This window comes from Blastococcus sp. SYSU DS0510 (assembly GCF_054050835.1).
On record NZ_JBJHAC010000015.1, the window covers coordinates 1 to 53620 of the forward strand.

Genomic DNA, 53620 nt, shown 5'->3' on the forward strand with positions numbered 1-53620 from the left:
GGTGCCGGGAAGGCCCCTGGCGTCAGTCTCTGAGACGGGCTCGAGCGCACCACGCAGTAACGAGCTCAGCCGGCCCCACGAGGATTTTCATCGTTCGAGGCGGCCTGGAACAGGCCATGGGTTCTCTCTCTGAGGGGGGCCGGTCGTGGTGAGCCGGCGGGACGACGGCACGGAGGTGCCGTGCGTCCCGGCCGGAGACGCGCTGCAGCCGGTGGCGGCCGCGCTCGCCCCGCTGGGCCCCGGGGAGCCCCTGCGGGCCTGGGACCTGCGCTGACGCCCGGCGGGGTGCCCACCGGCTCACTACGGTGGTGCGGACCCCGCTGCCGCGCGAGAGAAGGCCCCGGTGAGCACGCCCGCACCCGCACCCGACGCCCCCGCCACCGACGAGGCCACTGACCCGGCGCCCACGCCCTTCCACCGCCTGGCCGACTTCGTCGCCCTGCCGCGGATCGGTGGTCTCGCGCTCTCGCCGGACGGGACGCGGCTCGCGGTGCCGCTGCAGACGCTGGACCGCGAGGGCAAGAAGTGGCAGACGGCGCTGTGGGAGCTCGACCCGCAGGGGGTGCGCCCCGCCCGGCGGCTCACCCGTAGCGCGCCCGGTGAGTCGGCCCCGGCGTGGGCGCCGGACGGCTCGCTGCTGTTCACCTCCGCCCGGCCCGATCCCGGCGCCGACCCCGCAGCCGAGCCGAAGCCGGCGCTGTGGCGGCTCCCCGCGGACGGCGGCGAGGCGCGGCCGGTGCTCGCACGACCGGGCGGCATCGGCTCGTTCGCCGTCGCCGTCGACAGCGGCGACGTCGTCGTCGTCTCCGCGACCATGCCCGGTGGCTCGGCCCCGGACGCCGACGAGGAGCGGCGCAAGGCCCGGGCGGACGCCGGGGTCTCGGCGATCCTGCACGAGGCCTACCCGGTGCGGTACTGGGACCACGACCTCGGGCCCGCGGCGCCGCACCTCTTCTGGGCCGGGCAGCTGCCGGCCGAGGAGGAGCCGGCCGGTGGCGAACCGGTGGAGCTGCGCGACCTCACCCCGGACGCTCCGCCGCCGAACGGCTCCGGCGAGGACATCGCCCTCTCCCCCGACGGCACCCTCCTGGCCCGCGCCGAGGAGGTGCCCGACGGACCCGCCGGGCGGCGCACCCGGCTGGTGCTGGCCGAGACCGGCTCCGGGGCGACGCGCGTGCTGGTCGACGACCCGCTGGCCGACGTCTACGGGGCCGCCTTCTCCCCCGACGGCAACCGGCTCGTCTGCGTGCGGGAGGCGATGTCCTCCTACGCCGAGCCCCCGGACTACACCCTGCTGCTGGTCGACGTCGCCGACGGCACCGCGCGCGACCTCACCCCCGGCTTCGACCGCTGGCCCAGCGCACCGCAGTTCTCCGCCGACGGCGGCGCCGTCTACTTCCTCGCCGACGAGGACGGTCGCCACGCGGTCTTCCGCGTGCCCCTCGACAGCGGTGAGCCGCTGCGGCTGACCGGCGACGGCGCCTACAGCGACCTGCAGGTCGCCCGCGACGGGAGCGCGCTCTACGCCCTGCGCTCGGCGTACGACTCCCCGCCCGTGCCGGTGCGGCTGGACCCCGCGGCCCCGGTGCAGGAGCCCGAGCCGCTGCCCACCCCGGGGTCGGTCGACCGGCTGCCCGGGACGCTGCACGAGGTGCACGCCACCGCCGCCGACGGGGCACGGGTGCAGTCGTGGCTGGTGCTTCCCGAGGGCGCCTCGGCCGACTCCCCCGCGCCCCTGGTGCTCTGGATCCACGGCGGGCCGCTGATGAGCTGGAACTCCTGGTCGTGGCGCTGGTGCCCGTGGGTGCTGGCGGCCCAGGGCTACGCGGTGCTGCTGCCCAACCCCGCGCTCTCCCAGGGCTTCGGCCAGGAGTTCGTGCGCCGAGGTTGGGGTGAGTGGGGCGACGCTCCCTACACCGACCTGATGGCCGCCGTGGACGCGGCCGAGCAGCGGCCCGACGTCGACGCCACGCGCACAGCGGCGATGGGTGGCTCGTTCGGCGGCTACATGGCCAACTGGGTGGCCACGCAGACCGACCGGTTCCGGGCGATCGTCACCCACGCCAGCCTGTGGAACCTGGAGCAGTTCACCGGCACGACCGACGCGGCGTACTACTGGGAGAAGGAGTGGGGCGACCCGTTCACCGAGCCCCGGCGGTACGAGCAGAACTCGCCGCACCGCTACGTCGACCAGATCCGCACGCCGATGCTGGTCATCCACGGCGACAAGGACTACCGGGTGCCGATCGGCGAGGCGCTGGCGCTCTGGTACGGCCTGCAGAAACGCGGGGTGCCGTCCAAGTTCCTCTACTTCCCCGACGAGAACCACTGGGTGCTGACGCCGGGGAACAGCCGGATCTGGTACGAGACCGTGCTGGCCTTCCTCGCCGAGCACGTGCTCGGCGATCCGTGGCGGCGGCCTGAGCTGCTCTGACCCCGGGTCGGCGGTCACGCCGGCCCTCCGCCGGAGGGTGGCTCGGCGGCCTGCTCGAGCAGGTCGCGGAGCCCCGCGGGCGGCAGGCACGCGTCCAGCGCCTGCCGCAGCAGCCGCGCCAGCGTGTGGTCCGGGTCGCTGTCCAGTGCCCGGTCGAGGGCGATCCCGGCCATCGCGCCGTCGCCGCGCAACCAGGCGCTGACCGCCAGCAGGGTGGCCGGCGCCGCGTCCAGCGGCGCCGGCACCCGCCGGGCGCACACCGTCCAGAGCACCTCCGCGGCCGCCGCGTCGGCCCCGAGCGCCAGCTGCAGGGCGCGGTCGCGCACCCGCACATCCCGCAGCGCCCAGCCCAGCGCCGCGAGCTCGTCGTCGTCCAGCGGGCCCTCGCCGGACGGGCCGGGCCGGCAGCGGGCGACCGCCCGCCGCACCGCCGCCCACGACTCCTCGGTCAGCGCCGGCCACCCCACCTCCCGGAGCCGGGCGGCGCGACCGGACGCGGCGCGGACGCAGGCCTCCCGCATGCCCGCGGCCGAGCCGGGCGGAGCGTCGAGCCGCTCGGCCAGGGCGGCGCGGTCGGGGGCGACCACCTGCCCGGTGCACACCGCCGCGGCTGCCAGCGCGCTGACGCCACCGGGCAGCGGGGTCCCCGCCGACGGGGCGCAACAGGTGTGCGGGCAGTCGTAGGACCACCAGCGCCCGCGCCGGACCAGCAGCACGTCGCGCGCGGCGACGCCCGCCGCGGCCAGGGCCTGCACGAGCTCGTGCACCAGCGGCCGGTGCGGCAGGACGACCGGCTCCTCCCCCGCCGGCGCCGGGTCGTCGGGCGCCTCGGACACCACGAGGAGCAGCGCGGCCGCGGGCCGGTCGCGCCGCAGGCTGCCGACCAGCAGGCGCGCCGCCCGCGCGCCCTCCGCGGGCGGGGGCAGGTCGCCCCGGACGGTGAGCCCGACCCGGCCACCCGAGGGCCCGCCCAGCCCGACGAGCACCACCGACTCGGCCGGGTGGAAGCCCAGCAGGTGCGGCAGCGCGGCGGCCACCTCACCGGGGTCGGAGAGCCGGATCTCCAGCTGGTCGGCGGGCTGCTGCGCGGTGGGGACGTCCATGGGCATCGACCCTGGGGCGCCCGGGTGCCGGCGGACAGCACCCGGCGGGATCTGTGGACGGCGGCCGGCGCTGTGGACGCGACGGACGGGGCGGTTCAGCCCAGGGCGTCGGCCTGGACCTCGTAGGCCTGCTCGAGCAGCTCCGCGAAGGCCGCCGGGTCGCCCGCCGGGGCACCGCCGAGACCGGTGTCCACCGAGAGCAGGACCAGCGCCCGGTCGTCGTCCTCCACCGCCGCGACCAGCGTCGGCACCGTCACGCGCGTCCCGTCCGGAGCGGCGATCGTGGTCGTGTAGCGCAGCAGCGCCGAGCCGTCGCCCAGCTCGGCCACCGGCAGCTCCTCGAAGGTGATCGTCGCCTCCCCCAGCCGCGGGGAGGTGAGCCGCGCCTCGGGGCACCGCTCGGCGGCGCCGGCCAACTGCTCGACGGCTTCGCCGACCGGGCCACCGCGCACCAGCATCTGCACCGTCGTCGTCGACCCGGTCGTGGCGCTCTGCGCGGCGACGTCGTCGAAGGCGTCCAGGGCCGGCTGGGTGCCGTCGACGGCGGCCCGGCAGCTCTCCGGGGTGATGATCACGTCGGCCCCGCTGCCGACGATGCCCGATCCCACGCGCAACTGCTCCGGCGAGAGGGCGAGCACGGTCGCGCCGGGCCCGAAGGCGTCCGCGGGCAGCAGCCCCGACGCGAGGTCGGGTGCCCTCGTCGCCTGCGCGGAGGACGCTGCCGCCGCGGACGACGCCGAGGAGGCGGCCGCGGCGGTGCGGTCCGAGGCATCCCCGCCGCAGCCGGCCAGCAGCAGGGCCGCGGCCGGGCCGGCCACGAGGACGCCGGTCACGCGGTGCGCGGAGGTCATGCCCGCCGACGCTAGTCGCCGGGGCGCCGCCCCGGTGGTCACATCCGGTGCTGGATCGCCGTCCGCGCCGCCAGGATCGGGCGCACGTGCTCGGCGATGACCGCCAGGTGCACGGGGTCCTGCGCGTAGCGGTGGAAGGCCTCGACGTCGGGGAACTCGGCGATCAGCACGCTGTCGGCGTTGCCGTCGACCAGGTGGGCGTCGTCGGCGACGACCAGCGAGGTCATCCCGCCGACCGTGCGCCGCAGGTCGCGCAGCGCTTCGACCGTGCGCGCCCGCCGCTCGGCGTCGGCGTCCGGGGACCAGGTGAAGAGGACGACGTGACGGATCATGCGGGAACTCTGCCAGCCGCGCCCTCCTCCGGCCGGGTGGCACCCCTACCGGCTGGTAGCCGGACGCCGGTGCGCGGTCGTTAGAGTCCGTCCCCATGGGACGGTCGTTGCGCATCGCACTGCTGTCCTACCGCAGCAAGCCGCACAGCGGCGGCCAGGGCATCTACGTCCGGGCGCTCTCCCGCGAGCTGCGCGAACTCGGTCACCGCGTCGAGGTGCTCAGCGGCCAGCCCTACCCGGAGCTCGACGAGGGCGTGCCGCTCACCCGCGTGCCGAGCCTGGACCTCTACCGGGAGCCCGACCCCTTCCGCACCCCGCGCCCCTCGGAGATCCGCGACTGGGTGGACGTCGCCGAGTGGGCCACGATGTGCACCGCCGGTTTCCCCGAGCCGATGACCTTCACCCTGCGCGCAGCACGGCACCTGCTGCCCCGGGCCGGCGAGTTCGACGTCGTGCACGACAACCAGTCGCTGGGCTACGGCCTGCTCCGGCTGGTGCGGGCCGGCGTCCCCACCGTCGCCACCGTGCACCACCCGATCGCCATCGACCGCGACCTGGAGCTGGCCGCGGCGCCCACCCTGCGCCGCGCGCTGACCCTGCGCCGCTGGTACGCCTTCACCCGGATGCAGGCGAGGGTGGTCCGGCAGCTGGACGCCGTCACCACCGTGTCGGAGAACTCCCGCCGCGACATCGCAGCCCACATGGGCCTGGCGCCGGACCGGATGACCGTCATCCCGGTCGGCATCGACCCCGACCGGTTCACCCCGCCGCCGGCCGGCCGGCCCCGCGAGACCGACTCGATCCTCGCGATCACCAGCGCCGACGTCCCGCTGAAGGGGCTCGTGCACCTGCTGGAGGCGCTGGCCAAGCTGCGCACCGAGCGGCCCGTGGTGCTCACCGTCGTCGGCAGCACCCGCCCCGGCGGCCCCGCCGAGGCGGCCCTGGACCGGCTGGGCCTGCGCGACGCGGTCCGCTTCACCGGCCCGGTGCCCGAGGAGGAGCTCGTCGGGCTCTTCCAGCGGGCCACCCTGGTGGCGATCCCGTCGCTCTACGAGGGGTTCTCCCTGCCGGCCGTGGAGGCCATGGCGTGCGCGACCCCGCTCGTGACCACCGACGCCGGCGCGCTGCCCGAGGTCGTCGGCACCAAGGCGGGGCTGCGGGTCCGGGCCGGTGACGTCGGCGAGCTCACCGCCGCCCTGCAGCTGGTCCTCGACTCCCCCTCGCTCGCCGAGCAGCTGGGGCGCGCCGGCCGCCGGCGGGTCCTGGACACCTACACCTGGCGGGCCACGGCGGAGCGCACCGCCGACTGGTACGCCGAGACGCTGGACCGGAAGGGCGACCCGTGCTGACCGTCGACTACGAGCGGCTCGACCTGCGCCCGGGGATGACCGTCCTCGACCTGGGCTGCGGCGAGGGCAGGCACGCCTTCGAGGCCTACCGGCGTGGCGCCCGCGTGGTCGCCGTCGACTGGGGGCAGCAGGAGGTCGAGACGACGAAGCGGTGGCTGGGCGCGATCGCCGAGGCGGGCGAGGCCCCGGGAGGTGCGCGCTTCGAGGTGGTGCGGGGTGACCTGCTGCACCTGCCCTTCCCCGACGCCAGCGTCGACCGGGTCATGGCCTCGGAGGTGCTCGAGCACGTCCCCGACGACGCCACGGCGATGGCCGAGATCGTCCGCGTGCTCAAGCCGGGCGGCCGGGTCGCGGTGACCGTGCCGCGCTACGGCCCCGAGCGGGTCTGCTGGGCACTGTCGGACGCCTACCACGCCAACGAGGGCGGGCACATCCGCATCTACCGCGGCGACGTGCTGCGGGCACGGCTGACCGCCGCCGGCCTGGTGCCCGGGGCGAGCCACCACGCGCACGCCCTCCACGCCCCGTACTGGTGGCTCAAGTGCGCCGTCGGCGTCGAGAAGGACTCCGCGGCCGTGCGGGCCTACCACCGGCTGCTGGTCTGGGACCTCACGAGGCGCCCGTGGATCACGCGGACGGCCGAGCGCCTGCTGGACCCCCTCGTCGGCAAGAGCTTCGTCGTCTACGCCGACAAGCCCGCCGGGGTCACGCCCGCCGCCGCCGGGCTGGAGCGGGAGCGGTCCGCTGCCGCCCGCTGACCGGCGCCGCGTGGTCCTCCCGGAGCTGCCGGGGGTCCTCGGGGCCGACCAGGTGCGCCGGACCGTGGCCTGGATCGCCGGTGAGCAGCACCGCGACGGCGCGCTCCCCTGGTTCACCGGCGGGCAGCTCGACCCGTGGGACTCCGTCGAGGCGGCGATGGCCCTGGACCTCGGCGGCGAGCACCTCCGCGCCGCGGCGGCGTATCGCTGGCTGGCCGGCCGGCAGCGGCGCGACGGGAGCTGGGCGGCCGAGTACCGCGGGGGCGTGGAGACCGCGCCGGCCGCGGAGAGCAACCACGCCGGGTACCTGGCGGTCGGCCTCTGGCACTCCTGGCTGACCAGCGGCGACGAGGAGCTGGTCACCGACCTGTGGCCGGCGGTGCGCGCCGGGCTGGACCTCGTCACCCGGATGCAGCTGCCCGGTGGCGCCATCTCCTGGGCGTTGCGGCCCGACGGCACCCCCGACGACCTGGCGCTGCTCACCGGCAGCGCCAGCCTGTTCCAGGCGCTGCGCTGCGGGCTGGCGCTGGCCGAGCTGACCGGTGAGGCGCAGCCGGACTGGGAGCTGGCCGTCGCCGACCTGGGGACGGCGCTGCGCGGCCGGCCGGAGGCCTTCGCCGACCGCTCCCGCTACTCGATGGACTGGTACTACCCGGTGCTCGCCGGCGCGGTCACCGGCGAGGCCGCCCGCGAGCGGCTAGCCGCCGACTGGGACCGCTTCGTCGTCCCCGGGCTCGGCATCCGCTGCGTCGCCGACCGGCCGTGGGTGACCGGGGCGGAGACGTGCGAGCTCGCGCTGGCCCTCGTCGTCGCCGGGCAGCGCGACGCCGCTCTGGAGCAGGTCGCGGCCATGCAGCACCTGCGCGGCCCCGACGGCGCCTACTGGACCGGCTTCGTCTACCCGGACGACGCGCGGTGGCCCGTCGAGCGCACCACCTGGACGGCGGCCGCCGTCCTGCTGGCCGCCGACGCGCTGTCCGGCGCCTCCCCCGCCAGCGTCCTGTTCGCCGTGCCGGAGGCCCTGCCGGCCGCGGGCATGGTCGATGCCACCACCCCGGTTGATTGGCTGGCGGGAGGTGCGGGCACGGTGTCCCCGTGAGCGCGCCCCCCGGCACCGGCCGATCCCCGCACCCCTCCGCCGACGTCACCGTGGTGGTCGCCAGCCGCAACCGCCGCGAGGACCTGCTGGCGACCCTGCCGCGCCACGAGGCCCCGGTGGTGCTGGTCGACAACGCCTCCACCGACGGCACGGTCGAGGCGGTGCGGCAGGCGCACCCCGAGGTGGCCCTGCTGCCGCTGGAGCGCAACGAGGGCGCCCACGGCCGCACACTGGGCGCCGCACGCGCCCGCACCCCCTTCCTCGCCTTCGCCGACGACGACTCGTGGTGGGCGCCGGGCGACCTCGCCCGCGCCGTGGCGATCATGCGGGCCCACCCCCGGCTGGCCCTGCTCAACGCCCGCATCCTGGTCGGGGCCGAGGAGCGGCTCGACCCCGTCTGCGAGGAGATGGCCGCGAGCCCGCTCGGCACCGCCCACGACCTGCCGGGCCCCTCGCTGCTGGGCTTCGTGGCCTGCGCCGCCCTCGTGCGCACCGAGGCCTTCGAGGCCGTCGGCGGCTTCGACCCGGTGGTCCGGTTCCCCGGCGAGGAGGAGCGGCTCGCCCTGGACCTGGCCGCCGCCGGGTGGGGCCTGGCCTACGTCGACGAGGTGACCGTGCACCACCACCCGTCCCCCCGGCGCGACGCGCCCGGCATCCGGCAGGCGGGGCTCTGGCGCAGCCGGCTGCTCACCGCGGCGATGCGCCTCCCGGCGCTGGACGTCGCACGCACGGCGGGGCGGGCCGCGCGCGCCGGCCGCCCGGGCGTCGAGGGGCTGCTGCGGGCGCTGCCCGACGCCCCGGCCGCGCTGCGCCGGCGGGAGACGGTGCCCCCCTCGGTGCGGGCGGGCCTGCGGGTGCTGGACGGTGAGCGCCCGTGAGCACGGCCGGCACGACCTCTCCGGCGCCGGCCGGCGACCGCGCCACCGGCCCGGACCCGCGCGTCGCCGTCGTCGTCATCACCCACCAGCGGCGCGACGAGCTGCTGCTGGCGCTCCGGCGGCTGGTGGCCCTCCCCGAGCAGCCGCACGTCGTGGTCGTGGACAACGGCTCCACCGACGGGACCGCCGACGCCGTGCGCGCGCGGTTCCCGCAGGTGGAGCTGATCGCCAGCCCCGAGAACCTGGGTGCGGTAGGCCGCAACCTCGGCGTCGCCCGGCTCGACACCCCCTACGTCGCCTTCTGCGACGACGACACCTGGTGGGAGCCGGGCTCGCTGCGCGCCGCGGCCGACGTCCTGGACGCCCATCCGCGGCTGGCGATCGTCACTGCCCGCATCGTGGTGGAGCCCGGGGGCACCGAGGACCCGATCGTCGCCGAGCTGCGCGACTCGCCCGTGCGCGGCGCCGACTGGCTGCCCGGGCCCGCCCTCGGCTCGTTCCTGGCCGGCGCCTCCGTGCTGCGCCGGGAGGCCTTCACCGAGGTCGGCGGATTCTCCGAGCGGCTCTGGCTGGGCGGCGAGGAGGAGCTGATGGCCGGCGACCTGGCCGCGCGCGGCTGGGAGCTGTGCTATCTCGAGCAGCTCACCCTCCACCACCAGGCGAGCACCGCCCGGGACCCGCACAAGAGGCGGGCCGACGGCATCCGCAACACGCTGTGGACCACCTGGCTGCGGCGGCCGGTCCGCCCCGCGCTGCGTCGCACCCTGCACCTGCTGCGGACCGTGCCGCGGGACCGGGTGACCGCCCGCGGCCTGCTCCAGGCGGCCCGCGGCCTGCCCTGGGTGCTGCGCGAGCGGCGGGTGCTGCCGCCGCACGCGGAGGCCCGCTTCGCCGCTCTGGAGGAGGCGCAGCGGAACTCGACCGCCCGCCGCTACGTCAGCTGAACCGCAGCGTGTGCGCTGACGCGGGGGTTCCGTTGCCGGGAACACCCCCTCAGCGCACACGCCCGGGTCAGCGGGCGCAGCGGATGCAGGTGCGGGCGGTGGGTCGGGCGGCGAGCCGCTCCGGCGCGATCGGCCGGCCGCAGGTCTCGCAGCGGCCGTAGGTGCCGTTCTCCACGGCGACCACCGCGGCGTCGGCGTCGGCCAGCCGGCGGCGCGCCTGCTCCAGCAGCGCGGCCACCTGCTGCCGCTCGAAGGCGATGGTGGCGCCCTCGGGATCGTGCTCGTCGTCGGCGTTGGACGCCTGCGACGCCGCGACGATCGCATCGAACTCGCGGGTCAGCGCCTCGATCTGCGCCAGCGCCTCCACCCGGGCGCGGGAGAGGTGGTCGGGTGGGAGCACCGGCCCATCCTGCACCCCCGTGCCGGCAGGACGACGTCTCGGCGCGGGCTCAGCTGGTGCGGCGCAGCAGCCGCAGCGACCCCGTGCCCGGCAGCTCCTCGAACTCCCCGCTCTCCAGCACCCGGCGGTACACCCCGTAGGGCGCCTGGCCGCCGTCGGCCGGGTCGGGGAAGACGTCGTGGATGGCGAGGGTGCCGCCGACGGCCAGCTTGGCCACCCAGGCGTCCTGGTCGCGGCGCGCGGACTCCTCGGTGTGGCTGCCGTCGAGGAACAGCAGCGCCAGGGGCGTGCTCCACAGCGGGGCGAGGGTCTCCGACCGGGTGACGACGGCGACGACGACGTCCTCGGCGCCGGCGTCGGCGATGGTCCGGCGGAACCGCGGCAGGGTGTCGATCCGCCCGACCGCGGGGTCGACCAGCGACGGGTCGTGGTACTCCCAGCCCGGCTGGTGCTCCTCGGAGCCGCGGTGGTGGTCGACGGTGACCACCTGGCGGCCGGTCTCCCGCGCGGCGGCGGCCAGGTAGAGCGCCGACTTCCCCATCCAGCTGCCGACCTCCAGCAGCGGGCCCGGGACGGCGACGGTGCGCGCGGCCTCGTGCAGGGCGCGGCCCTCGTCGTCGGGCATGAAGCCGGGAGCGGCCTGGGCGGCGGCGAGCAGTTGAAGGACCGCGTCCCGCTCGGCCCCCTGCAGGGGCCCGCCGCGAGCGTGCGAGCGGTGGGGGGCAGGGGGTCCTTCCTGGGGCCGGTCGGTCGTCACCGGGCGAATCTAGTCCGCAACGCGGTGACGCTGCGCTCGGTGGCCGCCCCCGCCTGGGTGTCCGCGGCCTTGGCGAAGAAGGCGCCGGCCGCCGTCGTCACCGGGACGGCGAGCACCAGCGCGATCGCCCCGACCAGCGTGCGGATGACCTCCTCAGCCAGCGCCGAGGAGGTGAGCACGACGTTCCAGGGCTGCGCGTAGAGCTCGAACAGGAGCAGCAGCGGCAGCGCGGCACCGGAGTAGGCGAAGACGATCGTGTAGACGGTGGAGGCGATGTGGTCGCGCCCCACGGTCATCCCGCGGGTGTAGAGCTCGCGCCAGGTCATCGACGGGTCCACCTCGTGCAGCTGCCAGATCGCCGAGGCCTGGGTGATCGTGACGTCGTTGAGCACGCCCAGCCCGGCGACCACCATGCCGGCCAGCACGAGGCCGGAGAAGGCGAGCGTCGGGTCGTAGGTCTGCAGCTGCACCGTCTCCTCGCTGGTCAGCCCGGTGAGCCGCGCGGTCTGCACCGCGAGCGCCCCCATGACGGCGACCAGGGCCAGCCCGAAGAGGGTGCCGACCAGCGCCGTCGTCGTCCGCGCGGAGAACCCGTGCGCGAGGTAGAGGACGACGAACATGATGGCCGCCGAGCCGACGAGGGTGACCAGCACCGGTGAGCCCTCCCCGAGCAGCCCGGGCAGCACGAACTGCAGGAGCACGAGGAAGGCGAACGCCAGCCCGAGCAGCGAGGCCAGGCCGCGCAGCCGGGCGACCAGGCCCACGACGACCGCGAAGACGATCGCCAGGGTCACCATGGGGAGGTCGCGGGCGAAGTCGAAGAACCCGTAGGTGACGCCGCCCTCGGCTGCCGCGTCCCGGGTCAGGACGAGCGTGTCGCCCTCCTCGACCCCGTTGGCCACCACCACCGCGTCGAGGTCGAGCTGGACGAACTCACCCTCGCCGTCGCCGTCGAGCACCTCCACGACGGCGGTCGCACAGGTCGCCGGCCGGCCCTCGACGCCGCAGTCGTACTCCTCCAGGGCGGCGACCCGGCCGTCCGGGTAGGTGGTCCCCGGCGGCAGCGCCTGCTCCGCCGCCAGCTGGGCGCGGGTCGGCTCGCCGCTGGGCCACAGGACGAACAGCCCGACGACGGTGGCCAGCCCCACGGGGACGAGGACCAGCAGCATCAGCCACACCGCCCGCCGGCGGCGGTTCAGCGCCTCGGGGCTGGGCGGTGGCGCGTCGGGGTCGGGGCCGTGGACGTGGGCGTGCGGATCGCTGGCGGGCACCCGGTCAGGCTAGGAGCCGGGCAGCCGGGAGCCGCGCGGGCGTGCGGATCAGGTGTGTCGGGGATCCCGCGGTGCGGGGCCGCCGCCGCCCGACGGCTCCGCGACCACCCGGCCGTCGGCGGCGACCACGGTGAAGCGGTGCCACAGCCCGGTGAGCTGCAGGGGGCGGGAGACCGAGGGGGGTGGGTCCACCAGGACCGTCTCGATGGCCCGCGGCACCCCGAGCTTCTGCAGCTGCACCAGCACCGCCAGGCCGGCGGAGTTCATGAAGCCGACGTCGCGCAGGTGCAGCTCCACCCGCCGCAGGGAGTGCTCGGTGAGCAGCAGGTCGGTGAGGACCCGGACGAGGGGGCGGCGCGCGGCCTCGGTCAGCTCCCCGCCGACGACCAGCCGCACCGTCTCCCCCTCGACCGTGTGCGAGACGGAGGGCTCGGCGGGCGGCGCGTCATCGGTGGGCGCTTCCTGGCGCGGCAGGTCGTTGGTCGTCTCCTCCACGCCAGCGTCCTGCCCCGCACAGCGGCGGTTCACGCACCCGCCGCCCGCGCGACGCGACGGGAACCTCGGGAACATTTCGCGGACGAAGACGTTTACCAAGGTGCGCGACCGAGGTAATCTCCAGTTGCCACTAGAGGTTCATCCTCGGGCAGCGAACAACAGCACGACCGTCACAGGAGGTTCCAGCCATGATGCTGACCGCTTACGACCCGTTCGCCGCCACGTCCGCCGCCTTCCGCGCGCTGGACCAGCTCACCGGTCGGGGCGGCACCGCCACCGCCCGGGCGCTTTCGGGCATGCCGATGGACGCCTACCGGGTCGGCGACAACTTCGTCGCCCACTTCGACCTGCCCGGCGTGGACCCCGGGTCGATCGATCTCTCCGTCGAGGGCAACACCCTCACCGTGAGCGCCGAGCGCTCGGTCCCCCAGCTGGAGAACGCCGAGTGGACCGTCGCCGAGCGACCCTTCGGCAGCTACACCCGCCAGCTGGTGCTCGGCCGCAGCCTCGACACCGACCGGCTCGAGGCGAGCTACCACGACGGGGTGCTGACCATCAGCATCCCGGTGGCGGAGAAGGCGAAGGCGCGCCGGATCACCGTGACCCGCGCCGACGCACCCGCCCAGGTCGAGGCCCGCACGATCGAGGGCGAGTCCCAGCAGGAGGCCAAGGCGGTCGAGAGCTGACCGCGGCCGAACCGGCAGCACCGCAGGGGCCGGGCCCGTCCGGGGCCCGGCCCCTGCGCCGTTCCCGACCCGCCCACCGGGCCACCACCCACGAGGACAGGAGCGCGCCGCGATGACACCCGAGGAGCAGGACCCGCTGCGCCGGCTGGACGACCCGGAGTACCCGGCGCTCACCATGAGCCAGGCCGCCGAGCTGCTCGGCGTGCAGGCCGCCTTCCTGCGCAGCCTCGACGGCTCCGGCGTCCTCTCCCCGCACCGCTCCCCCGGCGGCCACCGGCGCTACTCCCGCCGGCAGCTGGAGCTCGCCGCGCGCATGCGGGGTCTGCTGGACGACGGGCACCCGGTCGCGTCCGCCGAGGTCATCGTCGGCCTGCAGGACGAGCTCGCCGCGGCCCGCGCCGACCTCGCCCGGCTGCAGGAGGAGCCGCAGGACCCGAACCCGGTGGACGGATGAACCCTAGGGGGGTATGGTTCATCCCGGTGTCGCAGGGTGCGGCGCCGGCAGGAGGGACGACGTGGAGACCACCGACGGTGCCTGCACCGGCCACGACCACGCGCACGGGTACATCCACCGCAAGGACGACTACCTCAAGCGCCTGCGGCGGATCGAGGGGCAGGCCCGTGGTCTGCAGCGCATGGTGGAGGACGAGAAGTACTGCATCGACATCCTCACCCAGGTCTCGGCGATGACCAAGGCGCTGCAGGCGGTCTCGCTCGGGTTGCTCGAGGAGCACCTGAGCCACTGCGTCGTCGACGCCGCGCGCGCCGGCGGCCGCGAGGCCGAGGAGAAGGTCCGCGAGGCCACCGACGCGATCGCCCGCCTCGTCCGCTCCTGACCACCCGAACCCGAGAGGAACCCCCATGACCACCACCAGCTACACCGTCACCGGCATGACCTGCGGCCACTGCGTGGGCGCGGTGACCGAGGAGGTCTCGCAGGTGCCCGGCGTGACCGGCGTCGAGGTCGACCTCGCCACCGGCGGGCTCACCGTCAGCAGCGAGCAGCCGGTCGACGACGCCGCCGTCCGCGCCGCGGTCGAGGAGGCCGGATACGAGGTGAGCGGCCGCTGACGCGGCCGGCGCCATGAACGCACCCGCGAAGATCGCCGCCTTCGCCGTCGGCCTGGTCGCCGTCTTCGGCGCGGCGGTCGGCGTGGGCTCCGCGGTCGGCCCCACCGGCACGGTCGAGGCCCCGGCCGGAGCCGGGCACGGGGACGGCGACGGGCACGGGGACGGCGGCCACGACGCCGCCGCCCCGGCCGCCGTGGAGGCCCCCGCCGGCCTCCAGGTGAGCGAGGACGGCTACACCCTCGCCCTCGCCGACGGCACCGCCCCGGCCGGCCCCTCCACCGAGGTCGCCTTCCGCGTCCTGGGGCCCGACGGCTCCCCGGTCACGGCCTACGAGACCGACCACGACGTCGACCTGCACCTGGTCGCGGTCCGCCGCGACCTCACCGGCTACCAGCACGTGCACCCCCGGCTCGGCGAGGACGGCGTCTGGCGCGCGCCCGTGGAGCTCGAGCCGGGCAGCTGGCGGCTCTTCGCCGACTTCACCGCCGCGGCCGATGGCGAGAACCGCGTCCTGGGCGCCGACCTCGCCATTCCCGGCCCCTACGACCCCGCTCCCGTGCCGGCCCCCTCGCGGGTGGCGGAGGTCGACGGCTACACCGTCGTCCTCACCGGCGGGCTCACCCCGGGCGGAGAGTCGGAGCTGACGCTGAGCGTGAGCCGGGACGGCGTCCCGGTCACCGACCTGCAGCCGTATCTCGGCGCCTACGGGCACCTGGTCGCCCTGCGGGACGGGGACCTCGCCTACCTGCACGTCCACCCCGCCGAGCACGAGGGCACCCGGGCCGTTCCCGGGCCGCACGTCCCCTTCACCACCACCGCCCCCTCGGCGGGCACCTACCGGCTGTTCCTGGACTTCCGGCACGACGACGCCGTGCACACGGCCGCCTTCACGGTGACCGCCGAGCACTCGGAGGAGCACCCCTGATGACCACCGCCCCCGGCAGCGCCACCAGCGACGTCGAGCTGCTCATCGGCGGCATGACCTGCGCGTCCTGCGCGGCCCGCGTCGAGAAGAAGCTCAACAAGATCGAGGGCGTCACCGCCACGGTCAACTACGCCACCGAGAAGGCGAAGGTCAGCTACGCCGACGGCGTGAGCACCGAGGACCTCATCGCCACGGTGGAGAAGACCGGCTACACCGCCCGGCTGCCCCAGCGGCCCCGTGCAGAGGCTCACCCCGAGCCCGCGGGGGCTGAGGAGGACGGGGCCCTGCTCCGGGCGTTGCGCACCCGGCTGGTCGTCTCGACGCTGCTCACCGTCCCGGTGGTCGCCATGGCGATGGCGCCGGCACTGCAGTTCCAGTACTGGCAGTGGCTCTCCCTCACCCTGGCCGCACCGGTCGTCGTGTGGGGCGGGCTGCCGTTCCACCGGGCCGCGTGGACCAACCTGCGCCACGGCGCGGCGACCATGGACACCCTGGTCTCCCTCGGCACGCTCGCGGCCTTCGGCTGGTCTCTGTACGCGCTGTTCTGGGGCACCGCCGGCGTCCCGGGGATGACGCACCCGTTCGAGCTCACCATCGCCCGCACCGACGGCAGCGCGAACATCTACCTCGAGGCCGCGGCCGGGGTGACGACGTTCATCCTCGCCGGGCGCTGGTTCGAGGCGCGGTCCAAGCGGCGGGCCGGCGCGGCGCTGCGGGCGCTGCTCGAGCTCGGCGCCAAGGAGGTCTCCGTGCTGCGCGGGGGCAGCGAGCAGCGCGTCCCCGTCGCCGAGCTCGCGGCGGGCGACCGCTTCGTCGTCCGCCCGGGCGAGAAGCTCGCCGCCGACGGCGAGGTCACCGAGGGCTCCTCCGCCGTCGACGCCTCGATGCTGACCGGCGAGTCCGTACCGGTCGAGGTCCGCCCCGGCGACACCGTCACCGGGGGCACCGTCAACGCCGGGGGCCGGCTGGTCGTGCGGGCCACCCGGGTGGGCAGCGAGACGCAGCTGGCGCAGATGGCCCGGCTGGTCGAGGAGGCGCAGAACGGCAAGGCCGAGGTGCAGCGCCTGGCCGACCGCATCTCCGGGGTCTTCGTGCCCGTCGTGCTGGCGCTGACCGCGGCCACCCTCGGCTTCTGGATCGGCACGGGCGCGGGGCTCCCGGCCGCCTTCACCGCCGCGGTGGCGGTGCTGATCATCGCCTGCCCCTGCGCCCTGGGTCTGGCCACCCCGACCGCGCTGATGGTCGGCACCGGCCGCGGCGCCCAGCTCGGCATCCTCATCAAGGGCCCCGAGGTGCTGGAGTCCACCCGCCGGGTCGACACCGTCGTCCTGGACAAGACCGGCACCGTCACCACGGGCCGCATGACGCTGCTGGACGTCGTCCCCGCCCCCGGCGAGGACCCCGACCGCGTGCTGCGGCTGGCCGGCGCGCTCGAGGCCGCCTCGGAGCACCCGATCGCCCGTGCCGTCGCCGCCGGCGCCGCCGAGCGCACCGGCGAGCTCCCCCCGGTGGCCGACTTCACCAACGTCGAGGGCCTGGGTGTCCAGGGCGTCGTCGAGGGCGCGGCGGTGGTCGTCGGCCGCCGGCGGCTGCTGGCCGACTGGTCGCTCCCGCTGTCCGAGGAGCTGGTCCGCGCCACCGACGAGGCGGAGGCGGCCGGGCGCACCGCCGTCGCCGTCGGGTGGGACGGCGCCGCCCGCGGCGTGCTCGTGGTCGCCGACGCGGTGAAGGACACCTCGGCGACGGCGATCGCCCAGCTCCGCGCGCTCGGGCTGACCCCGATCCTGCTCACCGGCGACAACGAGCGGGCCGCACGGGCGGTCGCCACCGAGGTGGGCATCGACGAGGTCGTCGCCGAGGTGCTGCCGCGGGACAAGGTCGACGTCGTCCGCCGGTTGCAGGAGGAGGGCCGGACCGTCGCGATGGTCGGGGACGGCGTGAACGACGCCCCGGCGCTGGCCCAGGCCGACCTGGGCCTGGCGATGGGCACCGGCACGGACGTCGCGATCCAGGCGAGCGACCTGACCCTGGTGCGGGGCGACCTGCGGGTGGCCGCGGACGCCATCCGGCTGGCCCGGCGGACGCTGGCCACCATCAAGGGCAACCTGTTCTGGGCGTTCGCGTACAACGTCGCCGCCCTGCCGCTGGCCGCCACCGGGCTGCTCAACCCGATGATCGCCGGCGCCGCCATGGCGTTCAGCTCGGTGTTCGTCGTCTCCAACAGCCTGCGGCTGCGCGGCTTCGCGCCGCTGCCCGAGAACCGGGACGCCGCCCTGGCCGTGCCCGGGGGTCACCGCGCCGACGCGCGCACCCCGGCCTGACCGGGCCCACCGCCGGTCCCGGCCACCGTCCGGCACAGTTGCCCTCTGCCCACGCCCGCGGGGCAGAGCGCTACCGCTCGAGGACCCACCCACCGCCCCGGAGGCCACCCCATGAGGAACGTGCAGCGAGCGACGGTCCGCACCCTCGCGACGGCCGGGCTGGCCGCCGGCCTGGCGCTGGTGCTCCGGCCGCAGGGGGTGGTCGCCGCGATCGACCCGCGGTTCCCCCGCGAGCGGCGCTGGGTGGCCCGGGTGCTCGGTGCCCGGCTGGTGGTCCAGCACGGAGCGGTCCTCGTCTCCCCGGGCCCGCGGACGCTGCGGTTCGCGGCGGCCGTGGACGGGCTGCACGCGGCGAGCATGCTGCCGGCGCTCGCCCTCCCCCGCTACCGCCGGGCCGCCCTGGTCAGCGGCGGGGTCGCGGCCGCCACCGCGGCCGTCCTCGGCGTCGCGGCGCGGTCAGAGCGCCGGTAGCAGCAGGAGCGCCGTCGGCACCAGCAGCAGCAGGACCGCCGCGGCCAGCGCCGCCGCACGCGCCGGCGGCGGGAGGGGGTCGGCCGGCTCCAGCAGCCGCACCACCCGGGCCCGGACCCCGGGCCCGGCCACCGCGAGGGCCCCGGTCGGCACCCCGCCGGCACCCCCCGCGGCCGCGACGATCGCCTCCGCCAGCGTGCGGCGCGGAGCGGAGCCGCGCAGCGAGCCCAGGGCCACGTCGTCCGCCCGCATCTCGACCAGCTCGCGGACCGCCCCGTAGGCGCGCTCGGCCGCCGGCAGCACCGGCAGCGCCGCCTTCCAGGCCACGAAGGGCAGCAGCAGCAGGTGGTGGCGCTCGCCGAGGTGGGCCCGCTCGTGCGCGACGACGGCGGCCAGCTGGTCCCCGTCGAGCTCGGCGACCATGCCGGAGGAGAGCACCAGCAGCGGCCGGGCGCCCGGGATGCAGAAGGCCACGGGCGCGGGGTGCTCGAGCAGCCGGGCGTCGGGCTCGGGGGCCGGCTGCACCACCAGCTCCAGCAGCGCCCGGTGGCGGCGCCGGGTGCGGGCGATGCGCACCCACGAGAGCACCAGCACGCCGACCAGCTCGAACGCGAGCACCCCGGCGAGGGTCAGCGCGACCCAGTGGTCACCCCGCACCGCCTCCGTCGCGGCCCGGCCGTGCAGCACCGTCCACAGCGCCTCGGGCAGCGAGTGCCCCCAGGGCGCCAGCCCGTGCACCAGCAGCGCGCCGATGATCGACAGCCCGCCGGCGAGGCCGATCGCCTGCCAGCAGAGCAGCGCGACCAGCGGGTCGCGCCGGGGCCAGGCGGCGCGGGCGAGCAGCGCGGGCACCGGCCAGGCCAGCAGCGCGGCGAGGACGGCGAGGAGCGCGGCGGTGGTGGGCAGCACCGGTCGGTCCCGGGTCAGCCCTGGGGGGCGTCGTCGGTGCCGGCCGCGGCCAGCAGGTCGCGCAGCATGCGGGCCTCGTCGGCGTCGACCGCACCGACGAAGCGGGCCAGCACCGCCTGCCGGTCGGCGGCCTGCCCCAGCACCTCGCGCATCACCTCGGCGGCGTGCTCCTCGCGGCTGGTCCGCGCCCAGAAGCGGCGCGGGCGGGCCTCGTCGTGGACGACGAACCCCTTCTGCTCCAGCCTGCTCAGCACCGTGTGCACGGTGGTCAGCGCGAGCCCGCGGTCGGCCAGCCCGTCGCGCAGCAGGGTCGCCGCCACCGGCCCGTCCGCGGCCCACAGCCGCTCCATGACGGCGCGCTCCAGCTCCCCCAGCGAGGCCATCGCTCCTCCTGTCCGGCAGATCACACCCGACTCTTCTACGTGTCGTAGAAAAGGTCTTCTACGAGGCGTAGAAATGACGGTGCCGATAGTAGACCGCAGAAGGGACCCGGGCCGTGGACGTCCTGGACATCGCTCGCTGGCAGTTCGGGATCACGACCGTCTACCACTTCATGATGGTCCCGCTGACCATCGGCCTGGGGATCCTGCTGGTGGTCATGCACACCATGTGGGTGCGCACCGACAACCCCGAGTGGCTCCGGATGACCCGTTTCTGGGGCAAGATCTTCCTGATCAACTTCGTGCTCGGCGTCGCCACCGGCCTGGTCCAGGAGTTCCAGTTCGGGCTGGCCTGGAGCGAGTACTCCCGCTTCGTGGGCGACGTCTTCGGCTCGCTGCTGGCCCTCGAGGCGCTGCTGGCCTTCTTCCTCGAGTCGACCTTCCTCGGCCTGTGGATCTTCGGCTGGGGCCGGATCCCGAAGAAGCTGCACCTCGCGACGCTCTGGGCGGCGGTGATCGGCTCGACGGTCAGCGCGTACTTCATCATCGCGGCCAACTCGTGGATGCAGCACCCGGTCGGGGTCGTCGCCGACGACGCGACCGGCCGGCCGGTGCAGGTCGACTTCCTCGCCGTGCTCACCAACAACACCGCGCTGGCCGCCTTCACCCACACGATCGTCGCCGCGCTCATGGTGGCCGGCGCCCTGCTGGTCGGCGTCGGGCTCTACCACCTGCGCCGGCGGAAGCTGGCCGGGAAGCCGGCCGACGAGATCGACCACGGGGTGTGGCGCCGCTCGGTCCGGATCGGCGGCTGGGTGTCCCTCGCGGCCTTCGTCCTGGTCGCGGCCACCGGCGACTGGCAGGCCAAGCTGATGTACCACCAGCAGCCGCTGAAGATGAGCTCGGCCGAGGCGCTGTGCGACACCGAGGCGCCGGCGTCCTTCTCGATCTTCGCCTGGAACAAGCTGGGCTCCAACGAGTGCGACGACGTCCACTCGATCACCGTGCCGGGCCTGCTCTCCCTCCTCGCGCACGGCGACTTCACCAGCGAGGTACCGGGCGTCAACGAGCTCCAGGAGCGGTACTCCGAGGTCTACGGCGCCACCTACCCCGACGACCCCTCCCGCTTCGGCACCCTGGCCGGGGAGCCGGTGGACTACCAGCCGGTGCTCGCGGTCACCTACTGGAGCTTCCGGCTGATGATCGGCATGGGCGCGGTCTCGGCAGGGGTGGCCGCCTACGCGCTCTGGTCGACGCGGCGCGGCCGGGTGCCGACCTCCCGGATCGGCGTGTACGGCTCGCTGGCGGCCGTGGGCGCGCCCTTCCTGGCCAACGCCTCGGGGTGGATCTTCACCGAGATGGGCCGCCAGCCCTTCGTCGTCGTCCCCAACCCCGACGTGCCGGTCGAGGACCAGATCTGGTTCTTCACGGCGCAGGCGGTCTCCCCCGGGGTCACCCCCGCGGAGGTCTGGACCTCGCTGGGCGCGCTGACCCTCGTCTACGGCGTGCTCGCGGTGATCGAGCTCGGGTTGCTCACGACGTTCATCCGTTCCGGCGTCACCGCGAGCGACACCGCAGTCACGCCGCCGATCGGCACCGGCCGGGACGACGAGCGTCGCGACGGGCCCGACGGCGACGCCGGAGGTGCCGGCGGCCGCCGCGCCGACGACGACGTCCTCCAGTTCGCCTACTGACCACCACCCGCAGACCCCGAGGAACCCGTCATGGACCTGCAGACCCTGTGGTTCGCCGCCGTCGCCGTGCTGTGGATCGGCTTCCTGCTCCTGGAGGGCTTCGACTTCGGTGTCGCCGCCCTGCTGCCGGTGCTGGGCCGCCGGACCGCCGACCGGCACCTGATGCTGCGCAGCATCGGCCCGCTGTGGGACGGCAACGAGGTGTGGCTGATCACCGCCGCCGGAGCGGTGTTCGCCGCCTTCCCCGGCTGGTACGCCACCTGGCTGCCGGCGCTGTACCTGCCGTTCGTCTTCGTGCTCTTCGGGCTGATCATCCGCGCGGTCGCCTTCGAGTGGCGGCACCAGTCGCACGACCCCCGCTGGGACGGCACCTGGACGCACGTGATCACGGTGGGGTCGCTGATCGCCGCCCTCGGCGTGGGCGCGGCGCTCGGCACCACCACGCTGGGTCTCCCGATCGACGGCGACGGCATCCGCGTGGGCGGCAGCTTCGCCGGCGTGGGCTGGGCGGCGCTGCTCGGCGCGGTCGCGGTGCTCGCCTTCTCGGTGGTGCACGGCGCGCTGTTCCTGGCGCTGAAGACCGACGGCGACGTCCGGCTGCGCGCCCGGGCCTTCGCCCTGCGCTGGTCGCCGGTGGCGGCGCTGCCGCTGCTGGCCTGGGCGGGCTGGGTGCACCTGCGCGCCGGGACGCCGGTCACCGCCGTGCTGTGGGTCGTCGGCGCGCTGGCCGTCCTGGTCACCTGGGCGCGCATCCGGGTCGACCGGGAGGGGCAGGCGTTCGCCGGCTGGGCGGTGATGCTCGTCAGCTCGGCCGCGACCATCTTCGGCGCCGCCTACCCCGTCGTCGTCCCCTCGACGATCGACCCGGCCTTCGACGTGACGATCGCCGAGGCGTCGGTCAGCGACTACACGCTCACCGTGATGACGTGGGCGGCCGCCGTCGGGCTGCCGGTCGTGCTGGCCTACCAGGCGTGGACGTACTGGGTCTTCCGCAAGCGGCTGACCGCCGAGCCGCAGCACGAGGACGCCCCCCGCAGCGGGGAGGCCCCCGCGCCGAGCGAGCTGCCGGCATGAGTGCCGGACCCGACGCCCCGCGGGGCCCGCTCGCCGCGCTGGCCGGGGTGCCGGGCCTTCCCGGCGCCCTGGTCCGGGCCGCGCTGGCGGCCCTCGTCCAGGCCACCGGCCTGGTGCTCCTGGCCGCCGGGCTCGCGCACGCCGTCGCCCGCGCGAGCGGGCTCGCCGAAGGCTCCCCCACGGTGCCGCTCGCGCTCGCGGCGGCGGGCGTCGCGGTGCGGGCCGCCGCCGGCAGCCTCGGCGAGGCGGTGGCCGCGCGGGACGCCCGCCGGGCCGAGGACGTGCTCCGCCGGCGGCTGCTCGACCGGCTGGCCACCGCGCCCGCCGCGGTCGCCGCGGCCGGCGGGCCCGCACCGGCCGCGGTGCTCGCCACCACCCGCCTGCACGACCTCGGGCCCGCGCTGGCGAGCTACCTCCCGGCGCTGGCGCAGACGATCGTCGTGCCGCCGGCGCTGCTGCTGGCGCTGGCCTGGACCGACCTGCTCTCCGCGGTGCTCGTCGCGGTCACCCTCCCGCTCGTGCCGGTCTTCATGGTGCTGGTCGGCAAGCACACCCAGGACGCGACGGCCGGCTCCGCGCGGGCGCTGGACCGCATCGCCGCCCACGTCGCCGAGCTCGTGCGCGGCCTGCCCGTGCTCGTCGGGCTGGGCCGGGCCGCCGAGCAGACGGCGGCGCTCGCGGCGCTCGGCGAGGCGCACCGCACCCGCACGCTGTCGACGCTGCGGATCGCCTTCCTCTCCGCCCTCGTGCTGGAGCTGATCGCCACCCTCTCGGTCGCCCTCGTGGCGGTCACCGTGGGCGTCCGCCTGGTCGAGGGGCACATCGCCCTGGGCGTCGGGCTCACGGCGCTGCTGCTCGCCCCGGAGGCGTTCGCCCCGCTGCGGGCGCTCGGCGCCGCCCACCACGCCGCGGAGGACGCCGCCCTCGCCGCCGCCGAGGCGCGCGCGGTGCTGGCCGCGCCGGCCGGCGCCGGCGCCGCACCGGCGCCGGGCGACGACGACCCGCGCGGCGCCGACGTCGCGGTCGCCCGGCTGACGGTCGCCCACCCCGGCCGCACCGCGCCGGCCCTGCCGCCGACCGACCTCGTCGTCCGCCCCGGGGAGCTGGTGGTGCTCCGCGGGCCCAGCGGGTCGGGCAAGTCCACCCTGCTGGCCGCCCTGGCCGGGCTCACCGACCCGGGCGCCCGCGTCGCCGGCTCGGTCGCCACCGGCGGCCCCGTCGCGGTGGTGCCCCAGTTCCCGCGCACCACCGGTGCGACCGTCGCCGACGAGCTGCGCCGGCACGCCGCCGCGGAGCCGGGCGTGGACGAGATCGTCGCCGAGGCCTACGTCGTCGAGGCGCTCGGCCGGCTCGAGGCCACCGACCTGGCCGGGCGGGCGCCGGAGTCGCTCTCCCCCGGCGAGCTGCAGAGGGTGGCGCTCGCCCGGGCCCTGGTGCGGGTCCGCCGCGGCGCCCGGCTGCTGCTGCTGGACGAGCCGACGGCGCACCTGGACGACGACGCCCGCGGGCTGGTCGCCGCCGTCCTGGCCTCGCTGCGCGGCACGGTCACCACCGTGCTGGTCACGCACGACCCGGTGCTCGCCGGCCTCGCCGACCGCACCGTCGACCTCCCCGCGCCGGCGATCCCCGGACGTCCCGCCACCCCCGTCCGCCGGGTGCAGCCGGCGCGTCCCGCCGCGGACCCGGTGCCGGAGGCGACGACGCCGGCCCCCGCGGCCAGCGCCCTGCGCCGCGCGGTGCTGGCCGGGGTGCTCGCCTCCGGGGCGGGGGTGGCGCTGACGGCGGCCTCGGGCTGGCTCATCGTGCGGGCGGCGGAGATGCCCCCGGTGCTCACCCTCCTCGTCGCCACCGCCGGGGTCCGCTTCTTCGGCCTGGCCCGGGCGGTGCTCCGCTGGCTCGAGCGGCTCTCCGCCCACGACGCCGCCCTGCGGGAGGCCGCCGGCCTCCGGGTGCGGGTCTGGCGCGCGCTGGCCGCCCAGGGGCTGGCCGCCGACCGCACGCCCGGATCGGCCCTGGCCCGGGTCGTTGGCGACGTCGGCGTGGTGCAGGACCTCGGCGTGCGGGTCCGGCCCCCGCTGCTGGTCGCCGCCACGGTGCCCGCCGTCACCGTCGCGGTGCTGGCGCTGGTCGACGCCGCCGCCGCGGGCCTGGTGGCCGCCGTCCTGGCGCTCACGGTCGCCGCCGTCCTGCTCGCGCACCGCGGGCTGGACGCCGGCGCCGCCCGCGCGGAGAGCACGCTGCGGGTCGCCGCGCTGCGGGAGACCAGCACCGTGCTCGAGGGGCTGGCCGACCTGCGGGCGCACGGGCTGGCCGCCCGGGCCGCCGCGGAGCTCGACGCGGCCGCCGCGCGCCAGGGCGGCCGCGCCGGCACCCGCGACCGCGCCGCCGCCGTCGGCAACGGGCTGGTGGTGCTGGGCACCGGGCTGGCCGCGGTCCTCGGCACCGTCGCCGCGTCGGCCGGTGGGCTCACCGGGCCGGCGCTGGCCGTGGTCGCGCTCGCGCCGCTGGCGCTGGCCGAGCCGCTGGCCGGGCTGGTCGCGGCCCTGCAGCGCCGCGGCGCCCTCGCCGACGCGCGCGCCCGCATCGACGCCGTCCTCACCGCCCCCGTCGCCGCAGAGCCCGCCGAGCCGCTGCCCGCCCCGGACCACGTCCGGTCGCTGCGCACCGAGGCGCTCGTCGCCGGCTGGCCCGGCGGGCCCGACGTGCTCCGCGGGGTCGACGCCCGTGCGGCGGCCGGCGAGGGGTGGCTGGTCGTCCGCGGCCCGTCGGGCACGGGCAAGTCGACGTTCCTGGCCGTGCTCATGGCCTCGCTGCGCCCCCGGGCGGGCAGCTACGCGGTCGACGACGTGCCCGCCGACCGGCTCCTCGGCGACGACCTCCGCGCCCGGCTGGCCTGGCTGCCGCAGGAGGCGCACGTCTTCGCCTCCTCCATCCGCGCCAACCTGGCGACGGCCGCACCGCGCGGCGTCCTCGGCGGGCCCGAGGGCGAGGCGCGGATGCGGGCGGCGCTGACCGCGACCGGCCTCGCGGGGCTGCTGGCCACGCTGCCCGACGGCCTGGACACCCCCGTCGGGGCGGGCGGCACGGCGCTCTCCGGCGGCGAGCGGCGGCGGCTGGCCGCGGCGCGCGCCCTGCTGGCCGACCGGGACGTGGTCCTGCTCGACGAGCCGACCGCCCACCTGGACGCCCCGACCGCCGCGGCGCTGCTGCACGACCTGCGCGCCGCGCTCGCGGGCCGGGTGGTCGTCTGCGTCACCCACGACGACGACGTCGAGCGCCCCGGCGACACGGTGCTGCACCTGGGCGAACCGGCGGTCCGGGCGACCGCCTGAGGGGTCGGCAGGGCGCTCCACCTCTGCCCACCCCCACGGGGCAGAGGGGGAGCGCCCCCGGCGCCCCACCTGCTCCCGGCGAGGACCTCGGAGGCCCGGCGGTCAGGCGGCCGGCACGTCCACCGGGATCTCCGGCCCGAGGCGGGCGCCCTGGAGCAGCGGCAGGTCGTCGCCGGACCAGAAGCTCCCGGGGTCGTAGGCGTTGAGCGGGCGGTCGCCGGGCAGCAGCCCCATCGCCGTGTAGGTGGCCGCCACCAGCTCGGCGCAGAAGACGGTCTCCGCCGCGGTCTGCCGCCGCAGCCGGCCGTTCACCCAGCCGCGCACCAGGCCGCGGGTGGTCGGGAACGGCCGCCCGTCGAGGCGGGCGATGGTCCGCAGCACGGCATCCTCCATCGCCGGGGTCACCCCGCCGTCCTCGGCCGGGCCGACGAGCTGTCGCAGCCACGCCCGCTGCCCGTACCGGCCGCGCCAGGTGAGGACGGCGTCGCGCAGGTCGTGCAGCTGCACGCCGCGCTGGTGGGTGCCGCTCCACGCGTCGGGCAGCGACTTCCCGAGCTCGGCGTGCCACAGCAGCGGGGGCAGGTCCTCGAGCACCACGGCCATGCCGACGTGGTTCACCGGCGCGTTGGTGACGGCGCGGATGGCGCGGTCGGCGAGCGAGGGGCCGCGGAAGACCCAGACGTCGCCGGTGCGCGTCAGGTCGACCGCGGCGTCCAGGGAGAGATCGGGCACGGGCCGCTACGTTACGGACGTGCGCCTCTGGAAGCTGCTCGGACTGGCCGGCCTCGCGGGAGTGACCGCCGGCGGCGTCGTGCTCGCCCGCGACGAGCGGCAGCGCCGTGCCTGCACCCCGGACGACGTGCGGGCCCGGCTGCACGAGCGGGCCGCGGCCGCCCCAAAGCCGGAGACGCCGGCTCCGGCCGCTGCCGCCGAGCTCACCACGGGCCGGAAGCACCGGCTGGCGCGCGTGCTGCGCCGCCGCTGAGCGCAGAGCCGCCATCGGCGGCCGGTCGTGCACGACCGGCATGCGGCCGGGTGCCGGGGGTAGGGACGGCGGACCCACCGCCACTCCCTGAGGAGCCGACATGGCCCGCAACACCCTCTCCCGCTCGCTGCACGACCTCGGCCTCTCCGCCTGGTTCGGCGGAACCCTTGCCAACGCGGTCGCCCTGAACGCCGCCGCGGGCGAGGCCGGCGACGACGCGGCCACCGGGCGCGTGGCCAACGCGGGCTGGGACCGCTGGACCCCGGTCAACCTCGTCGCCATCGGCGCCCACCTGGTCGGCAGCGTCGGCCAGCTGCAGGCGAACAGGCAGCGGGTGGCCGCCCAGGAGGGCGTCGCCGGGATGTCGACCCTCAAGACCCTCGTCACCGCCGCGGCGCTGGGCGCCACCGCGTACAGCCGGGTGCTCGGGCAGCGCATCTCGAACGCGGGCTCGGTGCCCTCGAAGTCCGGCACCCGGCCCAGCAAGCTCACCAAGGCCGCCCGGGCCGACCTCGCCGCCGCCCAGCAGCAGCTCGACACGCTGCAGTGGGTCATCCCGGCCCTCACCGGCGCGCTCGTCGCGATCAGCTCCTACGCCGGTGAGCAGCAGCGGCCGAGCGAGGTGGCCAGGGGCGTCTCCGCCCGCTGACGGGAGGTCCCCGGCCGGCGCGGCACCCTTCCCGCGCCGGCCGGGGCCGGCCTGCTCAGGACGCCGCGGGAGCCTCGGGCAGGACGACGATCCCGTCGCGGTCGGCGCAGAGCCACTCACCGTCACGGAACACCACACCGGCGAAGGCCACCGGGACGCCGGCGCGGCCGGAGTGCAGACCTCGCTGGCTCTTGCGCGGCATGGCCGCGAGCGCCCGGACGCCGAGCGGCTGCCCGGCCAGTTCGTCGGCATCCCGGATGCACCCGTTGACGACGATCCCGGCCCAGCCGTTGGTCGCCGCGGAGACGGCGAGGTTGCCGCCGACCAGCCCGCACCGGCGCGACCCGCCACCGTCGACGACCAGCACCCGCCCCTCGCCCGGGCTCTCGACGGCCTCCTTGACCAAGGTGTTGTCCTCGAAGACCTTCACGGTCGCGATGGGCCCGCTGAACGCGACGGCCCCGCCGAAGATCTGGAAGACCGGATCGCAGACCTGCGCCTCCGGGTGGGCGTCGGAGACGTCGGTCGTCGCGGGGCTGCCCGTCGGGTCGGTCATCTGGTCGCTCGCTCTCGGGTCGGCGTCATTGACCTCTCGCAGCACCGTTATAACCTATAACCGGGCAGGGAGGAGACCGATGAGCGACGCCGGCGCGGAGTACGCGACCAAGAGCGACCTCGCCTACACACGGGTCCGCAGCCTGATCCTGTCCGGGGAGCTGGCCCCGGGAGACGTCCTCCCGCAGGCCGCGCTGGCCCGCACGATCGGGATGAGCACCACTCCCCTGCGCGAGGCGCTGCGCCGGTTGAAGCAGGAGGGGCTGGTCGAGCTCGACGCGCACCGGGACGCGCGGGTGCGGCCGCTGGACGCCGCCGAGGCCCGCGACCTGCTGGAGCTCCGGCAGACCCTCGACCCGCTCGCAGCCTCGCTCGCCGCCCGCCGCCGCACGGACGAGGACCTGACCGAGCTGCGGGCGGCGCTGGACGGGCTGGAGACGCTGAGCGCCTCGCCCTCGGTGGGCGAGCTGGAGAGCCACCACCGCTTCCACGCCACCATCCACCGCGCCTCGCGGAACGCGCTGCTCGTGCAGACCCTCGACGGACTCTGGGTGAAGACGGACCGCTACCGCAGGCACGGCCTCGAAGCCGGCCGCACCGACGAGGAGCGCGCCGCCCGGGCCACCGAGCACCGGCTGCTCTACGAGGCCGTCCGGGACGGCGACGCCGAGGCGGCCGCGGAGCTGATGCGCCGCCACGGCGACACCAGCCTGGGCGCCCGGTCGCTGGACCGCCTGGGCGAGCCCGAGCCGCCGCGGTGACCGCCCCGGGGCGCCGCGTGCTGGGCCTGCTCCTGCTGCACTCCGCGCTCACCCAGGTCGTCACCTTCGTGCTCCGCCCGACCTCGGCCTACCGCGCCCTCGAGCTCGACGTCCCCACCGCCTGGCTGGGCGCGCTCACCGCCTCCTTCGCCGTCGTCCCGCTGCTCCTGGCGGTGCCGTCCGGGCAGGCGACCGACCGGTTCGGCGAGCGACGGGTGATGCTGGTCGGCGCCGTGCTCCTGGCGCTCTCCGGCGCCGTCTTCGCCACCGGCCGGGGCGGCGCCGCCGGGCTCGTGCTGGGCAGCGTCGTGCTGGGCACGGGCCACCTGCTGTCGGTGGTCGGCCAGCAGGCCGCCGTCGCCAACACCGCCGGGCCCGGCCGCTTCGACACGGCCTTCGGCTGCTACACCTTCGCGGCCTCGCTCGGCCAGGCCATCGGTCCCGCGCTCATCACGCTCATCGGTGGGGACGGCGCCCTGCCCGACACGACCCCGATCTTCCTGACGGCCACGGCGCTGGGGGGCGTCCTCCTGCTCTGCACGGCGTTCCTGCGGTTGCCCGGCCGGGAGGTCGCCGGTGGTCCGGCCGAGACCGGCGGCATGGCGACCCTGCTGCGGCTGCCGGGGCTGCTCCGCGCGCTGCTGGTCAGCTGCGTCGTCCTGGCCGCCGTCGACATCACCCTCGTCTACCTGCCGGCCCTCGGTGCCGACCGCGGGCTGGCCGCCGGGGTGGTCGGTCTGCTGCTCACGCTGCGCGCGGTCGCCTCGATGACCTCCCGGTTGTTCCTCGGCTGGCTCGTGGCGCGGGTCGGCCGCCGCCGGCTGATGGTCACGAGCGTGGCGCTCGCCGCGGTCTCGATGGCGGTGCTCGCCGCCCCGCTGCCGGTGGTCGCCATGACGGTGGTGGTGGTCCTGCTCGGCCTGGGCCTCGGGGTCGGTCAGCCGCTCACCATGTCCTGGCTCGCCGAGGTGGCGCCGTCGGGGCTCCGGGGACGCGCGATGTCCCTCCGGCTCACCGGCAACCGGCTCGGCCAGGTGCTCATCCCCAGCACCGTGGGGCTCGTGGCCGCGGGAGTGGGTGCCGCCGGCGTGCTGTGGGCGACCGCCGCGGCGCTCGCGGTGGTGGGGGTCGCCGCCCGGCGGCTCGCCGTGGACGGCGGCCGCGGCACCTGAGGGCGGCCGGCGGGGTCAGCGCGCGGGCGGCCCGGCGACCCGCACCACGACGTCGTCGGTGAACTCCCCGGTCGAGGCTCCGCCGCCGAGGTCGCGGGTACTCACGCCGGCCCGCACGGCCGCCCGGACACCCTCGTCGATCCGCGCCGCGGCGTCGGCCGCCCGCTCGTCGCCGTACCGGGTGGCCAGCCAGTCCAGGAGCATGGCGGCGGACAACATCATCGCGACGGGGTTGGCCAGCCCCAGACCGGCGATGTCGGGGGCCGAGCCGTGCGCGGCCTGGGCCATGCACCGGTCGTCCGAGGCATTGACCGACGGGGCGATGCCGAGCGAGCCGGCCAGCTCACCGGCCAGGTCCGACAGGATGTCGCCGAACATGTTCTCCGCCACGATGACGTCGAAGTCGGCCGCCCGGCGCAGCAGGTGCACCGTCATGGCGTCGATGTGGACGTCGTCGACCTCGACGTCGGGGTAGCCCTCGGCCACCTCGAGGCAGACCTGCTTGAACAGGCCGGAGCTCAGCCGGAGCACGTTCGCCTTGTGCACGATCGTCAGCCGCTTGCGGCGCCGGCGGGCCAGCGCGAACGCGGTGTGCGCGATGCGCTCGATCGCCGGCCGGGTGAAGACACCCATCGCGATCGCGACGTCCGCCGTCGGCATGTACTCGCCGGTGCCGGCATGCGTGTTGCGGTCGGCGTAGAAGCCCTCGGTGTTCTCGCGGACCACCACCAGGTCGGTTGCCGGCGCGATCGCGCGACCACCCTCGAAGGCGCGCGCCGGCCGGATGTTGGCGTAGAGGTCGAAGCGCTTGCGGATGGCGCCACTGGGATTGAGCGCCGACCGGTGCGGCTCGGGGTAGGCGGCGCTGTCGTGCGGCCCCAGCAGCCAGCCGTCGAGGCCCGCGAGCGCCTCGACGGTGGCGGCGGGGATGGCGCTGCCGTCCTGCTCGATGGCCGATGCCCCCAGGGGCAGCTCCTGCCAGGCGACGGGCTCGGCCCCGGCGGCGGCCAGGGCCGCATCGACCACGCGCACAGAGGCGGGGACGATCTCCGGTCCGATGCCGTCGCCGGGCATCAGGCCGAGCCGGTAGGAGCGGCCGGCGGTCACGACCGGCTCGCGCCGTCGCCCGTGCGCACGGGTCCAGCGCCACGGTCGCTGTCCGACAGGTGCTCGAAGGTCTCGCCCGTGGCGGTGACGGTGCGGGTGACGTCGCGGCCGCCGTAGACCCAGTAGATGGTCATCGGCCCGTCGCCGCGGTTGCGGAAGCAGTGCGGGACGCCGGCGGGGACCCAGGTCGCCTGGCCGGCGACCAGGTCGAACTCGTCGTCGCCGACGACGGCCGTCGCCTCGCCCGCGAACACGAGGACGGTCTCCTCAACGTTGTGCGAGTGCAGCGGGATGCCCGTGCCGGGCGAGAAGACCGTCATCCCGGTGGTGACGCGGTTCTGCTCGCAGTTCCACCTGCCGACGAACGGGATCGTCGCGACTCCGTTGCCGCGGTCGAAGCGCTCGATGTCGTCGGGGCGCAGCACCATCGACGGCGGGACGGGCTGGGTGCGGTCGCCCCCGGCGCTCACGCCGCCACCTCGGCGCTGTGCGAGACCAGCAGCTGCCCCGGGGTGTTCACCTGCTCGGCGAGCACCTCGCCGGCGATCACGCGCCACTGCGCGAAGTGCGGCGCCCGCTTGTGCGCCTCGAACGCCCCCGCGTCGGTGTAGAGCTCGTAGAGCAGGAAGCGGTGCTCGTCGCCCTCGACCGCGCAGACGTCGAACCGCAGGCACCCCGGTTCGTCGCGCACCGACGCCTCCGCGTTGGCCGCCATCCCCGCGAGGAACTCCTCCCGCTTCCCCGGCCGGACCTGCATCTGCACCACCAGGCTGAACATGCGCGCCTCCTCGTCGTCCCGCTGTATACAGCCTGTATACAGTACGGCCAGCCGAGGGAAGAGGGGCACGCGATGACCGACCGGATCCACCCCGGGGACCTGCGGACGTTCGGCACCCGGGTGCTCGCCGCGCTCGGCGTGCCCGAGGACGACGGCGCCCTGGTGTCCGACAGCCTGGTGCAGGCCGACCTGTGGGGTCACCAGTCGCACGGGTTCCTGCGGCTGCCCTGGTACGCCGCCCGGCTGCGCTCCGGCGCGATGCGCGCGGTCACCGATCCGGCCGTCCTCTCCGACACCGGCCCGCTGGTACTGCTCGACGGGCGCGACGGCATCGGCCAGGTGCTCGCCGACCGCGCCCGAGCCCTGGCCACCGCGCGCGCCCGCACCCACGGGGTCGGTGTCGTCGGCGTGCGGAACTCCAATCACTTCGGCACGGCCATGTACTTCACCCGCCGGGCCGCCCACGACGGGTTCGTCGCGCTCCTCACCACCAACGCCAGCCCGGCGATGGCCCCGTGGGGTGGCCGGGAGAAGGTGCTCGGCACCAACCCGTGGTCGATCGCCGCACCCGCGCCGGACGGGCGGGTCGTGGCCGTCGACATCGCCAACACCGCGGTCGCCCGGGGCAAGCTCCACCTGGCGCAGAGCCGTGGCGAGGCCATTCCCGACGACTGGGCGCTCACCGCGGACGGCGCACCGACGACGGACCCGGCGGAGGGGGTGCTCGGCCTGATCCTGCCGATGGCCGGCCACAAGGGCTACGCGATCACCTTCCTCGTGGACGTGCTCTCCGGTGCCCTCACCGGGAGCGCCGTGGGCACCGGCGTGCACGGCCCCTACGAGCCCGAGGCGCGCAGCGGGTGCGGGCACCTGTTCCTGGCCCTCGACCCGGCGGCGTTCGGCGACCCCGCCGGCTACGAGGAGCGGGTCCGGCAGCTGATCGGCGAGGTGCGGTCCGTACCGCTGGCGCAGGGCGTCGACGAGGTGTTCCTGCCGGGGGAGGTCGAGGACCGCGCCGAAGCGGCGGCCCTCGCCGCCGGGGGCGTGCAGCTCGCCGAGGGCGCGCTGGCCGGGCTCCGGGAGCTGGCCGGCGCGACCGGCGTCCCGGTCGAGGGCCTGCCGTGACGGGCCCGGGCCCCGGCGAGGCCAGCAAGGCCGACCTGGTCCACCGGCAGCTCAAGGAGGAGATCGAGCTCGGCGAGCTCGCCCCCGGCACGCCCCTCTCGGAGCTGTGGCTGGTCGAGCGCACCGGCGCCTCCCGCACCCCCGTCCGGGAGGCGTTGCGGCGGCTGGCGGCGGAGGGGCTGGTCGACCTGGCACCGCGGCAGGGCGCCCGCGTCTCGCGGGTGTCCCTGCAGAGCGTCCGCGACCTGTTCGACTTCCGCGCGCTGCTGGAGCCGGCCGCGATCCGCCAGGCCACCGAGGCGGCGGCCGCCGACCCCGAGCTGCGCCGGGTGTTCACCGCGATGCGGAGCGAGTTCGCCCGCACGGTCCGCCGGGTGCCGTCGCCGGCCCGGTCCCGGGCCTTCTACGCGCTGGCCGACCGGTTCGACTGGGCCATCATCGGCGCCACCCGCAACGAGCACCTGCGGCGCACCATCGCCGAGCTGCGGCCGCACACCGCCCGCCTGCGCAACCTCTCCCACGTCGATCCCCAGCGGGTGGAGGTCTCCGTCACCGAGCACCTGCGGATGTGCGACGCGCTGCTGGCCGGCGACGCCGACGAGGCGGCGGCCGCCGTCGCCGACCACCTCGCGCAGAGCCTGGCGACGATCTTCCGCAACCTCGGCCGGGGCCCCGCGGAGGGTGTCGAGCTGCTCGGCGAGACCCTCAGCGGGCGGCCTTGACCGCCAGCACCGGGCAGTTCGCGTCGAGCAGGATCCGCTGCGCCTGGCTGCCGGTGATGAGCTTGCCCGTGGGGGTGCGCCGGCGCAGGCCGATGACGATCATGCTCGCCCGGAGCCGGTCGGCGATCTCCACGAGCTCCTCGGACGCCTCGTGGCCGCCCACCTGCTGGGCGATCTCGTAGACGCAGCCGGAGCGCTCCAGCTCCGCCCGCACGGCCGCCAGTGCCTCCGGCGAGGCGAACCGGTTGTCCACCAGCGAGTCCCCGCGGGAGGTGTTGACGACGTGCAGCGGCTCGTCCCGCAGCCGCGCCTCCCGGATGGCGGTGGCCAGGGCTGCTTCGCCCTCGGGGGTCGGCACGTAGCCCACGACGATGGTCATGGGCGGAGCCTGCCCGATCCGGCGGCGCTCGTCTGCATTGCGCGCCTAACGGTCCTTTCGGTCGTTGCGTCAGCACAGGCGATTGCGTCAGCACAGGCGGTTGCGTCAGCACAGGCGGTTGCGTCAGCACAGGCGGTTGCGTCAGCGCGGCCGCGAGGTGAAGCGGCGCTCCGGCCGCCCCGCCGTCCCGTACCGCTGCCGGACGACGGCCTCCTGCTGGGCGACGAGCTGCTCGAGGTAGCGGCGGGCGCTCACGCGGGCGAGCCCGGTGCGCTCGCTGCACTCGGACGCCGACAGCCCCTCGGCGTCCGCGGCCCGCAGCGCCGACCGCACCAGCTCCAGGGTCTCCGGGGCGATCCCCTTGGGGGTGCGCACCGGGGCCGGTTCGGCGCCGCGGGCACCGCCGAAGACCCGGTCGACGTCCTCCTGGCCCGCGTGCTCCAGGACGTCGATCTCCGCCCGGAGGCGGGCGTAGTCGCGCAGCCGCGTCTCGAAGGCCCGCCGGTCGAACGGCTTCACCAGGTAGTGCAGGACGCCGCCGTGCAGGGCCCTGCGGATGCTCTCCACGTCGCGCGCCGCGCTGATCACCATCACGTCGACCGACGACCCGGCCGAGCGCAGGCTGCGCAGCACCTCGAGACCGGTCATGTCGGGCAGGTAGACGTCGAGGAGCACCAGGTCGGGGGCGAGCTCCGCCACGGCGGCCAGCGCGTCGGCACCGGTCGCGGCGGTACCGACCACCTCGAAGCCGTCGACCGCTCCGACGAACCCGGCGTGGACCTTCGCGACCATGAAGTCGTCGTCGACGATGAGGACGCCGATCACGGGGCCACCAGCGCCGGCTCGGCGGGGAGGCGGGCGGTGAAGGTGCTGACCCCGTCGGCGGTGACCGTCACGCCACCGCCCCGCCGCGCGCAGGCCAGCTGCACGACCGACAGCCCGATGCCCCGCTCGCGCGAGCCGGCGGACTTGGTCGAGACCCCCCGGCGGAAGACCTCGCGCTCCATCCCGGCCGGGACACCCGGGCCCGAGTCGCGCACGACCACCTCCACCTCGCCGTCGACCAGGCCGAGCGCGACCTCCACCCACGGGGAACGGGACCCCGTGGCGGCGTCCAGGGCGTTGTCCACCAGGTTGCCGACCACGGTGGCGACGTCGGCGCTGAGGTCGCCGTCGAGGACCGGGAGATCGGAGTCGGCCGCGATGCGGAGCTCGACGCCCAGCTCGGTGGCCTGGCTGACCTTGGCGATGAGCAGCGCCGCCACCGAGGGGTCGTGCACCGCCTCGGTGACCGCGCCGGTGAGCTCCGAGCGGCTGGAGCTGATCCGGTGCACGAACCGCACCGCCTCGTCGGCCTCCCCGAGCTCGATCAGGCCCGCGATCGTGTGCAGCCGGTTGCTGAACTCGTGGGCCTGGGCGCGCAACGTGTCGGTGACGTGCCGGGTCAGGTCGAGCTCCCGGCGGAGCTCGAGCAGCTCCGTGCGGTCGCGCAGGGTCGCGACCGAGCCGATCGGCCGTCCGCGGCTGGCGATCGGTAGCCGGTTCACGACCACCACGCGCCCCGCGCTGGCGACCGCCCGGTCGCGCTCCACCTCGCCCGACAGCAGGGCGTCGCGCATCTCCTCCCCCACCCCGAGCTCCTCGAGGGTGCGGCCGAGGGCGTCGCCGGGGATGTGCAGCAGCCGGATCGCCTCGTCGCTGACGAGCGTGACGCGGCCGCGCAGGTCCAGCCCGACCACGCCCTCGCGGATGCCGTGGAGCATGGCGTCGCGGTGCTCCACCAGGCCGGTGATCTCGGCCGGCTCGAGGCCGAGGGTCTGCCGCTTGACCCGCCGGGCCACCAGGAGCGAGCCACCGATGCCCAGGGCGCTGGCCAGGCCGAGGTAGGTGAGCAGGTTGGGGGCGGCGGCGGCGAGGCTGTCCAGCACCGAGGGGTACTGACGGGTGACCGCGACGAACCCGGCGGCCTCCCGGCTGGCCCCGGTGAGCACCGGCGCCATCGCGACCGCCGCCGGGGCGCCGCCGACCTCCCGCTCCCCCACCCAGGCCCTGCCCCGGAGCACCGTGCTGTCCCCGAGCGGGAAGCGGGCGCCCAGCTGGGCGGGGTCGGCGCTGGCCAGGACCGTGCCGTCGGCGTCGGCCACCACGACCGAGGCCGAGCCCGAGACGCTGCGGGTGCTCTCGGCCGCCACCCGGACGTAGGCCACCGCGCCGCCGTCGAGCGCCTCGCGGAAGATCCGGGCGTTGGCCAGCGTCTCGGCGACCGAGAGCGCCCGCCGGCCCTCGACCTCCTGTGCGCGCTTCGCGGACTGGGCCACGGTGACGGCGGTGACGCCGACGAGGACGACGCAGATGATCACCACCTGCAGGGCCAGCAGCTGGCCGGCCAGCGAGAGCCGCCGGGGCACGGTTCCTCCTGAGGGTCGGGTCGGGCGCGGGCGGCGCCCTGGGGCACCCCAGCACGTGTCCGCCGGCGCGGTGACCGTGGACACAACGACCACAAAGCTCAATGCGCACGTAAGCGTGACACGGAGCACGCCGGTTCCCATCGTCCTCTCTGACGGCGTCCCCGCCGACCCCACCAGGAGGTACACATGCGTACTGCTTCCCTTCGCAGATTGACGTTCGGCGCCGTGGCGGCCGGGCTCGTGCTCACCGGCTGCGGCACCACGGCCGAGGGCGGCTCCGCCGCGGCCGGCGCCGACGGCCCGATCGAGGGGCTGCGGGTGCTGGTCCCGAACTCGGCCGGCAGCGGCTACGACACCACGGCGCGCACCGTCGCGCAGGTGATGGAGACCAACGACCTCGCCTCCTCCATCGAGGTGTTCAACCTCGAGGGCGCCGGCGGGACGGTCGGCCTGCAGCGCCTCGTCAACGAGGAGGGCAACGCCGACATGCTCATGCAGATGGGCCTCGGCGTCGTCGGCGCGCAGTACAGCAACCAGTCCGAGGCCACCCTGGACCAGACGACGCCGGTGGCGCGGCTGATCGAGGAGGCCGAGGCGATCGTCGTCCCCGCCGACTCCCCGTACCAGACGCTCGACGAGCTGGTCCAGGCGTGGAAGGCCGACCCGGGCAACGTCCCCGTCGGCGGCGCCTCCAACCCCGGCGGCCCCGACCACCTGACGCCGATGCTGCTGGCCGAGGAGGTCGGGATCGACCCGACCGCCGTCAACTACGTCTCCTACGACGGCGGCGGCGAGCTGCTGGCCGGCATCCTCGGCTCCCAGATCGCCTTCGGCGCCACCGGCGTCGGCGAGATCTCCGAGTCGGCCGCCAGCGGCGACGTCCGGGTGCTCGCGGTGACCACCGAGGAGCCGGTCGAGGGCATCGACGCCCCCACGCTGACCGAGGAGGGCGTGGACCTCGTCTTCACCAACTGGCGCGGGCTGGTGGCGCCCCCCGGCCTGGACGAGGAGCAGACGCAGCGGCTCGTCGACGCGGTGACCGAGATGCAGGGCACCGAGGAGTGGCAGCAGGCCCTCGAGGACAACGGCTGGGGCGACGCCTTCCTCGCCGGTGACGAGTTCGAGCAGTTCCTCGGCGAGGAGAGCGAGCGCGTGCAGACCGTGCTCAGCGAGCTGGGGCTGGCGTGAGCACGGCCGCCCCCCACGAGGGACGGCAGGGGCAGGGCCGCTCCGAGCTCGGCGTGGCCCTGTTCCTGGGCGCCCTCGGCGTCCTGGTCGTCGTGCAGGCCTTCCTCCTGCCGGAGAGCCTCATCGCCCGGGGCCCGGTGGGCCCCCGGACGGTGCCCCTCGTGGTGGGCGGCCTCCTCCTCGTCGTCGCCGTGGTCCTGGCCGTCGACATCCTCCGCGGGGGACGCGGCGAGCCCGAGGGCGGTGAGGACATCGACCTCACCGGCCGCAGCGACTGGCGGACGATCGCCGTCCTCGTGGCGGCCTTCGTCGCGAACGCGGTGCTGATCGAGCCGCTCGGCTGGCCGGTGTCCGGGGCGATCCTCTTCTGGGGCTCGGCCTTCGCGCTGGGCAGCCGGCACTACGTCCGGGACGCGGTGATCTCGGTCGTCCTCTCGGTCGGCAGCTGGTACCTGTTCGTCCTCGGCCTGGGTATCGCCCTGCCGGTCGGCGTCCTGGAGGGGATCCTCTGATGGAGGCGTTCGGCGACCTGCTCGGCGGGTTCGGCACGGCGCTCACGCCGACCAACCTGATGTTCGCGCTGCTCGGCGTGCTCCTGGGCACGGCGATCGGCGTCCTGCCGGGCATCGGCCCGGCCATGACGGTGGCGCTGCTGCTGCCGCTGACCTTCGGGCTCGAACCTGTCCCGGCGCTGATCATGTTCGCCGGCATCTACTACGGCGGCATGTACGGCGGGTCGACCACGTCGATCCTGCTGAACACCCCGGGTGAGAGCTCCTCGGTGGTGACCGCCATCGAGGGCAACAAGATGGCCCGGAGCGGCCGGGCCTCCCAGGCGCTGGCCACCGCGGCCCTCGGCTCCTTCGTGGCCGGCACGATCGCCACGCTGCTGCTGGCCCTCCTCGCACCGACGGTGGCCCGGTTGGCCATCGAGATCGCACCGGCGGACTACTTCGCCGTCATGGTGCTGGCCTTCATCGCGGTGACCTCGGTCCTGGGCAGCTCCCGCGTCCGCGGGCTGGCCTCGCTCGGGCTCGGGCTGACCATCGGGCTCATCGGCATCGACGCGACCTCCGGTCAGCAGCGGCTGACCTTCGGCGTCCCGGAACTGGCCGACGGCATCGACGTCGTGGTGGTCGCGGTCGGCCTCTTCGCCGTCGGGGAGGCGCTCTGGACCGCCGCACACCTCCGCCGCCGCCCGCTGGAGGTCATCCCCGTCGGCGGGGCGCGGATGAGCCGGGCGGACCTCAGCCGGTCGTGGAAGCCGTGGCTGCGCGGCACCGCGATCGGGTTCCCGTTCGGGGCCGTCCCCGCCGGCGGTGCGGAGATCCCGACCTTCCTCTCCTACGTGACGGAGAAGAAGCTCTCCAAGCACCCCGAGGAGTTCGGCCACGGCGCGATCGAGGGCGTGGCCGGGCCGGAGGCCACCAACAACGCCTCCGCCGCCGGCGGCCTGGTGCCGCTGCTGACCCTGGGCATCCCGACGACCGCGACGGCGGCGGTCATCATCGCCGCGCTCGAGAGCTACGGGATCCGGCCCGGGCCGCTGCTCTTCGAGAACGAGCCCGAGCTGGTCTGGGGGCTGATCGCCAGCCTCTTCATCGGCAACGCGGCGCTGCTGCTGCTAAACCTGCCGCTGGCGCCCTACTGGGCCAAGCTGCTGCAGATACCCCGCCCCTACCTGTACGCGGGGATCCTGTTCTTCTCCAGCCTCGGCGCCTACTCCGCGAACGCCTCGCCGTTCGACCTGTTCCTGCTGCTGATCATCGGCGCGCTCGGCTTCATGATGCGCCGGTACGGGCTGCCGGTGCTGCCGGCGATCATCGGCGTCATCCTCGGGCCCTTCGCCGAGGAGGAGCTGCGGCAGGCGCTGCAGATCAGCAACGGTGACCCGGCGGGGCTCATCACGCCGATCTCCATGGTCGTGTTCGCGATCGTCGTGCTGATCCTGACCTGGCCGCTGGTCCGCCGGCTCCTCCCCCGGAAGGCCGCCGTCCCCCTGCTCTCCGACGCGGTGCACGAGATCGACGAGGCGCACGGCCACCACGGGCTCACCACCGCGGTCTCGGTCCCGCGGGAGCGGCACGGGGAGGACCACCCCGACGAGACGCCTCCGCGGCGGGATCCCGGGGAACCGGGCTCCTGACCGCACCGACCACCAGGGCCCCGCGCCCCCGCCCCGCCGCTCAGCCGGCGCCGGACGGGAGCGCGGGGCCCTCGTCCTTGAGCGCGACCCCGGAGGCCCCGAGCTCGCGGGCCGCCGCCAGCAGCCGCACCACCAGGTCGGCCGCCTCGGCGTAGCCCAGCCCGTGCGGCGGCCGCACGTTGGAGACGCAGTTGCGCTCGCTGTCGGCCCGCCCCGGCCGCGGGTCCCAGGTGAGGTAGACGCCGAGCGAGTCCGCCGAGGAGAGCCCCGGCCGCTCGCCGATGAGCACCAGCACCACCCGGGCGCCCAGCGCCGCGCCGATCTCGTCGCCGAGCGCCACCCGCGCCTGCGTCGCGAGCACCACCGGGCCCACCGACCAGCCGGCCAGCCGGTCGAGCAGCGCCCGCGTCAGCGCGGCCCCGTGCTCGTGCACCGCCCGCGGGGAGAGCCCGTCGGCCAGCACGATCGCGACGTCGGCCCCCGCCGGCGCGAGCGCGCACCCCGGAGCCAGCCGCCGGCCGAGGTCGGGGCGCTGCAGGTACTCGGCGCGGTCGGCCACCGCGGAGCGCACCTCGATCACCGGCACCCCCTCCAGCCCGGCGCGCACGACCGCCGGGTCGAGCGGCGTCTGCACCGCGTCCCGGGCGACCGCGTGCGCCAGCCGGAACTCCAGCTCCCGGGCGGTCGGCAGCCCGTCGCCGGCCCGGCCCAGCGCCACCCGGGCCCGGGTCGCCGCGCGCAGCACCGCCCACGGGTCGTTGCCGGTGATGCTCATGCCCGGGCCGCCGCGAGCAGCGCCTTCGCCGCGGGGGCGTCCGGGGTCAGCGCCCGCACCCGCCCGTCGCCGTCCAGCAGGTCCATGCGGGTCAGCCACGCCTCGAACTCCGGGGCCGGTCGCAGCCCGAGCACCCGCCGGGCGGTGAGGACGTCGGAGAAGGAGAGCGACTGGTAGTGCAGCATCACGTCGTCGGAGCCGGGGACGGCGATGACGAACGAGCAGCCGGCCACCCCGAGCAGCAGGGTCAGGGTGTCGGTGTCGTCGGCGTCGACCTCGGCGTGGTTGGTGTAGCAGACGTCCACCCCCATCGGCAGGCCGAGCAGCTTGCCGCAGAAGTGGTCCTCCAGCCCGGCGCGGACCACCTGCTTGCCGTCGTAGAGGTACTCCGGCCCGATGAACCCGACGACGGTGTTCACCAGCAGCGGCTCGAAGTGCCGGGCCACCGCGTACGCCCTCGCCTCGAGGGTCTGCTGGTCCACCGGCCGCCCGTCGACCCCGCGGTGGGCGTCGGCCGAGAGCGCCGACCCCTGCCCCGTCTCGAAGTAGGTGACGTTGCGCCCGACCGTGCCGCGGCCGAGCTCCAGCGCGCCCGCGCGCGCCTCGGCGAGCAGGTCCAGCGTCACGCCGAAGCCGCGGTTGGCCGCCTGCGTGCCGGCGACGGACTGGAAGACCAGGTCGACCGGCGCCCCCTGCTCCATCGCCCGCAGCGTGGTGGTCACGTGCGCCAGCACGCAGGACTGGGTGGGGATCTCGTAGCGGCGGATGACCGCGTCGACCAGTTCCAGGAGGGCGACCGTCCGGGCCGGCGAGTCGGTGGCCGGGTTGATGCCGATGACCGCGTCACCGGAGCCCTGCAGCAGCCCGTCGACGATCGACGCCGTCACCCCCACCGGGTCGTCGGTGGGGTGGTTGGGCTGCAGCCGGGAGGCCAGCCGCCCGGGCAGGCCCAGGGTGCTGCGCAGCCCGGTGACCACCCGCGCGCGGCGCCCCACCGCGACCAGGTCGGCGTTGCGCATCAGCTTCGAGGTCGCCGCGACCATCTCGGCGGTGAGCCCGCGGGCCAGCGCGCTGATGGAGGTCTCGTCACCCTCGGCCGCCCAGGTCAGCAGCTCGTCGCGGAACTCCCCCACGGTCAGCCCGGCCACCGGGGCGAACGCGACCCGGTCGTGCGTGTCGAGGATCAGCCGGGTGACGTCGTCCTCCTCGTAACCCACCACCTGCTCCTCCAGGAAGGTGGCCAGGGGCAGGTCGGCCAGCACCACCTGGGCGGCCACCCGCTCCGCGGCCGACTCGGCGGCGCACCCGGCGAGCACGTCACCGGAGCGGGCCGGTGTCGCCTTGGCCAGCAGGTCCGACAGCGAGCGGAACTCGTACGTGTGCCCGCCCAGGGTCGTGCGGCGCACGGTCATCGCACCTCCTCCTCGGCCGCGGCGAGCAGCTCGAACTCCTCCTCGGGGGCGGAGGCGACGAGGTGGTGGCGGCTGTAGAGGGCGAAGTAGCCGAGGAAGACCGCGTAGGCGCCGAGGGTCCACAGCGCGGCGACCTCGTCGACGAGGAAGGTGGCGACGACGGCGGCCGCCGCGAGCACCAGCGCGACGCCGGTGGTGACCGTGCCGCCCGGCGTCCGGTACGGCCGGGGCAGGTCGGGCTCCCGTCGGCGCAGCACGATGTGGCTGACCATCATGAGCACGTAGGAGACCGTGGCGCCGAAGACGGCCATGTTGAGCAGCATCGCCCCCTGGCCGGTGAGCGAGAGCACGAAGCCGATCGCACCGGGCACGAGCAGCGCCAGCACCGGGGCCTTGCGGCCGTTGGTCACCGAGAGCGCGCGGGGCAGGTAGCCGGCGCGGGAGAGCGCGAAGGTCTGCCGCGAGTAGGCGTAGACGATCGAGAAGAAGCTGGCCACCAGCCCGAAGAGCCCGGCGTAGTTGACCACCGTGACCAGCGTCGACGCCGAGCCGGCGACCTGCAGCGCCTCGACCGGCGGGTTGCCGCTGGCCGACATCGCCTCCGACCCCCCGGCGCCCGCGGTGAAGACCAGCATGAGCAGGGCCAGCACCAGCAGCAGGCCCATGGCGGCGACGATGCCGCGCGGCATGGCCCGGGCCGGGTCGCGGGCCTCCTCCGAGGCCAGCGGCACGCACTCCACCGCCAGGAAGAACCAGATGGCGAACGGGAACGCCGCCCAGATGCCCATCAGGCCGAAGGGCAGGAGGTCCGAGGCGCCGGCGGCGTCGGTGGGCGCGATGTCGAGCAGGTTGGCCGGGTCGAACGCCGGGATCGCCCCGAACAGGTAGACCACCAGCCCGGCGACGGCGATGCCCGCGATGACGAGCATGACCTTCAGCGCCTCGCCCACGCCCATGAGGTGGATGCCGATGAACAGCGCGTACACGGCCAGGTAGACCCACCAGCCGTCGGTGATCCCGAACAGGCCGAGGGACTCCACGTAGGCCCCGATGAAGGTGGCGATCGCGGCCGGGGCGATGGCGTACTCGATGAGCACCGCGACGCCGGTGGCGTACCCGCCCCAGGGGCCGAGCGCCCGGCGGGCGAAGGTGTAGCCGCCGCCGGCGGTCGGCAGGGCCGACCCCAGCTCCGCGAGGCCGAAGACCATCGCCGAGTACATGACCGCCATGAGGAGGACAGCGATCAGCAGGCCGCCGAAGCCGCCCTCGGCGAGGCCGAAGTTCCAGCCCGCGTAGTCACCGGAGATGACCGCGGCGACGCCGAGCCCGGCGAGCAGCACCCAACCCGCCGTCCCGGTGCGCAACTGCCGCTTCTGGTGGTAGCCGGCGGCCACCGTCTCCGCCTCCACCCCGTGCCGGGTGACGGGCCGGACAGGGCGTACGCGTGGTTCGGCGGTCATGGCCGGCCTCCGGGTGAGCCCCCGCAGGTCGGGTGGGGTCAGCCTGGCCCGGCGGCCCTGCGATGGGCAATGCCCTGCGACGGGACGGAACGCGCTGTTCACGCGCCCGCCTCAGATGCTGCGCCAGCGCCCCTCGGTCGCGTTGCCCTCGGGCCGGGACCGGAAGACGTTGCCCTCGGTGGGCGGCGTCTCGTCCCCGGCGAGCGCGAAGGTGCGCAGCAGCGGCTCGACGAGGACGTCGTAGAGCCCGGGCAGCAGCCGGAAGCCCGCGGTGACGACGTGGTTGAACGCGCCGGCCTGCACCATCCGGCGCGGCCGGTCCACCGTCGCGAGCACCCGGCGGGCCACCCGCTGCGCGGAGTAGACCGGCGGGGGCGGTCGCCCGGTGGAGCCCGCGTAGGAGGCGCCCTGGTAGTAGATCGGGGTGTTCACGCCCCCGGGCTGGACCACCGAGACGGAGATCCCCGGCTCGTCCCGGGTCTCCTGCTGCAGCACGCGGGCGAGGGCCAGCTGCCCCCACTTGGCGACGGCGTAGCTGCCCAGCACCGGCGTCGTGACCGTGCCCAGCAGTGAGTTCACGATCACCAGGTGGCCGGCGCGCTGGCGGCGGAAGACCGGCAGCACCTGGCGGGCCACGGTGGCGGTGCCGTGCAGCGAGGTGTCGACGACGCGCTCGTAGACCTCCTTGGGCACGTCCTCGATCCGGCCGTAGGCCATCACCTGCGCGGAGTGCACGACGACGTCGAGGCGGCCGAACTCGCGGACCGCGGCGGCGACCGCCGCGGCGACCGCCTGCTCGTCGAGGACGTCGGCCGGGCACACCGTCACGGCTCCGGCACCGGCGGCGCGCAGCTCCTCGGCGGTCTCCTCGAGCGCCGACCGGCCGCGGGCGACCAGCACCAGCCGCGCGCCGCGGCCGGCGAGCCGCACCGCCGTCGCCCGGCCGATGCCGCTGGACGCGCCGGTGATCAGCACGGTGAGCGGCGACCCGCTCGGGTCGGGGATCGGCACGGGAACTCCTCGTTCGGGCGGCGCTGGGTGCCGGGGCACCGGTTGTCCGCAACCGACTACCCGACCGGCCCGGCGGTCATGCGGTGCGCCGGTCGAGCTCGGCGAGCAGCCAGCCGGGCCCGGTGGTGGTGACGCCGTCGGGCAGCCGGGCGCGCAACCCCCGGTCGGCGGTCACCACGAGCACCTCCTCCCCCGCGGCGGCCAGGTCCGCCGCCGTCCCGGCCACGGCGTCGTCCCCGCTCCCCGGGGCGCGCACCACGCGGACCCCGTCGGGCGCGGGCACGTCCCGGGCCCGCCCCTCCACGACGGCCACGACCGCGCCGCAGGCCAGGTCCGCGCCGTCCGGGCCCGGGGTCCGCGTCCCGGCGAGGGCGGCCAGGCGATCGAGCAGGCGGGTCGCCGCCCCGGCCCGGTCCCGCCACCAGCCGTCGGGGCGCGCGCCGACCACGTTGGCGACGTCCACCACCAGCACCGTCATCCCGTCCTCCTCGTGCCGTGCTCGGCACCCGTCCCAGCCGGTCCGGGCGCACCTACGCTGCCCGGCATGTGCCGGAACATCCGCCCGCTGGCCAACTTCGCACCCCCGGCGGCCGACGACGAGATCCACGCCGCCGCCCTGCAGTACGTGCGCAAGATCAGCGGCACGACGAAACCGTCGCGCGCCAACGCCGAGGCGTTCGAGCAGGCCGTGGCCGAGGTGGCCGCCGCCTCGGCCCGGCTCCTCGACTCGCTGGTCACCACCGCGCCACCCAAGGACCGGGAGACCGAGGCCGCCAAGGCCCGCGCCCGGTCCGCCGCCCGCTACGCCGGCTGACCCGGTCCGGCGAGTCTGGCGCCACCCGGTTGCGCACCACCGGCATGACCGGGTGGGCGGCCGGGTAGTTCCCGGGACACCCCGCCCACCGAGGAGCCGCCTCCTCGCCGTCCCGAGAGGCACCTCCGCCGTGGGAGCCCCCCTGCCGTCCACCCCGTCCACCACCCGCCCCGCCGACCACCGGTTCGCCGGGAACCGCGCGGTCGAACGGCCCGCCGGCCGGGGCAGCACCCGGTGCGCCCACTGCACCGACGGGCTCGGCCGCCCCCGGGAGGTGCGGCCGGGCTCCTTCCGCGAGCGGGTGCACCGCAACCACGGCGTCGCGATCGCCTACCGCGTGGCGGTGTTCACGGCCGGCCTGCTGCTGGTGCTCATCGGCCTCGCCCTGACGGTGCTGCCGGGGCCGCTGACCATCCCCCCGGTGCTCGCCGGTCTGTGGGTGTGGTCCAGGGAGTTCGACTGGGCGCGCCGCTTCTTCACCGCGTTCCGGCGCAAGGCCCGGGAGGCCTGGCAGCACGCCCGGCAGCACCCGGTCAGCTCCCTGGCCGTCACCGTGGGCGGGCTGGCGCTGGCGGGCGTCGCGTTCTGGGCGGTCGGCCACTTCCAGCTGGTGGACCGGGCCGTCGCCGCGCTGGGCGGCTGACGGCCCGACCGGTCAGCGCCCCGACGCCGGCCCGATGTCGCGCGGGTCCGGCGTGCGGAACGGCGGGTCCTCCGGCGGGTCGGCGTCCCCACCCCCGGGCCCCGTCCCGGGGCGGTCGGTCTCGGGGGCGCGGTCCGGCTCCTCACCCCCCACGCCGAAGCCCTCGGCGGGCTCAGGGGCACCGGCTCCGGGGTCGGCGGCGGGGATGCCGTCGTCCGGCCGGCCGAGGTTGGGTTCGAAGGGGCTCGTCATCGACATGGGCGCTCCCCTACCCCGGCCCGGGGTCGCCCTCCCCTCCGATCCGCTCCGCGCCGGTCGGCGAGAATCGGCGGTATGACCTCCGGCACGACGCCCTCCACCGACCTGCTCCTGCGCCGCGCCGCCTTCGCCGACCTGACCCCCTTCGAGGTCTACGCGCTGTGCCGGCTGCGCGTCGACGTCTTCGTGGTCGAGCAGGAGTGCCCCTACCCCGAGCTCGACGGGCGCGACGTGGAGCCGGCGACCGAGCACCTCTGGTTCGAGGAGGCCGGGGAGGTGCTGGCGACGGTCCGCGTCCTCGACGACGGCGCGACGCGGGCCATCGGCCGGGTGGCGACCGCGGAGCGGGCGCGCGGGCGCGGGCTGGCCGGGCGCCTGATCGAGGAGGCGCTGGCCACCTACGGCGGCGGGCCGCTCACGCTGGGGGCGCAGGCCCACCTGGAGCACTGGTACGCGCGGTTCGGCTTCCGCACCAGCGGGCCGGGCTACGTGGAGGACGGCATCCCGCACGTCCCGATGCGCCGCGAACCGGGTTGAGCCCGGCAGGCGACACCGGCCCGCCACCGCGCGCGGTGCCCGGAGGCCCGCACAGGGTCACCTAACCTGCAGGGGTGACGACGGCGACGGAGCTCCCCCGGCCGGCCGCCTCTCCGGGCGACCGGGACCGGGACACCGCGGCGCCCGCGCGCTGGTCGCCGGTGGAGCTGCTGCCCGCGGTGCTCGTCGGCCTCCTCGGCGGCTGGCTGCTCCTCCCCGGCCACGGCCTGTGGTTCGACGAGCTGTTCACCGCCGAGGTGGCCCGCCTCCCGCTGGGCGACATCGTCGGCGCCATCACCAGCGGCGAGGGCACCGCGAGCTACCTGGCCGGCGTGCCACCGTCGTACAACGCCCCCTACTACCTGGTCACGCACCTGTGGGTGTCGGTGCCGGGCCTGGGCGGGGACACCTCCCTCCGCGTGCTCTCCCTCCTGGCGACGGCGGGCGGCCTCGCGCTGATCACCCGGGCGCTCACCCGCCTCGCCGGCCGGGGCACCGGGGTGCTGGCGGGGCTGGTGCTCGCGGCGAACCCGCTGGTGCTCGAGCAGTCGGTCGAGGCCCGCAGCTACGGGCTGGCCGTGCTGGCCACCGGGGCGGCGGCGCTCGGGCTGGCCCGCTGGCTGCAGGAGCCGCCCCGCGGCCTGCTGCTGTTCGGGCTGGCCGGGGCGGGCATGGGGCTGGCGCACTGGTACGCCGTCACCGTGCTCGCGGCCTTCGTCACCGCCGCGGTCCTGCTGCGGCACCGGCGCGCCCTCCCGGTCGTGCTCACCGGCGCGCTGGCCGCCCTCCCGGCCGTGGGCTTCGTGGCGCTGGCCGTCCTGAACGGGACGGGTGCGCGGAACGCCGAGCACCTGCGCGACACCGACGGCCGGCTGGTCGCCCTCGCCGCCGAGGCCTGGGCCGGGGGGCGCACCCCGCTGCTCTACCTCTCGGTGGGCCTGGCCGTGGTCGGGGCGTTCCGCGCGGCCGGTGCGCGGGTGGTCGCCACCTGCTGGCTGGTCGCACCCCTGCTGCTGCTGGTGGCCGCCGAGGTGGTGCGGCCGGTCTACCTGCCCCGCTACCTGCTGGCCGGGCTGCTGGGGCTGGGTGTGCTCGCCGCGGCCGGCGCCATGGCGCTCCCGCGGCCGGCGCGCGTGCCGGTGGGCGCCCTCCTGGTGGGCTGCTCCCTGCTGGCCTCGGCCCCGCTGGCCGACCGGGGCCCGCGCGAGCGGGCCGACGACCTCGTCGCCGCGCTGGCCGAGGCGCACCGGCCCGGTGAGCCGGTCGTCGCGGCCGACCAGCGGTCGGCCACCGGCCTCGACCACTACGTCCGCATCCTGGCCCCCGAGCTGCGCCCGGACGTCGTCCTCCCCCCGGACGACGCGCCGCCGGGCGAGGACCGGGTCTGGGTCGTGCGCCGGCTCCTCGACGGCGAGCCCGAGCCCACCGACGACGACGCGATCCTCCGGGCGGCGGGGCTGCGCATGGTCGACCAGCACGAGTTCCCGGCGAGCAAGACCCACCTCGTCCTGCAGCTCTGGAGCCGCTGACCGCCTGGGTCAGCGGCGGGCCCGCGCCGCCCAGGTCAGCGACCGCAGCGACTGCCGCACCCGGGCCCGGGCCGTCCAGGCCGACCGGCCCGAAGGGCGCCGGTGCCGCACGACGGGCACGCTCGCCACCGGCCGCCCGGAGCCCCCGACGGCGAGGACGACGCTCGGCGCCCCCCGTTCCTGCACGGCGGGAACCACGGCCGCCCGCACGTCCGGGCCCATGGCGAGGAAGGCCCCGGCGTCCGGCGGCAGACCGGTCAGCCGGCCCGCCACGCGCCGGTGCAGCGTGCCGGTGAGCCGCCGCAGGGGCGACTCGTAGCGGCCGCGCCGCCCGGCGAACACCGCCGCCACGTCCCCGGTGGCCAGCCGGTCCAGCAGCAAGGGCACCGCCTCGGGCGGGTCCTGCAGGTCCGCGTCCAGGCACACCCAGACGTCGGCGGCCGCCTCCTCGGCGAGCCCGCGCGCCAGCGCCGCGTGCTGCCCGACGTTGACCGCCAGCTCCGTGACCGCGATCCGGCCGTCCCGGGCGGCGAGGGCCCGCGCCACGGCGGTGCTGTCGTCCGGGGAGGCGTCGACGACCAGCCGGAGCCGCCACGGCCGGCCGGCGAGCGCCACGGCCAGCCGCTCGGCGAGCTCCGCGAGGGTCGCCTCGTTGCCGTACACGGGGACGACGACCGCCACCTGCGGATCCGCTCCCCCGCCCGCGGTCACCCGGCCGCCCAGGTCCGGGCCAGGCCGTCGGCGAGGTCCACCGTGGGGGTCCAGCCCAGCAGCCGCCGGGCCAGCGCCGGGTCGCAGACCCAGTCGGCGGTGTCCCAGCCACGCCCGGGGTGCGCGCCCGGTGCGGTGGCGATCGGGCGGCCGGTCACCCGCTCGGCGGTGGCGACCAGGTCCTCGGTGGCGGTCTGCACACCGGTGCCGATGTTCAGCACCACGCCGGGGGCCAGGTCGCCGTCGACCGCGGCGCGGACGCAGGCGTCGACGACGTCACCCACCCACACCCAGTCCCGCCGGCTGACGTGGGCCGGGAGTGCCACGGTCCCGCCGGTGCGGGCGGCGGTCATCACGACCGGGACCAGCCGCGTGGGGTGGTCACCCGGCCCGTAGACCTGGAAGGCGCGCAGCACCGCCGCCCGGATCCCGCGCTCGGCCGCCGCCGCCTGCAGGAGCAGCGAGCCGGCGGCCTTGGTGGCGCCGAAGAAGCCGCGCGGCTCCAGGGCGGCGTCCTCGGCCAGCGGGTGCGGCGCGGCGGCGTACTCCGTCGACGAGCCCAGCCTGACCACGGCCGAGCAGCGGTCGGGCAGCGCGTCGACCAGCCACGGGCTGGTGTTGACCGCGGTCGTCGCGGCGCGTTCGGCGGGCGTCGCCTTCGCGCGGCCGGCGGCGAGCGCGAACACGACGTCCGGGTCCGCGGCCCGCACGGCCGCCGCACCGGCGACCGGATCCGCCAGGTCGACGTCGCGGCGGGTCAGCCCGGTGACGTGCCACCCGTCCCGCTCCAGCCGCGCCACCAGGTGCCGGCCGACGAACCCCCCGGCTCCGGTCACCAGCGCCCTCACGCCGGCTGCGCCACCCGTGCCGCGTGTTCCTGCGCCGTGGCCGCGACGGCGGCGACGAATGCCCGGCGGGATTCGGCGGCGCGCTCGGCACCGGCCCGGCGCAGCTCGTCGAGGCCCCCGAGCAGCCGCGGCACCTCGACGAAGGGGTCGCGGCCGGCCATGTCCGCGGTGAAGGAGCGGCGCAGGAAGGTGAAGTGGGTGTCGATCCGGACCAGCTCCGCGGCCAGCAGGTCACCGGGCACGGGGAACCCTCCGCCGGGGAGCGTCAGGCCGCCCACCCCGAACGGCACGGGCACCTGCGACCGCACCGCGTCGACGGTACCGTCCACGAGCGGGGCGAACAGCGCGGTGGACCCGCGGTCGATGCGCAGGTCGTTGAGGCCGACGTAGAGCCGCGAGAGCGGCCGTCGGGCGAGCTCCGCGACCCGGTCGACCGCGTCCTGGGTCTCGACCAGGATGCCCAGACCGCAGCGCCCCGCGACCAGGTCGAGCGTCCGGTCGACCTCCTCCGCGGAGCGCACCATGGGCAGCAGCAGCTCGTCGGCGCCGCGGTCGACCGCGTCGTCCACCTCGGCGGCGGTCCACGGCCCGAAACCGTTGACCCGGCAGAGCAGACGGCCGGAGGTCGCCGCGCGCATGCGGCTCAGGTCCCCGGGAGTGTCCTCGTTGACCTGGGTGCCCTCCCCCGCCTGGCGCCGCAGCTTGCCGCGGCGCTCCCAGTCGATGACGATGCCGGCCGCACCGGCAGCCACGACGTCGCGCCCCCAGTGGGGGTCGACGGTGAAGAGGAACAGATCCATGCGCGGTAGCTTAGGCTTTCCTAACCTGTTCGCGCCGCCGGGTCGCGGCGGGTCCGCTCAGAAGGCCGGATCCGCGACGACGGGGCGACCGGCGCGCCCGGCGGCCGGGAAGGTCAGCGCCGCGCCGGCGACCTCGATCGAGACCTCCTGCCCGACCGCGGGCAGCTCCGCGCCCTCCAGCCGGGCCGTGACCGTCCCGCCGTCGGGCAGGGTCAACCACACGCGGGAGTCGTGCCCGTAGAAGTCCACCTCGCGCACCCGCGCCCGGGCTCCCGCCCCGAGCGGCGGCCCCAGCCGGAGCTGCTCCGGCCGCAGCAGGACGCGGGCCGGCCCGTCGGCCACCGCGCCGGCGACCGGAAGGTCACCCAGGACGCAGAGCGCGCTGCCGTCGCGGACCTCCGCGTCGAGGACCACCGACTCGCCGACGAACGCGGCCACGTCGAGGTCGGCCGGGCGCCGGTACAGCGTGCGCGGGTCGGTCAGCTGCACCAGCCGGCCGTCCCGCAGAACCGCCACCTGGTCGGCCATGGACAGCGCCTCGGCCTGGTCGTGGGTGACCAGCACGGCGGTCGCGCCGGCGGCGCCGAGCGCTGCGGCGACGGCCCGCCGGGTGTCCTCGCGCAGCGCGGCGTCCAGGGACGAGAACGGCTCGTCGAGCAGCACGAGCCCGGGCTCGGGAGCCAGCGCCCGGGCGAGGGCGACCCGCTGCTGCTGGCCGCCGGAGAGCTGGTGCGGCGACCGGTCGGCCAGGTCGGCGTCCAGGCCCACCAGGGCCAGCAGCTCGGCCACCCGTCCGCGATCGCCGCGTCGCCGGCGGGGCAGGCCGAAGGTGACGTTCCCGGCGACGCTGAGGTGCGGGAACAGCCCACCCTCCTGCGGCACGAAGCCGATGCCCCGCTGCCGGGCCGGCACGCCCCGCCCGGCGCCCGCGACGGTGCGGTCGTCGAGGGCGACGGTCCCGCGGTCGGGGTCGTCGAACCCCGCGACGAGCCGCAGCAGCGTCGTCTTGCCGCAGCCCGAGGGCCCGAGCAGCGCGGTGAACCCGCCGGCCGGCACGTGCAGGTCCACACCGGCGAGCACGGGGGTGGCGCCGAAGGCCTTGGTCAGGCCGGTCACGGTGAGGGAGCTCATGGGGTCGGACCTCGTCGGATGTCGCGGGACAGCAGGACGGTGGCCGGCGCGGAGAGCAGCACCATGACGGCCGCGTACGGGGCGGCGGCCCCGTACGAGAGCGCGCTGCTCGCCGACCAGAACGCGGTGGCGAGGGTCGCCGTGCCGGTGGGGGCGAGCAGCAGGGTGGCGGTGAGCTCGGTGACCACCGCGAGGAACACCAGAGCCGCGCCCGCCCCCAGGCCCGGCGCGAGCAACGGCAGGGTGATGCGGCGCAACCGGTCGACGCCGGAGGACCCGAGGGAGGCTGCGACGTCGTCGAACAGGGGCGGGGACTGCTCGACCGCCGCACGGACCGGGACGATCGCCCGGGGGAGGAAGAGGATCGCGTACGCGGCCAGCAGCACCGGGACGGTCTGGTAGAGCCACGGCGTCGCCCGGATGCTCAGCGTGACCAGCGCCAGCGCGACGACGATGCCGGGCAGCGAGCTGCCCAGGTACGTGGCCCGCTCCAGGAGCGTCGCCGTGCGCCCCCGGGCGCGGACGGCCAGCCACCCGGTGGGCAGCGCCATGGCGGTGGTGACCGCGGCCGCCCCGGCGGCCAGGGCCAGCGTGGTCCCGGTCGTCCCGGCGAGGCCGGCCCAGTCGAGGCCGGCCGACGCGCCCCCGGCCAGCCAGTGGGCGAGCGCCCCCAGGGGGACCAGCAGCGCCAGGCCGACGAGCCCGGCGAGCGCCAGCAGCGCGGGGCTGGTCAGCGCCCGCAGCTCCACCGGGCGGACCGGACGGGCCGCACCCCGCCCGCTGCCGGCGTAGCCGCGGTGCCCCCGCAGCCGGACCTCGGCGAGCAGCAGGAGCAGGCACAGCAGGATCAGCACCCCGGCCAGCACGGTGGCGGCCGGGCCGTTGAAGGTGGCCCGGTACTGGTCGTAGATCGCGGTGGTGAAGGTCGGGTAGCGCAGCATCTGCAACGCCCCGAACTCGGCCAGCACGTGCAGCGCCACGAGGAGGGCGCCGCCCAGCACCGCGACGCGGAGCTGCGGGAGCTGCACCCGCCGGAAGACCGCCCACCCGGAGAGGCCCAGCCCGCGAGCCGTCTCCTCCAGCGCCGGGTCCAGGCCCCGGAAGGCGGCCACCACCGGCAGGTAGACGAACGGGAAGTACGACAGCGAGACGACCAGCAGCGCCCCCGCGTAGGTGTCCAGCCCTGGCAGGAGGGAGATCCACGCGAAGCTGTTCACGAACGCCGGCACGGCCAGCGGAGCCACCAGCAGCACGTGCCACAGGCGGCGTCCCGGCACCGACGAGCGGGCCACCAGCCACGCCGCGCCGACGCCCAGGACGACGCAGACCGCGACCGTGCCCACGGCCAGGCGGGTCGTGTTCCAGAGCAGCTCGGCGACCCGTGGCCGGAAGACCAGCTCGCGGACGCCCGCCCAGCCGACGTCGACGGTGTACCCCGCGATGTAGGCGAGCGGCAGGAGGGCCAGGGCCGCGACGCACGCGGCGAGCGCGAGGGTGACCGGCGACCGGCGCAGCGGTCGCCCTCCCCTGCCCGCGGACGCGCCGGAGCCCCGGACCGCCGGCGGGACCGGCGCCCCGGGAACCGGGATGCGGAGCGCGGGAGGGGTCAGAGCAGGCCTGCTTCCTGCATCAGCTCGGTGACCTCCGAGGCGTCGAGCGAACCCGGGTCGACGGCGGGCGCCTGCAGCTCCGCCAGCGGCGGCAGCGCGTCGGCCGAGGGGACGCCGGTACCGACGGCGTACTCGAGCGCGCTGCTGCCGGCCAGCCGCTCCTGGGCGGGGCGGCTCGTGAGGTACTCGACCAGCTCCTGGGCCTGCTCGGGCTGGTCCGAGGAGGCCAGCACCCCGGCCCCCGAGACGCTGAGGAAGGCGCCCGGGTCCTGGTTGCGGAAGTAGTGCAGGGCGGCGTCGTCGCCGATGAGGCCATCCTGGGCCTGGTCGCGGAACCAGTAGTAGTGGTAGGTGATGCCGACCGGGACCTCGCCCTCGTCGACGGCCTTCATGATCGCCGTGTTGCTCGCGTAGATCTCGGCGTTGTCCTCGAGACCGGCGAGCCACGCCCGGGTCGCCTCCTCGCCCTCCATCTCCAGGACGGCGCTGACGATCGCCTGGAAGTCCGCCCCTCCGGCGGCGATGCCGACCCGGCCCTCCCACGCCGGGTCGGCCAGGTCGAGCATCGACGC

The 53620-nt window shown here is 76.1% G+C and carries 59 protein-coding genes (1 of these 59 cut by a window edge); 30 read left to right on the forward strand and 29 right to left on the reverse strand.

Annotation, left to right across the window (positions count from 1 at the left end; genetic code table 11):
- The first annotated feature begins 148 nt into the window (after positions 1-148).
- Entirely contained in the window at positions 149-274 is a 126-nt protein-coding gene (locus ACI79P_RS13300) for a hypothetical protein (protein WP_456581529.1), read from the forward strand.
- A gap of 69 nt (positions 275-343) precedes the next feature.
- Positions 344-2434, forward strand: coding sequence for a S9 family peptidase (locus tag ACI79P_RS13305; RefSeq protein WP_456581530.1), 2091 nt, complete (start codon positions 344-346; stop codon positions 2432-2434).
- A 14-nt stretch (positions 2435-2448) separates the two neighbouring features.
- Here the strand turns inward: ACI79P_RS13305 and ACI79P_RS13310 are convergent, their stop codons facing one another.
- From ACI79P_RS13310 to ACI79P_RS13320, 3 genes are all read right to left on the reverse strand, one after another.
- Positions 2449-3537 (reverse strand): DUF4192 domain-containing protein, encoded by a 1089-nt coding sequence (locus tag ACI79P_RS13310; protein WP_456581531.1) that lies wholly within the window; start codon positions 3535-3537, stop codon positions 2449-2451.
- 95 nt (positions 3538-3632) lie between these two features.
- Positions 3633-4388: a hypothetical protein gene (locus ACI79P_RS13315; protein WP_456581532.1), complete on the reverse strand. Its 756-nt coding sequence runs from the start codon at positions 4386-4388 to the stop codon at positions 3633-3635.
- Between the two features lie 38 nt (positions 4389-4426).
- Positions 4427-4720 (reverse strand): Dabb family protein, encoded by a 294-nt coding sequence (locus tag ACI79P_RS13320; RefSeq protein WP_456581533.1) that lies wholly within the window; start codon positions 4718-4720, stop codon positions 4427-4429.
- 95 nt (positions 4721-4815) lie between these two features.
- On the opposite strand from ACI79P_RS13320, the gene ACI79P_RS13325 reads away from it, so the two are divergent.
- From ACI79P_RS13325 to ACI79P_RS13345, 5 genes are read left to right on the forward strand one after another with little or no spacing between them, the layout of a single operon-like run.
- Complete coding sequence (locus ACI79P_RS13325; protein WP_456581534.1) at positions 4816-6069, forward strand: glycosyltransferase family 4 protein; 1254 nt, start codon at positions 4816-4818, stop codon at positions 6067-6069.
- Positions 6063-6827: a class I SAM-dependent methyltransferase gene (locus tag ACI79P_RS13330; RefSeq protein WP_456581535.1), complete on the forward strand. Its 765-nt coding sequence runs from the start codon at positions 6063-6065 to the stop codon at positions 6825-6827. The genes ACI79P_RS13325 and ACI79P_RS13330 overlap by 7 nt, the downstream gene beginning before the upstream one ends.
- A gap of 10 nt (positions 6828-6837) precedes the next feature.
- Positions 6838-7926, forward strand: coding sequence for a prenyltransferase (locus ACI79P_RS13335; protein ID WP_456581536.1), 1089 nt, complete (start codon positions 6838-6840; stop codon positions 7924-7926).
- Complete coding sequence (locus ACI79P_RS13340) at positions 7923-8804, forward strand: glycosyltransferase family 2 protein (RefSeq protein ID WP_456581537.1); 882 nt, start codon at positions 7923-7925, stop codon at positions 8802-8804. Before ACI79P_RS13335 ends, ACI79P_RS13340 begins: the two co-directional genes overlap by 4 nt.
- Positions 8801-9748, forward strand: coding sequence for a glycosyltransferase family 2 protein (locus ACI79P_RS13345; RefSeq protein ID WP_456581538.1), 948 nt, complete (start codon positions 8801-8803; stop codon positions 9746-9748). The genes ACI79P_RS13340 and ACI79P_RS13345 overlap by 4 nt, the downstream gene beginning before the upstream one ends.
- Before the next feature lie 67 nt (positions 9749-9815).
- Here the strand turns inward: ACI79P_RS13345 and ACI79P_RS13350 are convergent, their stop codons facing one another.
- Genes ACI79P_RS13350 through ACI79P_RS13365 form a run of 4 tightly spaced genes read right to left on the reverse strand, consistent with a single transcriptional unit; the run spans position 9816 to position 12671 of the window.
- Positions 9816-10148, reverse strand: a complete 333-nt coding sequence (locus ACI79P_RS13350) for a TraR/DksA family transcriptional regulator (RefSeq protein ID WP_456581539.1) — start codon at positions 10146-10148, stop codon at positions 9816-9818.
- 49 nt (positions 10149-10197) lie between these two features.
- Positions 10198-10905: a class I SAM-dependent methyltransferase gene (locus ACI79P_RS13355; RefSeq protein WP_456581540.1), complete on the reverse strand. Its 708-nt coding sequence runs from the start codon at positions 10903-10905 to the stop codon at positions 10198-10200.
- On the reverse strand, positions 10902-12176 hold the full coding sequence (locus ACI79P_RS13360) for a YibE/F family protein (RefSeq protein WP_456581541.1): 1275 nt from the start codon (positions 12174-12176) through the stop codon (positions 10902-10904). The genes ACI79P_RS13355 and ACI79P_RS13360 overlap by 4 nt, the downstream gene beginning before the upstream one ends.
- Positions 12177-12224: 48 nt before the next feature.
- Positions 12225-12671, reverse strand: a complete 447-nt coding sequence (locus tag ACI79P_RS13365; protein WP_456581542.1) for an STAS domain-containing protein — start codon at positions 12669-12671, stop codon at positions 12225-12227.
- Positions 12672-12859: 188 nt separating this feature from the next.
- Here ACI79P_RS13365 and ACI79P_RS13370 point away from each other — a divergent pair, with 188 nt between their 5' ends.
- From ACI79P_RS13370 to ACI79P_RS13400, 7 genes are all read left to right on the forward strand, one after another.
- Positions 12860-13357, forward strand: coding sequence for an Hsp20/alpha crystallin family protein (locus tag ACI79P_RS13370; RefSeq protein WP_456581543.1), 498 nt, complete (start codon positions 12860-12862; stop codon positions 13355-13357).
- 112 nt (positions 13358-13469) lie between these two features.
- Positions 13470-13811 carry a helix-turn-helix domain-containing protein gene (locus ACI79P_RS13375; protein WP_456581544.1) on the forward strand — a complete coding sequence of 114 codons (342 nt, stop codon included), beginning with the start codon at positions 13470-13472 and terminating at the stop codon, positions 13809-13811.
- A 61-nt stretch (positions 13812-13872) separates the two neighbouring features.
- On the forward strand, positions 13873-14193 hold the full coding sequence (locus ACI79P_RS13380) for a metal-sensitive transcriptional regulator (RefSeq protein ID WP_456581545.1): 321 nt from the start codon (positions 13873-13875) through the stop codon (positions 14191-14193).
- A gap of 25 nt (positions 14194-14218) precedes the next feature.
- Positions 14219-14428, forward strand: a complete 210-nt coding sequence (locus tag ACI79P_RS13385; RefSeq protein WP_456581546.1) for a heavy-metal-associated domain-containing protein — start codon at positions 14219-14221, stop codon at positions 14426-14428.
- Between the two features lie 13 nt (positions 14429-14441).
- Positions 14442-15353, forward strand: coding sequence for a hypothetical protein (locus tag ACI79P_RS13390; RefSeq protein WP_456581547.1), 912 nt, complete (start codon positions 14442-14444; stop codon positions 15351-15353).
- Positions 15353-17674: a heavy metal translocating P-type ATPase gene (locus ACI79P_RS13395; RefSeq protein ID WP_456581548.1), complete on the forward strand. Its 2322-nt coding sequence runs from the start codon at positions 15353-15355 to the stop codon at positions 17672-17674. Before ACI79P_RS13390 ends, ACI79P_RS13395 begins: the two co-directional genes overlap by 1 nt.
- Positions 17675-17785: 111 nt before the next feature.
- The gene (locus ACI79P_RS13400; RefSeq protein ID WP_456581549.1) at positions 17786-18145 is read left to right on the forward strand and encodes a hypothetical protein; all 360 of its coding nucleotides are present in this window, start codon (positions 17786-17788) and stop codon (positions 18143-18145) included.
- On the opposite strand, the gene ACI79P_RS13405 is transcribed toward ACI79P_RS13400, so the two are convergent.
- Complete coding sequence (locus ACI79P_RS13405) at positions 18131-19054, reverse strand: M56 family metallopeptidase (RefSeq protein WP_456581550.1); 924 nt, start codon at positions 19052-19054, stop codon at positions 18131-18133. The two genes, ACI79P_RS13400 and ACI79P_RS13405, sit on opposite strands and share 15 nt — an antisense overlap.
- Before the next feature lie 14 nt (positions 19055-19068).
- Complete coding sequence (locus tag ACI79P_RS13410; protein ID WP_456581551.1) at positions 19069-19437, reverse strand: BlaI/MecI/CopY family transcriptional regulator; 369 nt, start codon at positions 19435-19437, stop codon at positions 19069-19071.
- Between the two features lie 113 nt (positions 19438-19550).
- Here ACI79P_RS13410 and ACI79P_RS13415 point away from each other — a divergent pair, with 113 nt between their 5' ends.
- From ACI79P_RS13415 to cydC, 3 genes are read left to right on the forward strand one after another with little or no spacing between them, the layout of a single operon-like run.
- Positions 19551-21128: a cytochrome ubiquinol oxidase subunit I gene (locus tag ACI79P_RS13415; RefSeq protein WP_456581552.1), complete on the forward strand. Its 1578-nt coding sequence runs from the start codon at positions 19551-19553 to the stop codon at positions 21126-21128.
- A gap of 30 nt (positions 21129-21158) precedes the next feature.
- Positions 21159-22202: a cytochrome d ubiquinol oxidase subunit II gene (cydB, locus tag ACI79P_RS13420; protein ID WP_456581553.1), complete on the forward strand. Its 1044-nt coding sequence runs from the start codon at positions 21159-21161 to the stop codon at positions 22200-22202.
- Positions 22199-25534 (forward strand): thiol reductant ABC exporter subunit CydC, encoded by a 3336-nt coding sequence (cydC, locus tag ACI79P_RS13425; RefSeq protein ID WP_456581554.1) that lies wholly within the window; start codon positions 22199-22201, stop codon positions 25532-25534. Before cydB ends, cydC begins: the two co-directional genes overlap by 4 nt.
- Before the next feature lie 102 nt (positions 25535-25636).
- On the opposite strand, the gene ACI79P_RS13430 is transcribed toward cydC, so the two are convergent.
- Positions 25637-26266, reverse strand: a complete 630-nt coding sequence (locus ACI79P_RS13430) for a hypothetical protein (protein WP_456581555.1) — start codon at positions 26264-26266, stop codon at positions 25637-25639.
- Between the two features lie 19 nt (positions 26267-26285).
- Here ACI79P_RS13430 and ACI79P_RS13435 point away from each other — a divergent pair, with 19 nt between their 5' ends.
- Together ACI79P_RS13435 and ACI79P_RS13440 are read left to right on the forward strand one after the other, a co-directional pair.
- Positions 26286-26519: a hypothetical protein gene (locus ACI79P_RS13435; RefSeq protein ID WP_456581556.1), complete on the forward strand. Its 234-nt coding sequence runs from the start codon at positions 26286-26288 to the stop codon at positions 26517-26519.
- A 100-nt stretch (positions 26520-26619) separates the two neighbouring features.
- The gene (locus ACI79P_RS13440; protein ID WP_456581557.1) at positions 26620-27168 is read left to right on the forward strand and encodes a hypothetical protein; all 549 of its coding nucleotides are present in this window, start codon (positions 26620-26622) and stop codon (positions 27166-27168) included.
- Positions 27169-27223: 55 nt separating this feature from the next.
- On the opposite strand, the gene rraA is transcribed toward ACI79P_RS13440, so the two are convergent.
- Positions 27224-27724, reverse strand: coding sequence for a ribonuclease E activity regulator RraA (rraA, locus tag ACI79P_RS13445; protein WP_456581558.1), 501 nt, complete (start codon positions 27722-27724; stop codon positions 27224-27226).
- A gap of 79 nt (positions 27725-27803) precedes the next feature.
- On the opposite strand from rraA, the gene ACI79P_RS13450 reads away from it, so the two are divergent.
- Together ACI79P_RS13450 and ACI79P_RS13455 are read left to right on the forward strand one after the other, a co-directional pair.
- Positions 27804-28484, forward strand: a complete 681-nt coding sequence (locus ACI79P_RS13450) for a GntR family transcriptional regulator (protein WP_456581559.1) — start codon at positions 27804-27806, stop codon at positions 28482-28484.
- The gene (locus ACI79P_RS13455; protein ID WP_456581560.1) at positions 28481-29656 is read left to right on the forward strand and encodes an MFS transporter; all 1176 of its coding nucleotides are present in this window, start codon (positions 28481-28483) and stop codon (positions 29654-29656) included. Before ACI79P_RS13450 ends, ACI79P_RS13455 begins: the two co-directional genes overlap by 4 nt.
- A gap of 15 nt (positions 29657-29671) precedes the next feature.
- Here the strand turns inward: ACI79P_RS13455 and ACI79P_RS13460 are convergent, their stop codons facing one another.
- From ACI79P_RS13460 to ACI79P_RS13470, 3 genes are read right to left on the reverse strand one after another with little or no spacing between them, the layout of a single operon-like run.
- The gene (locus tag ACI79P_RS13460) at positions 29672-30763 is read right to left on the reverse strand and encodes an isocitrate/isopropylmalate dehydrogenase family protein (protein WP_456581561.1); all 1092 of its coding nucleotides are present in this window, start codon (positions 30761-30763) and stop codon (positions 29672-29674) included.
- Positions 30760-31233 carry a cupin domain-containing protein gene (locus ACI79P_RS13465; RefSeq protein WP_456581562.1) on the reverse strand — a complete coding sequence of 158 codons (474 nt, stop codon included), beginning with the start codon at positions 31231-31233 and terminating at the stop codon, positions 30760-30762. Before ACI79P_RS13465 ends, ACI79P_RS13460 begins: the two co-directional genes overlap by 4 nt.
- Positions 31230-31610, reverse strand: a complete 381-nt coding sequence (locus ACI79P_RS13470) for a putative quinol monooxygenase (RefSeq protein ID WP_456581563.1) — start codon at positions 31608-31610, stop codon at positions 31230-31232. The genes ACI79P_RS13465 and ACI79P_RS13470 overlap by 4 nt, the downstream gene beginning before the upstream one ends.
- Positions 31611-31613: 3 nt before the next feature.
- Here ACI79P_RS13470 and ACI79P_RS13475 point away from each other — a divergent pair, with 3 nt between their 5' ends.
- Together ACI79P_RS13475 and ACI79P_RS13480 are read left to right on the forward strand one after the other, a co-directional pair.
- The gene (locus ACI79P_RS13475) at positions 31614-32666 is read left to right on the forward strand and encodes an Ldh family oxidoreductase (RefSeq protein ID WP_456581564.1); all 1053 of its coding nucleotides are present in this window, start codon (positions 31614-31616) and stop codon (positions 32664-32666) included.
- Positions 32663-33388 (forward strand): GntR family transcriptional regulator, encoded by a 726-nt coding sequence (locus ACI79P_RS13480; RefSeq protein ID WP_456581565.1) that lies wholly within the window; start codon positions 32663-32665, stop codon positions 33386-33388. The genes ACI79P_RS13475 and ACI79P_RS13480 overlap by 4 nt, the downstream gene beginning before the upstream one ends.
- Here the strand turns inward: ACI79P_RS13480 and ACI79P_RS13485 are convergent.
- From ACI79P_RS13485 to ACI79P_RS13495, 3 genes are all read right to left on the reverse strand, one after another.
- The gene (locus ACI79P_RS13485) at positions 33372-33767 is read right to left on the reverse strand and encodes a universal stress protein (protein WP_456581566.1); all 396 of its coding nucleotides are present in this window, start codon (positions 33765-33767) and stop codon (positions 33372-33374) included. The genes ACI79P_RS13480 and ACI79P_RS13485 overlap by 17 nt on opposite strands.
- A gap of 141 nt (positions 33768-33908) precedes the next feature.
- Positions 33909-34592 (reverse strand): response regulator, encoded by a 684-nt coding sequence (locus ACI79P_RS13490; protein WP_456581567.1) that lies wholly within the window; start codon positions 34590-34592, stop codon positions 33909-33911.
- Positions 34589-36175 carry an ATP-binding protein gene (locus ACI79P_RS13495; protein WP_456581568.1) on the reverse strand — a complete coding sequence of 529 codons (1587 nt, stop codon included), beginning with the start codon at positions 36173-36175 and terminating at the stop codon, positions 34589-34591. The genes ACI79P_RS13490 and ACI79P_RS13495 overlap by 4 nt, the downstream gene beginning before the upstream one ends.
- 225 nt (positions 36176-36400) lie before the next feature.
- Here ACI79P_RS13495 and ACI79P_RS13500 point away from each other — a divergent pair, with 225 nt between their 5' ends.
- The 3 genes from ACI79P_RS13500 to ACI79P_RS13510 are packed head-to-tail and all read left to right on the forward strand — an operon-like array spanning position 36401 to position 39509.
- Positions 36401-37363 carry a Bug family tripartite tricarboxylate transporter substrate binding protein gene (locus ACI79P_RS13500; RefSeq protein ID WP_456581569.1) on the forward strand — a complete coding sequence of 321 codons (963 nt, stop codon included), beginning with the start codon at positions 36401-36403 and terminating at the stop codon, positions 37361-37363.
- Positions 37360-37875 carry a tripartite tricarboxylate transporter TctB family protein gene (locus ACI79P_RS13505; protein WP_456581570.1) on the forward strand — a complete coding sequence of 172 codons (516 nt, stop codon included), beginning with the start codon at positions 37360-37362 and terminating at the stop codon, positions 37873-37875. The genes ACI79P_RS13500 and ACI79P_RS13505 overlap by 4 nt, the downstream gene beginning before the upstream one ends.
- A complete protein-coding gene (locus ACI79P_RS13510; RefSeq protein ID WP_456581571.1) occupies positions 37875-39509 on the forward strand; it encodes a tripartite tricarboxylate transporter permease in 1635 nt (544 codons plus the stop codon). The genes ACI79P_RS13505 and ACI79P_RS13510 overlap by 1 nt, the downstream gene beginning before the upstream one ends.
- Positions 39510-39549: 40 nt before the next feature.
- Here the strand turns inward: ACI79P_RS13510 and eutC are convergent, their stop codons facing one another.
- The 5 genes from eutC to ACI79P_RS13535 form a co-directional block, all read right to left on the reverse strand.
- On the reverse strand, positions 39550-40284 hold the full coding sequence (gene eutC, locus ACI79P_RS13515) for an ethanolamine ammonia-lyase subunit EutC (RefSeq protein ID WP_456581572.1): 735 nt from the start codon (positions 40282-40284) through the stop codon (positions 39550-39552).
- The gene (locus ACI79P_RS13520) at positions 40281-41696 is read right to left on the reverse strand and encodes an ethanolamine ammonia-lyase subunit EutB (protein ID WP_456581573.1); all 1416 of its coding nucleotides are present in this window, start codon (positions 41694-41696) and stop codon (positions 40281-40283) included. The genes eutC and ACI79P_RS13520 overlap by 4 nt, the downstream gene beginning before the upstream one ends.
- A complete protein-coding gene (gene eat, locus ACI79P_RS13525) occupies positions 41693-43156 on the reverse strand; it encodes an ethanolamine permease (RefSeq protein WP_456581574.1) in 1464 nt (487 codons plus the stop codon). Before eat ends, ACI79P_RS13520 begins: the two co-directional genes overlap by 4 nt.
- A 111-nt stretch (positions 43157-43267) precedes the next feature.
- Positions 43268-44167: an SDR family NAD(P)-dependent oxidoreductase gene (locus ACI79P_RS13530; protein WP_456581575.1), complete on the reverse strand. Its 900-nt coding sequence runs from the start codon at positions 44165-44167 to the stop codon at positions 43268-43270.
- Positions 44168-44243: 76 nt separating this feature from the next.
- A complete protein-coding gene (locus ACI79P_RS13535) occupies positions 44244-44645 on the reverse strand; it encodes a hypothetical protein (RefSeq protein ID WP_456581576.1) in 402 nt (133 codons plus the stop codon).
- Positions 44646-44711: 66 nt separating this feature from the next.
- Between ACI79P_RS13535 and ACI79P_RS13540 the strand changes: the two genes are divergently transcribed.
- Both ACI79P_RS13540 and ACI79P_RS13545 read left to right on the forward strand, forming a co-directional pair.
- Entirely contained in the window at positions 44712-44981 is a 270-nt protein-coding gene (locus tag ACI79P_RS13540) for a DUF2277 domain-containing protein (protein ID WP_456581577.1), read from the forward strand.
- 130 nt (positions 44982-45111) lie between these two features.
- Entirely contained in the window at positions 45112-45624 is a 513-nt protein-coding gene (locus tag ACI79P_RS13545; protein ID WP_456581578.1) for a PGPGW domain-containing protein, read from the forward strand.
- Positions 45625-45636: 12 nt separating this feature from the next.
- Here ACI79P_RS13545 and ACI79P_RS13550 read toward each other — a convergent pair whose 3' ends face one another.
- Positions 45637-45876, reverse strand: coding sequence for a hypothetical protein (locus tag ACI79P_RS13550; protein ID WP_456581579.1), 240 nt, complete (start codon positions 45874-45876; stop codon positions 45637-45639).
- Positions 45877-45957: 81 nt separating this feature from the next.
- Here ACI79P_RS13550 and ACI79P_RS13555 point away from each other — a divergent pair, with 81 nt between their 5' ends.
- On the forward strand, positions 45958-46419 hold the full coding sequence (locus ACI79P_RS13555) for a GNAT family N-acetyltransferase (RefSeq protein ID WP_456581580.1): 462 nt from the start codon (positions 45958-45960) through the stop codon (positions 46417-46419).
- 74 nt (positions 46420-46493) lie between these two features.
- The gene (locus ACI79P_RS13560; protein ID WP_456581581.1) at positions 46494-47948 is read left to right on the forward strand and encodes a hypothetical protein; all 1455 of its coding nucleotides are present in this window, start codon (positions 46494-46496) and stop codon (positions 47946-47948) included.
- Between the two features lie 9 nt (positions 47949-47957).
- Here ACI79P_RS13560 and ACI79P_RS13565 read toward each other — a convergent pair whose 3' ends face one another.
- The 6 genes from ACI79P_RS13565 to ACI79P_RS13590 all read right to left on the reverse strand — a co-directional run.
- Positions 47958-48629, reverse strand: a complete 672-nt coding sequence (locus ACI79P_RS13565) for a glycosyltransferase (protein ID WP_456581582.1) — start codon at positions 48627-48629, stop codon at positions 47958-47960.
- A gap of 26 nt (positions 48630-48655) precedes the next feature.
- Positions 48656-49495, reverse strand: coding sequence for an NAD-dependent epimerase/dehydratase family protein (locus tag ACI79P_RS13570; protein ID WP_456581583.1), 840 nt, complete (start codon positions 49493-49495; stop codon positions 48656-48658).
- 8 nt (positions 49496-49503) lie between these two features.
- Positions 49504-50307, reverse strand: coding sequence for an aldolase/citrate lyase family protein (locus ACI79P_RS13575; protein ID WP_456581584.1), 804 nt, complete (start codon positions 50305-50307; stop codon positions 49504-49506).
- Positions 50308-50364: 57 nt separating this feature from the next.
- A complete protein-coding gene (locus ACI79P_RS13580; RefSeq protein WP_456581585.1) occupies positions 50365-51438 on the reverse strand; it encodes an ABC transporter ATP-binding protein in 1074 nt (357 codons plus the stop codon).
- On the reverse strand, positions 51435-52781 hold the full coding sequence (locus ACI79P_RS13585) for an ABC transporter permease (RefSeq protein ID WP_456581586.1): 1347 nt from the start codon (positions 52779-52781) through the stop codon (positions 51435-51437). Before ACI79P_RS13585 ends, ACI79P_RS13580 begins: the two co-directional genes overlap by 4 nt.
- 263 nt (positions 52782-53044) lie before the next feature.
- A protein-coding gene (locus ACI79P_RS13590; RefSeq protein ID WP_456581587.1) for an iron ABC transporter substrate-binding protein crosses the window boundary here: on the reverse strand, positions 53045-53620 show its 3' portion. 432 nt of this gene lie beyond the right edge of the window; only the last 576 of its 1008 coding nucleotides appear in the window; the start codon falls outside the window, past its right edge; its stop codon occupies positions 53045-53047.

Bases quoted from the DNA above. Each gene is read 5' to 3' on its own strand.
- ACI79P_RS13310 (WP_456581531.1), bottom strand. From the start codon at position 3,537: ATGGACGTCCCCACCGCGCAGCAGCCCGCCGACCAGCTGGAGATCCGG.
- ACI79P_RS13315 (WP_456581532.1), bottom strand. From the start codon at position 4,388: ATGACCTCCGCGCACCGCGTGACCGGCGTCCTCGTGGCCGGCCCGGCC.
- ACI79P_RS13320 (WP_456581533.1), bottom strand. From the start codon at position 4,720: ATGATCCGTCACGTCGTCCTCTTCACCTGGTCCCCGGACGCCGACGCC.
- ACI79P_RS13325 (WP_456581534.1), top strand. From the start codon at position 4,816: ATGGGACGGTCGTTGCGCATCGCACTGCTGTCCTACCGCAGCAAGCCG.
- ACI79P_RS13370 (WP_456581543.1), top strand. From the start codon at position 12,860: ATGATGCTGACCGCTTACGACCCGTTCGCCGCCACGTCCGCCGCCTTC.
- ACI79P_RS13375 (WP_456581544.1), top strand. From the start codon at position 13,470: ATGACACCCGAGGAGCAGGACCCGCTGCGCCGGCTGGACGACCCGGAG.
- ACI79P_RS13385 (WP_456581546.1), top strand. From the start codon at position 14,219: ATGACCACCACCAGCTACACCGTCACCGGCATGACCTGCGGCCACTGC.
- ACI79P_RS13390 (WP_456581547.1), top strand. From the start codon at position 14,442: ATGAACGCACCCGCGAAGATCGCCGCCTTCGCCGTCGGCCTGGTCGCC.
- ACI79P_RS13395 (WP_456581548.1), top strand. From the start codon at position 15,353: ATGACCACCGCCCCCGGCAGCGCCACCAGCGACGTCGAGCTGCTCATC.
- ACI79P_RS13400 (WP_456581549.1), top strand. From the start codon at position 17,786: ATGAGGAACGTGCAGCGAGCGACGGTCCGCACCCTCGCGACGGCCGGG.
- ACI79P_RS13410 (WP_456581551.1), bottom strand. From the start codon at position 19,437: ATGGCCTCGCTGGGGGAGCTGGAGCGCGCCGTCATGGAGCGGCTGTGG.
- cydB (WP_456581553.1), top strand. From the start codon at position 21,159: ATGGACCTGCAGACCCTGTGGTTCGCCGCCGTCGCCGTGCTGTGGATC.
- cydC (WP_456581554.1), top strand. From the start codon at position 22,199: ATGAGTGCCGGACCCGACGCCCCGCGGGGCCCGCTCGCCGCGCTGGCC.
- ACI79P_RS13440 (WP_456581557.1), top strand. From the start codon at position 26,620: ATGGCCCGCAACACCCTCTCCCGCTCGCTGCACGACCTCGGCCTCTCC.
- rraA (WP_456581558.1), bottom strand. From the start codon at position 27,724: ATGACCGACCCGACGGGCAGCCCCGCGACGACCGACGTCTCCGACGCC.
- ACI79P_RS13450 (WP_456581559.1), top strand. From the start codon at position 27,804: ATGAGCGACGCCGGCGCGGAGTACGCGACCAAGAGCGACCTCGCCTAC.
- ACI79P_RS13475 (WP_456581564.1), top strand. From the start codon at position 31,614: ATGACCGACCGGATCCACCCCGGGGACCTGCGGACGTTCGGCACCCGG.
- ACI79P_RS13485 (WP_456581566.1), bottom strand. From the start codon at position 33,767: ATGACCATCGTCGTGGGCTACGTGCCGACCCCCGAGGGCGAAGCAGCC.
- ACI79P_RS13510 (WP_456581571.1), top strand. From the start codon at position 37,875: ATGGAGGCGTTCGGCGACCTGCTCGGCGGGTTCGGCACGGCGCTCACG.
- eutC (WP_456581572.1), bottom strand. From the start codon at position 40,284: ATGAGCATCACCGGCAACGACCCGTGGGCGGTGCTGCGCGCGGCGACC.
- ACI79P_RS13520 (WP_456581573.1), bottom strand. From the start codon at position 41,696: ATGACCGTGCGCCGCACGACCCTGGGCGGGCACACGTACGAGTTCCGC.
- eat (WP_456581574.1), bottom strand. From the start codon at position 43,156: ATGACCGCCGAACCACGCGTACGCCCTGTCCGGCCCGTCACCCGGCAC.
- ACI79P_RS13535 (WP_456581576.1), bottom strand. From the start codon at position 44,645: ATGACGGTGCTGGTGGTGGACGTCGCCAACGTGGTCGGCGCGCGCCCC.
- ACI79P_RS13540 (WP_456581577.1), top strand. From the start codon at position 44,712: ATGTGCCGGAACATCCGCCCGCTGGCCAACTTCGCACCCCCGGCGGCC.
- ACI79P_RS13550 (WP_456581579.1), bottom strand. From the start codon at position 45,876: ATGACGAGCCCCTTCGAACCCAACCTCGGCCGGCCGGACGACGGCATC.
- ACI79P_RS13555 (WP_456581580.1), top strand. From the start codon at position 45,958: ATGACCTCCGGCACGACGCCCTCCACCGACCTGCTCCTGCGCCGCGCC.
- ACI79P_RS13575 (WP_456581584.1), bottom strand. From the start codon at position 50,307: ATGGATCTGTTCCTCTTCACCGTCGACCCCCACTGGGGGCGCGACGTC.
- ACI79P_RS13580 (WP_456581585.1), bottom strand. From the start codon at position 51,438: ATGAGCTCCCTCACCGTGACCGGCCTGACCAAGGCCTTCGGCGCCACC.